Origin of the sequence: Apibacter muscae (assembly GCF_007845595.1) — a bacterium.
Taxonomy (GTDB): Bacteria; Bacteroidota; Bacteroidia; order Flavobacteriales; family Weeksellaceae; genus Apibacter; species Apibacter muscae.
Genome location: NZ_SELI01000023.1, coordinates 1 through 57,671 on the forward strand (window position 1 = coordinate 1; position 57,671 = coordinate 57,671).

The window sequence follows — 57,671 nt, forward strand, 5'->3', positions numbered from 1 at the left end:
TTTTATCTTTTTCCAACTTGACTTATTTGACAAGTCAAAGTTGCTTCTTATATTTGTTAAATTAAATGCCATATATGACAATATCGAAATAATAATTTAAAAATATTAATAATGAAAATACTATGTATACTTTCTGTAATTACATTTCACCTTCCTTTAACACTTTATAAAGATACTATTAGAAGATTTCAAAGAATGGAGAAATATAATCCTGATAAGGCTCTAATTTATAATCAATACAATGGAAATCTTTCTGAAATATCTTTGAGTGTTATTCTTTACTTTCTAAGTAGTTTTCTATTCTCTTTATTTCCTTTAATAGAAGGATTAGAAATAAATTGGCTTATAGCTATAATCTTAAATTTAGGATTAGCATTTTATGTAATTCCTTTCATTGGATTCATATTTTATCCTTCTGATATGATTTTTAATAAGAATACTTTGAAAATTATTGGAAGTATATGCATTATTCTTGGTTTTATACTATTTACTATAGGAATGAGTGATATAGCAGAATAATAATTTAAAATAAAATTTATGAAACAAATAAGCATTTTATTCTTACTATTAAATTCATTCCTCATAAATGCACAGGAAATAAGACAATTTACAGAGAATTTTACAAGATTTTCTACTATAAAAGATGGAGAACTAGGAATTATTCAAAAAGGGAATGTAACAATAATTTTTAATTATGGGGAAAACAATAATATTAAAATCTATTTTGCCAATGGTAATAATAAAAACTACTATCGTGTTTCTAAAGTTGAAAAAGGAAATACAAAAGATAGAATTGAATTTCAGTATATGAAACTTTTAGATGAAAAAGGAGAGGAATATTATTTTGTAAAATATGAAGATGGAGAAGTTAGACTCTTATATTTAGATTCATTTACATATACAGGGGGATATGGAATTGCCTTATTACCATAACTTTATAATTATAAATTTAAATGAATTATAACCACTTTTAAACAGGTGGTTTTTTTATGTATAAAAGTTGAAACAATGAAACAAATAAATATACCTTTTCAATTAGGAATGCAGTATGAGAATTGGGAATTTGATTTAGAACCTATACAAGATAGATTTAAAGGATATGATAGTTACTTATACAGAGGAAAAGAGTTTAATTATTTTATGAATTATTCTACAGATAAAACTGAACTTATTTTTAATTTAGATAGATTAGAAATGGTGATCTTAACTTTTTTTAATTGGAATATAAATAAACTTGAGGAATTAAAGGTTGCTTTAAATAGTAAATATGGTTTTCCTCTATATATGTTACCTTTAAAATATAAAGTAAATAAAAATCTAAAATACTACTTGATATATAAAAAGAAAAACTCATTAATATTGATATATGGAAATTTCGTATGTTTAGAAAAAATATATTCTAATCTTCTAGAATAAATTTTAGAGTAAAAGGCATCAAATTAGGCATACATAATATTATATCAAATATAACTCATTAACAATATACATTTTAATATCACAGGTTCGAGTCCTGTTCCCGCTACTAAGTTTAAAAGCAATTAATTACACAGTGATTAGTTGCTTTTTTATTTTAATTATCTTCCACATAGATTCGTTTTGCCGATATATTTTCTTCTTTTTAATAAGCCAAAAAGCTAATTGATTGGTTCAGTAAGTACCAATAAATTTAAAAATATAAATACAGAAATTTTTCATAAGTATCCATTTGGGTAACTTTCTGCTAGATCTATTTTTTTAGTATTCTTTCTTTATTAGTGAGTTTCTCCGTATAGTTTTTTTTACAATCTTCCTATAATGATACAAAAGATTATAAAAAAACAATTAGTCGTTAATCAGTGCTTTAAATTGGTTTTTGGGGAATTGTATAATTATTTACTTTCTTTAGCCCTATATACAAGGGGTTAGTCAGATTGATTTTTTATTTGTTGTAACGTATCTATTGCATAAATCATGACCATTGAAGGTTTTCCAGTCTCAATAAAAATAGATAATGGTTTACTATTTTTAGATTGGATAGATCCGAGGATAATATTCTCTTTTTTTCTAATTTCAAAGTTACTTACTCAGTAGCTTCTCTATCAGCTCATTTTTTTCTTTAATCATTCTTTCATAAAGTGCTTCTTTTTCTGAATACAATTCCACTATTTTATCTATGGGATTGAAATTGAAAGTAAAACCTACTGAAGTATCATGTAAATCTTGACTATGAAAAGTATTTGCAACAAAATTTAAAGCTCCTTCGTCGTTAAAATTTTCAATGGCTTCTACCGGAATTTTAAGTATTTGAGCTACTTTTTCTAGTGTGTTTTTATCTATTTCTTCCTTTGCCTCAAGTTTAGACATTGTAGCCTGGGTAATGTTTAATTCTGTAGCTAAAGTATCTTGTTTTACCCCTAACATTTCCCGTAGCCTTTTTATGTTTTTTCCTTGGTGTACTTTTTTAGGTTCTATACGTGTATTCATGAATTTTCTTTTCTTTTGTGCTTTGCAAAAATAGGAAATCATACGATAAAATAATAGATTCTTATTTTATGAATTTTATTTTCCCTTACAGAATATTTTATCTTATTTATTTGGAGTTATTTTGTTTCTATTAATATACTAAAAATGAATAAAGAACCTAATACGGATATACAAAACTGGATAGAAGAATTAAAAAAGGATCGGGTTTTTCGTTTTATGAATACAGGTGCTAGTAGTTATAAACAGTTGGGTTTTATAATTCTTTCATTGCTTAACACTTGTCAAACCCATCTATTTTCTCTGGAAAACAAAGCACCTACAAAGGAACAAGAACAGGAACTACGGATGGATATTTACAACTTGTTGGAAATGGCTAAAAACCTTCTCCCACATATTGAGTTTGAGTTTCTGGATAAGGTTTTAAATAGTGAAGATTTATAATGAATAATTGCTTAGGGTTTGCTTAATCAAGCTCATAATATATTCTATATTCTTCGTATCATTAACCACTAATTCATAATCACCATTGCCCCAATGGCCTATGCTAGAAATATCTTTCATGAGGTGTTTAGGATCGTCTAACTCTCCTTTTTTCTTATTAATAAATAGTTTTAAACCTTTTTTTAGAATTACTATGTCGGCTATATTGGTTTTATTTTCCTTAAATGCAAGGTATAGCTTTTTAGGTTCTAATTCTATACTGGCAGGAAGATTTAAAATGGCATTTTTGTAAGTTTCGTACAATTCTTTTATTTCCTCTGGTTTGCTTTGTAAATGGTCTTCTTCGGTATAAACAATGATTTGCTGGGCTACTTTGCTTATTTCAGAATTTTCGTTATTCTGAATTTGCTTAATACTAGGGGCCGATTTTGATTTTTTTATCGGGTTTAGTATGATTAATCCATTTTCGTATTGTTTAATTTCCCAAAGTTCAATCCCTAAATCTTTAAAATTGGAAGACTGCTTTTGGTAGTCATTAAAGTGGGGAGATACAAAAATAACCCGGCTTTGGGTCCATTCTATTTCGTTTCTTTTCAGCGGTTCGGGCTGTGTTTCGTTGTATTCTACAATAAAATCTGCCTTATTTTCCAGCATTAAATTTAGGTAAGAAATACCCTGGTCTACCATGCCATCATTTTTACCTCTTTTGTATTCTATAATAACAAAGGCTTTGGTTTCCTTATCATAAGCCAAAGTATCTATAAAACTGCTTTTAATTTTAAATTCCGATTTAATAAATTGTAATCCTAAAATTTTTTCTAAATTGGCTTCAAACAAAGTTTTTATATCTTTTTCCAATTTAAAAGCTTTTTCTTTTAGTTTTGTAAGTTGTTTTTTGTCTTGGGTAAATAGTAACATATTATTTGATTCAAAATTTATTCCCCTAAAATCATTTTTTCTACTTCTTGTTTGGCTTCTTCCAATATTTTTTGGGCTTGTTCCTGCAGTTCTTTCGCTTGCGCCCGAATGCCTTGTATATGTTCGGCTATCTCGTTTTGTTTTTCGATGGGTGGAAGTGGGATTTTAATTTTTCTAATGTCTTCTAAATGTAAATCTGGAACCCCTGCTCCTTTTACTATACGATCATATTGAAGATATGTACATTCTGAATTTAAAATAATTTCTAAATATTCTGGAAATACAATATTATGTTTAGGACGTAATAAAGCTAAACTCACAAATATTTGAAATCTTTCTTTTGTTTGGACTACAGCAGCAAGTCCGATTGTGCCTACTTTTGTTAATAAAATATCTCCAAATTGAGGTTTACATCTTTTATCCAGGGAATTTGCTTCTTCTTCTGTTATATATTTTGAGTTATTTAAATCAATTGTTGATTTACGAACATCTTTTACACTTATAAATTTTATTCCCTCATCAACGTATTTTGGTGTAAAGTGAGTACCATCACTTACAATTGATGTTATTTTACTAACTGAAATTAATGAATATTTAGAATTATAAAGATTATGCTCATTTTCAATATAAATTTGGGTATAATATTTAGGTTCTAATCTTCCTCCTGAAACTTCACTAAACGGAGTAGTAAAAATACGGTTTTGTAAAGAATTGTCTTTTTGGGGTAAGGTTATCCCTAATTCATGGAGTAAATAAGTATCTATACTTTCTAGTAATGTTTTAGCTTCTGCTTCTTTTTGTTGTTTTTGTTGGTAGGCTTCTTGGTATAAATCTACAATTTGCTGTTGTATTTCAAGAGGAGGGAGGGGGATTTTTAAAGATTTTAAAAGCTCCAACCCTACACCCGATTGATTATTCCAATTCGTGCAAATAGAATAAAAAATTTTATTTTTTTGATAAAGATTTAAAATAATCCAAAGATAATCAGGGATAACTTTAGTTAAATTTACTCTTATTTTAGTAATATGATTGGAATAAAGCAATTCTTTTTTTTCTTTTAAAACAGCTGTTTTTCCAACTAATTCCTGACTATTAGTATTATTAAATAAAATATCATTAATTTCTACTTTTTCTAACGAACTATTATCTGGAATGTAAATATTTTTATTATATTTCAGAAATCCATTCTCATCAATATTCGTAGGTCTAATTTGGATAATACCTCTTTTTTTATCTGTTTGGTCTTGCTTACCTGCACCCGTACCAGATTTAAGAGAAATTGCAATTGAATTTATAGTAACAGATTGATATTTACTAATATTCAATTTAGCCAAATCAGAATTATAGTAAATAGGATCCAATCTATTCATCAACTCCGAACGGTTCACTAAAAATATTTTATCAGGGTCTATATGCGAAGGGACTTTGTATGTTTCCATTACTGTATAGAATTAATAAATTTAGTAAGTTCATTTCCAATAATATCCAGTTCGTTGTTGTTGGTAGGTTTCCCAGTGGCATCGTACCCAATATCTTCAGCGATTGCCATAAAAATAGGATAATCGGGTAATTTGATTTGTTTCTCTTTGGTAAAAGCTTCTTGCAATTCTTCTTTTAAATGATTTATCTTTTCGGTGTAGGTATTCTGAATTTCGGTTTTTTCGTCTTTTATTAATTCGTTGAAAGCCTTTTTATCTAAATCTGGATATTTTTCTTTGTATTCTTTTTCTAAATTTTTTATTTCCTGTTTTTTTTCTTTTTCGTAAAGAGCTGCTTTTTCTTTATATCCGTAAGCAGATAATAAACCAAACTGAGAAGTAGTTTTTATTTCTTTTATTTTCTCGGTAGTTTCTTGGGTATGTTTTTTTAGAAATAACACAGAGCTTTTTACCCCTGCTCCGGTAGCTGTAAAAGCAGTTTGCGGCATAGAAACAACGGCTACAATACGAAACATTTCTTCTATAGAATCTCGTACATATTGTAAACTGCTATTGGTTAAAATTCCGTCGGGTATAACAATGGCTAAATATCCGCCCTCTTTTAAAAATTTATAGTTTTGTTCTATAAATAATACTTCGGTGCTTTGGTTTTCTCTGTTTGTTTCTGGCTTTTCTACTACCGCCAGCCAATCTGCTTCCTTTTTTCCTAATTTGTATTCTTTTAGGTAGGCTTTTTCAGTTTGTCGTACGGTACTACCAAAAGGTGGATTGGTAATAATAAAATCGAAACGGTTGTAGGTAAACCCTCTGTTTTTTGTATTTTTTTCAATTTCTTCAGGCAATAATAAACCATCGGAGGTAATAACGTTGGTATGCCCGTCGTCATGAATAATCATATTCATTTTGGCAGCTCTGGAAATTTGCTCGTTTATTTCTATTCCATAAAGGTTTTTTTCTGCAAAGTCGTGCCAATGTTTATAGTGTTTGGTATTGTCAGACGGATTGGTTTCATATTCTGGATAAAATTCGGTTGCTTGGTTTCTTACTTTGTTTAAGGCATACAATAGAAACCCACCACTACCGCAAGAGGTATCTAAAACTAAAGATTCGTGGGTAATGGGTAAAACATCGGTAATAAATTTTACAATGGGGCGGGGGGTAAAATACTGCCCAAAATTTCCTCTAAAAAAGGAACCCATAAAGGTTTCAAAAGCTCTTCCTTTACTATCTAAATCGGTTTCTCCTAAATTTATTTCTTGTAGATAAGCCACAACGGTTCTTATGCGTTCGTGGGTTAGACGTATATCATCTCTAAAAACTTCAGGGTCTTTTACTCTTCCTTCTCCGTATAGGCTTTTAATTCTCTCGGCTAAGCGACTATTTTCTTCAATACGAATGGCATTTTCTAATTCTTTTTCAGAGAGTTTTTTAAAGTTTTTTATTTCCTCTTTTTCAACTGTTATAATCTGAAAGTCGTAAGGATCACCTGGTTTTCGGGCTTTGCGTTCGTCCCATATTTTACAGAAAATAAGTTTGTCTAACTCATCAAAAGCTTCCGAAGGGTTTAAATGTCCTCCTCCCCAAAGGGCATCGTGGGCTTTTTTAAATTGTCTGGTAAGTTCTTCTTCGGAAACTATTTTAATATCTGAAAATTTTTGTTTTCCCGCTTCTGAATGTAAGGTATCTGCTTTATAAACAAATTTGTAATTAGCCAGTTTTTTTACTCCGAATTGAGGAATATCGGGATGGCTTATTTTACTGTCTTTTTGTTTATTTACTTCAAAATATTCATTTTTTAAGCCTGAAGTAACCCAGATAAATTTTACATCGTTAGGTAAGGCATAGGCATAGCTATACGCTTGATTGATTGCCTGAGCAAATTCCGGCTCACTTACGTCTTCTTTTTTGCATTCTACTAAGATATATGGCTCTTCGCAATCGTCATCGTTATAAACTATAATATCTGCTTCTTTAGTTCCTGAACCCATGGTAACCGAAACGAAGAGTTTAATTCGTTCGGGTTTATAACCATAATTTAAAATAAGTTTTAAATAGGCTTCGGCTTGTACCTTTTCTTCCGGATTAGAAAAATTTCTTTTTTTATTGGGTTGTATATAGGTTATTGAATGGTTTTCTTCATCTAGTTTGATGAGGTTTTCTTTAATTCCTTTTTGAATTAAATCTAAGTCCATATACGTAAATTTTATAAGCGAATGTAGTTTAAATAAGTAAGCCAAACAATATAAAATTAAGTGGTGGCTATTTTATTAATAAGTTAAGTGTTTGTGTAATTTCTTTTTTTATTCTTGCATGTAAGTTTTAGAATATTTATCAAAATAATTATCTAAAACTTTTTTATAATACTTTCTTTGTTCTATAATAATATTACTTTCTTTAATTCCGAGGAATTTACTAATCTTAGGGTACTAATGCATCTATCTACATATATTACTTCTACTAAATATAGTGGTTCCCAATCTTTTAAGATACGAGAGTAATATTAGTCCGTTCTATTTGTAAATCTTTAGCTATTTGTCTACTTGTTTACGAGTGAATCACTCGCTAGGCTCTTTAGGTTGAAATTGTATTTTTGGTTATACTCATTGCTCTTTCACGCTTTTGCATATAAGAGTGTTTAATTCTTCCGGTGTGGTATGAATAAATTGAATGGTCTCTATTATTCTTTGTCATTTAAATATTATTTTATAATGACAAAGATTGAAACAAAACTAGATCGTTCGCTCCCCGATAGTGAGGAAATTACTTCTTGTTAGTAAAGATTAATTGTTTAAGGTGATTGTTAATTTTCTCAGTAGTAACTAAAAGAGTTCTTGTTAATTTTTTTAATTTAGAAATCTTAAAATCATATATTTCATTTAACCTATTTACAAAAAAAGTAGGTTTAAAAAATTCTAAAATAAGTTTATCTTTAAGCCTATGAATATAAATATGAGTTTATAAAGATTTCTTTTCCGGAATTTTTTTTTCGAACTTATCTAATTAATTGCTAGATAAATAACGCCTATGTCTGTCTTTATATTTATTGATATTGTTATTTCAGTATCAGTTATTTTCTAGTCTATTAGATTTAATTAATTCAATTCTTTCAATATACTATCAATTTCATCCTTCGTATTCTCTCCATAATAGGCAATAGAATGTTCTGTATTTGCATATTTACCACCTCTTTGAGCACTAAACCAATTAAAGGAACCAATGCACAAGCAGTCATCGTCTTTTATCACGATTTTGCTGTGAATATTATTCACAACCTTAACCTCAACCCCTAACTCATTTAACTTATTTATAGTTGAATGAAAGACATGCTCTTTTTCTTTATCTAATTTATTTTGCGTGTGAGTATTAAATTTTTCATCAACATAGATCGTTACTTTTATACTCTTATTTAATAAGAGTTGGTCATATCCATTTTCTTCAATGGTAGAGTAAATAAGCCAAGGAGAGATAATAATAATTCTTTGAGTGGCTTCGCTAAATATCTTTTTCAAGAATACATCGTGCTCTTCATAGTTTGTTAGTATCTCCAAGGCATGTTTTTTGGAAATTAAATCTTCTCTTACAAACAGTTTGGAATATTGATGAATATATGATAATTCGTTATTTTCACTCTCCAAAAGGTATTTTGACAATATCCCTGTTGGAGATACAGATTCTCTATTAAATAATGACATATCGCCAAAAACTAAGAAGCTGTCTTTTGCTCGAGATACAGCAACATTAAGCATGCTTCTGTCATTATCTATAAATCCGCCTTTATTATCCCTCGAATAGGTGGGTGAAAATAATATAACTTCTCTTTCTGCTCCTTGTAGAGAATGAACTGTTCCCACTGTGATTAGAGAAAGTTCATCTTTAAGACTTTTGTCTTTAGGCGATCTTAAATATTCGGCTATTCTATAAGATTGTTCCCTGAATGGGGTTACAACGGCAATAATATCTTTGATTTCTTTACCATTATATGCTTCTCTCAGATTTTTATAATTGCTGATAATCCAGCCTGCTATTATTTTGGCTTCAAGTTCGTTCTTTTTACTTCCATGAGCATTCAGACATTTCCCTTCAATATTCAGATATCCCATTGAAGGGAGGAGCGCGTTGTCAGGAGCATCACCTCGCATAGGTTTAAGAATACCTTTATAACAAAGTTCGTTGCAGAATCTTATTATGCTATCATAACATCTTCTATGTTCGTATAGATATAAACCCCTTTCTAACTTCTTTTCAGGATAATATTTGGATCTATTCTGAGAGATTTTCATCACGCTTCCTCCATCTGAAGCAATCCCTACCCTTTGCAGTTTTTTGTAGGTCTTATCAATTTCGTCTACTTTTAAGTCTTTAGAAATCAAGTTTACTTTATGTAGATTACCTATATCAATGCTCTTGGTAAGTTTGCTTATCGGGGGAATCTGCAAAGTATCACCAATAACTAAAGCTTTATTTGCTAAAGAAAATCCGGCACCCGCAACTTCGGGAGAAACCTGACCAGCTTCATCAATTATCAATAGATCAATAAAATCATAAAGATAATCTTCCTTTATCAGATTATCATGAATCTTTCTTGAAAAGGAAAAATAACTAGGCAACATATATGAAGTCATTACAGCACATGGCGTAATTTTCATTCTTCTTTTCCAATTATTCTCCCGTATATTCTTATATTTCCAATCAATGTTTTTCAAATGCCCTTTATCAATCATTTTCTCCATCTCCAATAACCAGCGCCCTTCCCAATAATGGGTTGCGATAAGGAACATTTCAAATCTTATTTTGGTATCCGCTTTTTTATCGATTTCTATAAAATTCAAATTAGGGCATATATCATTATCTAACTTATTTAGAACAATTTTACAATTATTCCAAACCTCAGTAAACTTTTTGAATTTTTCAATATTAGCATAGATGTGTTCTTTCTTACTTTGTATATTAGACTGTAATATATTGACATCCATATCCTCTATTTGTAGATGGTGTTTGAAATTGTTCTCATTTGCAAAAACCTTCGCTTTATAATTACGTTTTTGTTTGACGAAAGGAAGGAATGAGAATAAGGATAGAAATATACTTTCCGAAGCCAAATATTTTTCCCATTTGTTTTCAATAACTTCAATCTCCTTTTTGTCTTGATTTAGCGTTTTTCCAAGTACAGTTATTTCCTCTTCGTTTTTGTAATCTATATTTAAAAGTATGCTAAATTCTTTACCAAAATTGTGATAATTTCGATATGCTTCTTCAATGTTACTCAGTAAAGATTTTTTTTCTAGCAATAGACTGTGTAGTTTATTTACAGATTCTTCAACTGTTATCTCTCTAAGGTTAAAGGCTTTCTTGGATTTCTCTAAAAAAGATTTTTTTGCAGTTACATAAAATCCCTCAGTTTCCATCTCTTTTACAACCTCCTCTGTCAAATAACCCTTTTCTCTCGCATTTAACCCTCGCATACTGGATACGAAATAACTACCAAAACTATTTATGCCATCCATCCATCTGCCTGAAAAATCTCCTTTGCCAGTCGAAAAATCTTTAGCAAACGAATCTATTATATTTGTTACAGCCTGATTATTAGTGGAGTTTGCAATTATTACTGGAGGCTCACTTGCCTTGATAGCACTTTCTACCCATAAACAGGCTACAATAGAAAGAAGCATAGTTGTTTTCCCTGTTCCAGGAGGCCCATTTACAGCTAATATTTCTCCATTTTTTTCATCCAATAATGCAGAAACAGCAGTTCTCTGTGCGTCGGTTAAAGGATATTTATCATTGTTATGTCCTAACCGTTTTGAAAAAAAGGTATCTGAATTAATTATCGAAGTTTCATTTTCTTGCACAATGGTTGTATAATTTCGTAAAAGATTCAATTGCAACTCTTCTTTGCGAGTATATAGGTCTTCATAAACTGCCGTAATTTTTGAAGAAATATCTAATTCCCCATTTGTAAAATAAGCAGAAACTATCTTCTCATAGCCTTCGAGTATCTCATTAGAAGTAATAACCTTATCTAATAGTCTTTCAACATATTTAAAGTATTCATGCCATTTTGTAAGGTATGATTCAATGGATTTGTTAAATTCCTTATCGTTAGCTAATTTATCTTCAATAAGTATATCCCAATCTTCATTATATCTATTAAAAATACTTGTAAACTCTTTTTTACTTGCTTTACTTTTAGATAGAGATTTGATAAACTTTTTAAAATCTTCCTTTGATTGGTCTGAATCAATAAGATTTTGTTCAAATAAGCAACTGATTAATCCTTCTCGGTACTCGGATTCTATATTTTTCGAAAAATATTCTTCCCATTCAGAATTTTCTTCAAATTCAAATGAGGGAACATTGTATTGTGTGGTAAAGAGATCGTAATCATCCATATTACCAATATAGAAATCTTCTTTATCTAAAGGAAGTAATAAGTCTCTTGGAATAATTGGATTCCCTGTGGGATAAATAAAACCATTTTCTGAAACCTGAACTTTGAAAATTATAGGAAAAATTACTTCTGGACAATAATCTTTTTCATGTTTGCTGTGACTTGTAACTTTCTTAAAAGAGAAGGGAACATATAAAGTATCAATTGTACCATCCTCAAACAAAAATAAACTTTGTAGTATATTTTTACTGTTAATTCTAAAGAAACTATTTCTATTATTTAACAAAAATTTTTTTGCTAGATCAGATAACTTATATTTTCCTTTAGAAAACTGTTTGTCAACGAGGGAATCTCTCCAATATTTAGTGATTTTTTTATAATGTTCCATTTTTTGAATTCAACATATACTATTAAGAATCTGGATAATTTAAATACAAAAATAATTATATAAGTTTCACAATGAAATAAAATATATTTAATATAAAGTCATATGTTGTGATGTATATCGATTATTGTTATTTATTCTTGAGAAAAGATAAAATAATAAACAGCTCATATATAACTCTGCATTTTTTTAATAGGCATCACATGGCTTTTAATCAATTTTTCCAATTTAGATGTAAGATAATATGTATAGGTTGCGACAAAAATTTCTCACGGCCCTCGATCTATAATTTACGACTTAATTCTTCCAGTTACTGGTATATAAACATTTAATTTTCTCCAACTGATACTCCGAATCCATCTGAAAGGGATTTAGCTAACATACCTATATCCTCTCATCAGTAACCATACTTGATACAAGTAACGATTCCTTTTTTTGTTTTACATCCAGCATATTAGGAAATGTGGTTACATCTTCATTTTAGTTGTGCTTCAGTAAGTTTTTGACAAACTTTGATTTGCTTCTACCACTTATTTTTGGAGTTTATTCTTTGGATATGTAAGTCGATATTATAAAAATCAAAAAGAATTAATTATGAATTTCACGATACTCTTTTAGCTTTCTTAGTTGGCTAAGTCATTTCACGATAGGCTCTGTCTTTTGTCTTTTGCATGGGATCTTTCCATTCCTGTTCTTTTTTATCAGCTATTAATAATACAAATTGGTTTACTGTTATTTATGCATTTATCGTTTTGCAAAATATATCATCATCGTGAAAACCATTGCAATTGCTTTTTTTCGCTTGCTATAGGATTTAGGATAACCAATTTTCAAATTTTCTACGTTTAGAGAGATAGCGGAAAGAAAAAAGTAAATCAATCTCGGCATGTTAATTGAAAAGTGATTTTATCTTATTTTTGAAATGGTTTGTTGTTTTCATATCTTTGGATATTTAGCTTAAAATCTAAATTAGACCAAATTATCACAGTAAAAAGTAATACTAAATTTTACTCTTCTCTGCTATATCATGTAATATACTTAATTAAAGAATATTGATTTTCAATTAAACAATTACTATTTAATTCTACATCTATATTTTAAGCATGTAAAGAATGTCTAATCTATTTCACAACCTTGCTTTTTGTATTGAGCTTTAAATAAGTCCGACCATTTTTTCCATTCAGCAAATCTAGCTTTGGGATGATTAGCCTCAAGAAGTAGATTAGAGATTATTTCAGAGGAAAAATCTTTAGGGTAGTTCTCAAAACTATTGAATTTATCATTATACCAACTTTCATTTAAAATATAATTGAAACGGTTAACATCAAAATCTACGTCGTATTTATGATAGGAATTGGTAGCAGAAGAAATAAAAGTAGTTTTTAGCGCTTCTTCATTGAGATGAGCAATGAAGTTTTCATTTTTTTTATTTCTTCTATAAAAATTAGTAGCGTTTATAAGTTGATGAATCTCGTTAACTCGTCCGTTTGCATCTTGCCATATACTTAACCAATAATCACGATGATAAATCCCCATAAGTATAGAATTTAAAATCCAATATTTACCAATAGTATTATGATCTACACAACCCAACCTATACAATAGACTAAAGCATTTAAGCTTATTTTTAAAAAGAGACTTCATAATAAAGTTTGGTCCAAAAAACAGTTGGGGCTTTGTAGCAATAATCTCAGAATTTAAAGGTTTGGTTATACAATTATTCTTATAATTAGTATTGCCTAACCAACCCAACTTAAGCAAGTAAATTTTTTCCAATTGCATTGACTGCTCTAATGAATTTAAATCTATTTCACGAGTGAACCAAACATCATCTTCAGTAATAAAAAAATACTGGGAACAATTTTTTACTGTATCTATCCATAAATCAGTGGGAATTTTAAAGCCGTTGATATCTTTCCCTGAGTTTAAATTTTCTTCAATTGCTTTAGTTTTTTCCTGATAATTTTTAGAAGTAAAAACTTTAACCTTTGGGTATTTGTTTTGGATTTTCTCTAGGTATTTTTTAGGAGTTCCATCGTCAAGAACTTTTAAATTAAAGTCCCCCTTTACGTTTAAATATATACTTTGTATACAACGATCTAGATAAAATGGTCGGTTAAAAGATTTGATTAATATATCCATGTGATTAAATAAAACAATTACAGTTTATTATAAATTTGGTGAATAATCGTAAACAAAAAATGGTTACAACTTAATACCTTATAAAATAAGTATTTATTTGTAACAGGAAATTTATTTTTCCTATATTTATTTAGAAGTATTTGCAAATGATCAATATTTGCTTCATAAAAGGCTATTTTTAAAGCCATTTCTAAATATTTTTTTGAAATAGGGTAATCTATGTCCAACAGATTAGTAAAAGTTTCTGGCTGTAAGGAATCGTAGGAATCTTGACCCTTATAATTTAATCTTTCCAAGTAAAATTGTTTTGCCAGATTTAAAAACATCCAATGAACCAAATAGTTTTTACTTTTAGATAAGGAGTTAGTCGTACTTCTATATTCAATTAGTGATTGTGGGAGATTAATAACGACTTTTTGGTTAGATAATAACATGAGGATGAAATCGTAATCTTCGCAATATAACATTTTTTCTCTGTACTGTAAATGTTCATTTCTGAACATTATAGACGAATGATAAAATAAATTATGGTTTAAAATATCCTTTTGGATGTCAGGATAATTAGTCACAGCATTATAATTTCCTACATGAATTCCATTTTCATCGATAATTTTTGCGCTGCTTCCTAAGAGAAATACTTCTGGGTTCTCTTCAAGATAATTCCATTGAGTTTCTAAACGGCAGGGTAGGGCATTATCGTCTGAGTCCAAGATTGCAATGTATTTTCCTTTGGCTATTTTAAGCCCAATGTTTCTGGATTTAATTACAAACTGATTGCAATTATTATGAATAACTTGTATTCTAGGGTCTTTTTTAGCAAATTCTTCAAGTATAGATTTTGTTTTGTCCGTAGAGCCATCGTTAATAATTATAAATTCAAAATTTTGAAAACTTTGGTTTAAAATAGATTGAATTGAGGTAGATATATATGTTTCGGCGTTATAAGCAGCCATCACAACCGAAATTGCAGGATTCATAAATAAAAATATAGATATACAAAGCTAGTACTTTAATTTCATAGATAGAATATGTGATAGTTAAAATTAAATATCTTACTTTTGCCTTGTTTGAAGTTTATAAGTTATTCGTATTATGATGCAGATGCTTTTTAAAATGGTCTTAGAAGCTATGAATATTGTTTTTGATATTTTTGGTTGATTCTATATAAAATTAAAATTTAAGTTCAATTAATTCCTATAATAGGTTTTAACTGAGCTTTTTTTGTGTAATTAAATTAAGCTACATTGAGAAAAATTATAGGAAAGTTAATGCTAGGAATTATGGGATGGAAGTTTACATTATCTATTCCCTTAGAGAAAATTAAAAAATGTGTATTGGTATGTGCACCTCATACCTCCAATTGGGATTTTTACTATTGTATTGCCTGTTTTTGGTCTTTAGGAGTTCCTTATAAAATTATGATTAAAGACGATTATACTAAACCTTGGTATGGATTTATATTTAAAAGTTTAGGTTGTTTGGGCGTAAATAGAAAAAGTAGGAATAATTTGGTTGAGTATTCTGCTAAGTTAATTAAAGAATCTAAATCAATGGCATTAATTAATACTCCAGAAGCGACTCGGTCTTGGTCTGAAAAATGGAAAAAAGGTTTTTACTATATTGCTCTAGAAGCACAAGTACCAATTGTATTGGCTTATGCCGACTATAAGAATAAAGAAGCAGGAATTAGTAAAATTATTGGTGTAGAGAACAACTCTATTCAAGAAATTTTCAGTGAAATTGAAAATTTTTATAAACCAGAGATGGCTAAATATCCGGAAAAATATAATCCAAAGATTTTTTAAACAAAAAGAGAGGATTAAATAATCCTCTCTTTAAAAAAATATTTAGTAATTTAGAAAACATATTTTACTCCAAAATTCACGTCATTGAAGTTAAGACCAAAAGCAGAGTTGTCATCATGTTTAACACCGTCTGGATTATGAGTTCCATAACCGAAACGACCAACAGTTGTTTCAACAGACCAATTTTTAGTTAAGAATAAATCAAAACCAGGTCTTAAATTTACACCCCAATCCACGAAATTACTTTTGCTATCTCCAACTTTAGTATTACCTAATTTAACAGGAACGTCTAATTGACCAAAGAAATAAACTTTTTCTCCAATTCCCCAATATTTTCTTGCTAAAGGTTGAATAACAAAAGTGTTAGTTTTAACTTCGCTATCAAAAGTACCGAATGGAGTACTTATAGGAGTTGTAACTTTTCCATATTCATAACCAATTTGCCCCCCTACAGCAATGGTTGGAGTAATAAAATACCCAATTAAAGGAGAAACGTTAAAATTATCAGATTTGATATCTGCAGCTCCAACTTTGTCATGAGTATATCCAATGCTTCCACCTAAAAATAAACGACCTTTTAAACCCTCTTGAGCCTGAGCTACAAGTGAAGTTAAAACTAAAGATCCTAAAATAAATAATTTCTTCATTTTAAATTAATTTTTTGATTTTAATGCTCAAATTTAATTATTATTTTAAATTTTTATCAATAAAAATTAATTTTAACAATGTTTTTAATAATTTTATAAATATATTTATAAGATAATAATTGTGGTATATTATTATTTTTGATATAGAATTATATAAAATCGTAATTAATTTATAAATTGATAATTGTTATATAATTTTTTAATATAAAAACATTAAATAATTCAGACTGTATGAATTTTATTATATATAAAATTTTAAAGTTTTGTTGAACTGTAATTAAACCTTCATTGTAATTCTAAATTTTAATTATAGACTGAATCAGGCATAATTCATGCTATTTAGAAATAAGAAATATAGATATAAAGAAGTAATTTTCTCTATGCAAAAAATAGCAGTAATAGGAGGGTTGGGAACTTTGGCTGGTGGCGACTTATTTTTTAAACTATTAAAAAATAAACAGGTTTTAAAAAATCAATCCAACTTTCATTTTGGTTTTGAGCAAAAACCCTACACTCAAATGGACCTGCCACTTTACCAAGAAAAAGATATTAAATCAAGAAAATTTTACACTTATTCTATATGTAAAAATTTTGAAGCTAAAAATTTTACTAAAATATTGATTCCTTGTTTTGCCAGTCATTCATTTATAAATGAATTGCAAAAAGAAATTTCCATTCCTATTGTAAATCTATTTGAAGCTTTAAAAAATTTTGTAAAAAAAAGATTTCCTAAAGGTTCAAGAATTGGTATACTTTCATCGGATTATGTTAAAGACCTAAAGATAACCAAGGAATATTTTCAGGACTATACATTAATATACCCAGAAAATCAAAATTTATTAATGGAATCAATATACAGTAAGCTGGGAATAAAAAATGGATATTTAGAGGGAATAGCTTTAGAGAATATTTATTCGAGTTGTGTGAATTTAATTGACAATGGTTGCGACTTAGTAATTCCGCTGATTACTGAAATTTCTTTAATTGCTGATCAAATTCGTAAACGAGGTATACAAATTTTAGACGTAAATCAAATTTATGCAGATTATGCACTGCAAAATGAAAGCCTTGAACCTTTAAAACCATTTAAATTGGGGATTTTAGGAGGAGTTGGGCCGGCAGCAACTGTTGATTTTATGAACAAAGTAATACAAAACACTCCTGCCTACAAGGATCAAGAACATATAAAAATGATTGTAGAACAGAATCCACAAATTCCAGACAGAACGGCTCATTTAATTCATAAAGACACTGATCCTACAATTTCAATGTTTTCAACTTGCAAAAGATTAGAAGTAGAGGGAGCAAATGCTATTGCAATTCCTTGCAACACTGCTCATGCGTTTGTAGATAGTATACAACCCCATCTAAACATTCCAATTATAAACATGATTACTGAAACGGCTAAATACATTCTTGAAAATTGGGGAGAAAATGTTAATGTAGGATTACTAGCCACCACAGGAACTATACAAACGAACGTATATACAAATGAATTCTACAAATTTAAGTTAAATGCAATTGTTCCAGACCACGAACATCAAGAGTTTGTAATGGAAAGCATCTACGGTGCCCAAGGTGTAAAAGCTGGATTTACAGAAGGACTTTGTAAAGAAAATTTATTGAAAGCCATTGATTATCTTATTAAAAAAGATGTTGAAGTTATTGTTCTGGGTTGTACAGAGCTTCCATTAATGTTTAAAAATTATAAAGAATACAAGTATAAACAAGCCATAATCATTGATCCTACTGAAATACTAGCCAAAAAAATTGTACAGTTATCTAAATCCGAGGGAAATACATAAAGGATTACGTATTTTATAAATAATTAAATTTTTATTAATATAAAAAACTGTAATTTTAAAGTAAATTTAATTGCTTTCAGAATGAAATCATTAGCACAAATAAGAAAAGAATATATAGAAGTACTTTCATCAAGATATACTCAAAAGGAAATAGATACTATTTTTTACACTTTGGCAGAAGCATATCTTCATAAAAAAAAATCAATATTACAACTAGGTTTAAATGAATTATACGAAGAATCTGAAATAAAATCATTGTTATTCCAACATTCATTATTTCAACTGTCTCAGGGAGTTCCTTACCAATATATAGTTGGAAATACAGAATTTTACGATTGTAAAATATTAGTAAACCCCAATGTATTAATACCTAGGCCTGAAACTGAGGAATTGGTAGATTGGGTGATTCAAGAAAATAAGCAAAAGTTTGACCCCATAAATATTATTGATTTATGCACGGGGAGTGGTTGTATTGCCATTGCTTTGGCAAAAAATTTAAAGCATTCTAAGGTTTCAGCCTTAGAAGTTAGTAGTTCAGCCGTAGAATTAGCAAAAAAAAATGCAGAATTAAATCAAGTTGATATTAATTTTATTTTTGGAGATCTGTTGGATGCAACGGTGGAGGATATTCCCAATCTAGATGTTATAGTTTCCAATCCTCCCTACATTAGAAATTCAGAAATAGATTCCATGGAGGATACTGTAGTTCAAAATGAACCTGCTCTAGCCTTATTTGTCTCAGATAATAATCCTTTAATTTTTTACCAAGCAATAATTGATTACGCTTATAAAAATTTAAAACCTTCCGGATCTGTTTATGTAGAAATTAATCAAGATTTGGCGGAGGAAACCCAAGAATTATTTTCTAAAAATTTTATTTTTGTTGAGTTAAAAAAAGATCTTTCTGGTAAAAATAGATTAATAAAAGCCAAAGGAATACGTTAATATGGTAGAAATTCTATAATATTTACCATATATGTCAATAAATAAAATTATCTTTTTTTTATGGATGATAGGTTCATTACATCTATTCGCCCAAAATCCATTTTTAGATAATCATTTCAATTCAGAGTTTTACTCCAATCAGTGGGTGGGTTTCTCATTATACAATCCACAAGAGAAAATTGAATTATACAATTACCAGAGTAACAAATATTTTATACCGGCTTCCAACGTTAAAATATTAACACTTTATACAGGCCTTAAATTAATGCCAGATTCAGTTCCATCTTTACAATATTTAAAGAAAAACGATACGCTTTATGTTAAAGGTACTGGCGATCCTACTTTACTCGAATCTTATTTCAGACAAAATAAAGTCATCCATTTTTTGAAGAATTCACAATTACCCATAGCTCTGTATCTAGAAAATTGGAACGATACAGCTTATGCTCCGGGATGTAGTTGGGACGACTTTGTTGAGGATTATTCGCCTGAAAGATCTCCCTTTCCCATCTATGGGAATTTAGTAACCTTACAATCTCAAAAAATTGTTCCAAAATATTTTGCAAACCAAGTATTATTTCAAAAAAAACAATCGGTAAGAGATCTAAATAATAATATATTTTACTACGCAGGAAATAAAAAAATTCAGATTCCTTTTATAATTTCCAAGGAATTAATTAAAAATTTATTGGAAGAAGAAACTAACCAAAAAATTTTTTTAACGAATAATTTTCCCAAAGGAACAGTAGAAACTCTTTATAGTATTCCTTCGGATGAGTTGTTTAAGAGGATGATGCTTGTTAGTGATAATTTTATCGCAGAACAAATATTATTAATGTCTAGTTTAAACATTTCTGAAAAGTTAAACTCACAATCAACCATTCAATATATACTTAAAACTTATTTAAATGAATTTCCACAAAAGCCCCGATGGGTAGATGGCTCAGGTCTTTCACGTTATAATAATCTTTCCCCAAAAGATCTCGTTTATGTCTTAAATCAATTGTACGAGGAAATTCCAACAGAACGTTTACTCTCTTTATTTGCTGTAGGAGGAGTAAATGGAACATTAAAAAATAGTTATCCAGGAAATCCACCTTATGTATATGCTAAAACAGGATCCATGGGGCAAGTGTACAACCTTAGTGGTTATTTGAAAACAAAATCAGGTAAAATTTTAACATTTAGTTTTATGAATAATAATTTTCAAGTGCCTACCAGTCAATTAAAAGTAGAAATGAAAAAGGTTTTGGAGTATGTAAGAGATCATTATTAAGTCTATATTGACGAAAAAGACTAACTTTGCCCAAATTATATGAAAAATTCATCAGTACATTACGGAGTTTTATTAGGATTTCTAACTCTAGTTCTATTTTTCTTAGTCTATTTTCTATTTATAGGACAAAGCTATTACATTCTTAGCTTAAGAGTGAACTTTTTTATTTTGCCAGCACTTTATACACTTATAGCAGTTATATTGTTGTACAAAAAAACATCAATTCAAAAACTATCATTTGCAGATTGTTTCACAACCTCTTTTAGTACCATGTTTATTGGGGGGACTGTTTCATTTATAATTATATCGTTATTTCTAAATTACGTAGATAAAGGAGCCAATGAAATATTTGGTCACCAATTATATACTACATGGAGAGAAGGATTAGATCAAGAATTTTCAATGCTTGTTAAGCCATCTTCTGAAGATATTCAAAAATATCATCAATACCAAAAACTTTTAAACTGGATGATTACAGAAGAAAAATATTTTTTTAATTTAAGAATGACTGTAATTATTCTAGGGATGTTATATACCTTTTACCTTATAATATCCGTATTTTTGTCCATGTTTTTTAGATTAAGAAATCCGCATGCAACTATCCGTAGTAATACCTCTTCTTAATGAAGAAGAATCTTTAAATGAATTGCTTGAACGTATTCAAGCCGTGTGCTCTCAAAGAAATATTTCTTATGAAATAATTTTTGTTGATGATGGGAGTACTGATAATTCTTGGGAAATAATTTCTACATTTTCTCAAAATTACCCACAAGTGAAAGGGATAAAATTTGCTAGAAACTACGGAAAATCCCAAGCATTAAACGCTGCCTTTAAAATGGTGCAGGGAGAAGTAGTAATTACTATGGATGCTGATTTGCAAGATTTTCCTGAAGAAATTCCTGCATTAATGAAATTGATAGTTGAAGATGGTTATGACTTAGTTTCCGGTTGGAAGAAAAAGAGATACGACAATGTATTAACCAAGAATCTTCCTTCTAAGTTATTTAACTGGGCAGCACAAGTGATTTCTGGAGTTAAACTTCATGATTTCAATAACGGTTTGAAAGCTTACAAAAAAGAGGTGGTAAAATCCATAGATGTACATGGAGATATGCACCGGTACATTCCGGTTCTTGCTAAAAATGAAGGATTTACTAAAATCACTGAAAAAGAAGCTCCTCATCAAGCACGGTTGTACGGAAAATCTAAATTTGGAACCAATCGTTTTGTAAGAGGATTCTTAGATTTAATTACAGTTTGGTTCATGTCCAGTTTTGGTTCCCGTCCCATGCATTTTTTTGGTTTTATGGGAACGCTAATGTTCTTAATTGGATTTCTTTCTACTACATGGTTAGGAATTCATAAATTAATAAAAGTTTGGAATAAAGTTCCAGCACAATTAGTTACTAATGATCCATTATTCTATATTGCACTAACAATGATGATTTTAGGAACACTATTGTTTATTGCAGGTTTTTTAGGAGAGCTTATTGTTCAATTAAAAAGAAAGCGTACCGATGATTATATCGTTACTCAATATTTAAATATTAAATAAAATAATAATATAAGTATGAAAAAAGTTATTTTTTATTCATTTATAGCCCTTTATAGCCTTTGTTTAGTATCTTGTAGTTTTTCTGTGAAAGGGGAAGGAGAGACTGGTGAAAAGGAAATAAAAATAAGTAATATAAATGAAGTTGAGGCTCAAGGAAACTATAGGTTAATATATCTTTATGACAATACAAACCCTAGAATTATTGTTGAAACCTATAAAAATTTATTAGACAATTTAAAAATTAAAACTTCTGGGAGTAAGTTAAGCATTTCAGAATCTAAAAAAGTGGAGGGAACTGATTTATACAATGTTTATATCTATGGACCTCAAATAGAAACTTTTGATGTTACGGATAGTATAAATGTAGATATAAATTCACAATTGAGAGTTTCTCAATTAAATATAAATCTTTCTAAATCAGCAAAGTTGCTTGCTAGCAATGTAGTTGTAGACGTTTTAAAAGTTGATTTAAGTGGAAAAGCAAAAGCAAGTATTCAAGGAACGGGTAACAAGCTAATATTAACCGCTAGTGATGAAAGTGATTTCACCTCACCATTTTTAGAATTATCTGAAGCCAATGTAAATATTTCTAATGTTGCCACTGCTGAATTGTATGTGAAAAGTAAGCTCTTGGGAAAAATTACAAATAACTCTAGACTTTCCATAATAGGAAATCCTTCCAAAGACATTAAAACCATTGATTTGGCTGAGTTAAAATTTATAAATTCTGACAGCATCAGGAAGTAATACATTCTTATAAACTAATTAAAATGAATTATTCAGAAAGAGCAAAAAGCTGGCTAAGAGAACCTTTTGATAAAGACGTACAAAAAGAAGTTCAATATCTTATTGAGAATAATCCCGAAGAACTTGAAGATGCCTTTTACAAGGATTTAGAGTTTGGTACTGGTGGGATGCGTGGAATCATGGGAGTTGGAACCAACAGATTGAATCGTTATACTTATGGACAAGCCACGCAGGGACTAGCGAATTATCTAGTAAAAGAATATTTAGGAAAAAAAATTAGCGTAGCTATTGCTTATGATGTTAGACATAACAGTGATGTTTTTGCAAAAATTGTTGCTGATGTATTAACAGCCAATGGGATACACGTTTACTTGTTTAAGGAATTTAGACCAACTCCAGAATTATCTTTTGCTGTAAGAGAATTAAACTGCGAAGCAGGAATTGTTTTAACAGCTTCACACAATCCTCCGGAATACAACGGATTTAAGGTTTATGGTAAGGATGGTGCACAAATAGTTCCTCCTGAAGACGAAGCAATCATACAGGAGGTTCGGAAAGTAGACTATTCGGAAATAAAATTTAATGGAGATGATACTAAATTAACTTACCTTAGTGAGGACTTAGACCAAAAATTTATAGATACAGTAACCAAACATGCAAGCTTTCTAACAGGTAAAAAGGATTTAAAAATAGTTTATACACCTTTGCATGGAACATCAATTCAAGTATTACCCCAAGTACTTAAACAAGCGGGGTATGAAAATGTATTTATAGTACCCGAACAGCAAAACCCAGATGGAAATTTTTCAACTGTAAAATCTCCCAATCCTGAAGAGCCTGAAGCTCTTTCAATAGCTTTAAAATATGCAGAAGAGCAAGGGGCTGATATCGTTTTTGGTACTGATCCGGATGCAGATCGATTGGGTATAGCCGTTCGTGGATTAGATGGTAAAATGGTTTTATTAAACGGAAACCAAGCCAATACAATCCTTACTGATTATGTATTAAAAAAATGGAAGGAAAATGTCAAGATTAATGGTAAACAATTTATTGGTACAACCATAGTAACCTCAGACATTTTTTATCGTTTAGCCGAAGCTTACGGAGTTGAATGCAGAACCGTTCTTACAGGTTTTAAATGGATCGCTGATTTAATAAAAAAATCCGAAGGACAAGAACAATTTATCTGCGGAGGAGAAGAAAGTTTTGGCTTTATGTTAGGAGATTATGTGAGAGATAAGGATTCTATATCATCAATACTATTGGCTTGTGAGGTAGCCCAAGAAGCAAAAAATAAGGGTAAAACACTTTTTAATATATTGTTAGAAATTTATCACAAAGTTGGTTTTTATTACGAAGAATTAATTTCCATTGTAAAAAAAGGAAAAGACGGAGCATTGGAAATATCTTCTATGATGGAGCAGTTTAGAACTAATCCTCCTAAAGAATTAATAGGAGAGAAGGTTGTTCAATTGGACGACTATAAAAATTCGACGTCTTTAAACCCTAATACAGGTGAAAAAACAAATTTAGATTTACCAAAATCCAATGTTTTAATTTTTTATACGGACAAAGGAACTAAATTGGCTTGCAGACCTTCGGGTACCGAACCTAAAATAAAGTTTTATTTTTCTGTAAATACCTCAATCAATAATGATCAGGAATACAAGAACAAGCTAAATGAAGCTAAATCTAAAATTGATAAGCTCAAAGAATTTGTTCAATAAATTAAAAAAAATCAACTAAAATTTAGTTGATTTTTTTTTGCATACACATTTATTAAAGCAAATAAATGCAAAAACTTATTTTGCTATTTTAATAGTCAAATTTACGTCAGTCCAAGTTTTTCCTTCGTGTAAATCAGAACAAGCCCCATGTAAGGCCTTAAAAGATTTTTGAGCATCAAAATCATTTAGAATATCAATAGATCCCTTTATAGTAATCTCATTATCATTCAAAGTATAGTTAAATTCTTTAATAGCTTCTTTACCATTTAAAGAAATTTTGATAGTTGCTTTACCATTCTCAAATTTTTCAAAAGTTCCCGTAATTTCTGGAGAGGCTAATCGTTTAAAAAAGAATGAATTTAAATTTGCATCTCGTGCAACATCACCCGAAGAAACAGACAATCCATCAATACTGAATTTTGAACCAACTAAAGATTCAGGAAATTTTAAATTCTCTTGAGTATCGTATAAATTAATTTTTGTAAAAGTTCCTTTAACCCCTTCTTTTCTTTCTGTTTTATAAGCTTCCCATTCTAAGTTGTTTTTATAACTTGATGTTTTTTCATTGACAGAAGCTTCTGTAGATACTTTATCACTTTCGGATTGAACAGTACTATTCTGATTATTTTCTCCACAAGAAATAATAAGTATTGAGCTAAGTAATAAGGAAGATAAAAAATTTTTTTTATTCATTTGAAATTTTTATAAGGTAGGGATTATTTGCTTTTGGTAGAATCAGTAACTAAAGATGTAGAAGTACTGTCATTTTTAACTTGTATTGAATCATTGTTCGAAGTTATAGCTTTTTCTTTAGCATCTTTTTGCGGTAAAGAAGTATTTTCTGCTTTTAAAGAATCTGATTTTTGATTTTCCAAAATATTTTCTGGAAATATTTCTTTGTTACCACCGGGAGCTTTACAAGAAAAAGCAATTAAACTAAATAGGGTTACTACAAGAATATTTTTTTTCATATTTTCATTTTTAAATGCCAAATATAAACTTTTTTAACGATTCTTATATTCAACAAACCCTTAAAATTAAATGAAAAAAATATGTTTTTACTGATTTAAATAACCAGAGTAGCTTCAAATGAAGTTTGATCTTTAATAGCAAAAAACAATTCCAATTCAAGTAAATCCGACAACTGTTTACATATCCATAAACCTAAGCCAAAACCTTCTCCGTTTAAAGGCTTAGAATGGTAAAATTTTTGATTGAGATCTGTTACTTCCGGATGAATGTCTTCACGTATAGTATTTATAATATTAATAAAGATACTTCCCTCTCTCTTACTTATATGAATTAAAATTTTTGTATTTTCTTTTGAATATTTAGTTGCATTATTCAATAAATTAGATAAAATAATATTTAGCTTTCCTTCATCTGAAATAAATGAATAATCAGCTTCAATAGGATGGTAAGATATTTTTATAGGTGTATTCCTTTCATCCAATTTAGATTTCAAAGGTTCAATTAAATGGTATAAAATATCTGTAAGATCACATTCTTTACTATGCAATTGAATCTGTTGATTGTTAATTTCTCCCATCAAGAGAAAATCTTGAACCAGCTGGCTTAAGCGTTTTGTTTCTTTAAACTGCATTTGATATACTTCTCTAACTTCTTGGGATAAATTTTTATTATTTAATAAAATTTGCAATTGGGTAAGTATAACGGTTAAAGGAGTTTTTAATTCATGAGAGGCAGATGAAAAAAAAGCATTTTGTTGTTCGTATTGTTCTTTAATCCTCAATAGCATATGATTAAAAGAAACAATAAGTTCCTTAATAGTTCCCTCTTCTTTGGGTTCATTGAATAAGGTTATTTCTTTATATATATTGATATGATTGACCTGCTCAATAAGCTGGTGAATGGGGGAGAGCAATAGTAACGTTAACCAATAAGAAAGTAAATATGTGAATAATGAACCTATAATTAATAAAATCGAAAATGCGGAAAATATATATGAGAACGAATACGATTTTAAAAATGTATCTTTAAACCAAACCAATAGAAAGGCAGAAAGTAAAATGCATAGAATTATATACAAGAATGTATAAAGAAGTGCAAGTCTTCTAGGCAAAAGCGAATATTTATTTTTTAAATGTCTAATAGTATTTAAATATAATAATTATAGTATTAAGATTTTATTCCTTTTAAAGTATAGCCCAGTCCAATTACGGTTTCAATAAGAGGATATTCAAACTCCTTATCAATTTTTTTTCTAAGTTGATACATGTGAACTTCCACAAGGTTGCTACCCGGATCAAAATCCAGATCCCAGACATGTTCCATAATTTGATTTTTACTAACAATTCTATTCACATTACGCGCCAAATATTCTAAAAGTATAAATTCTTTAGCCGTTAGTTTAATTTCTTTACCAGCTCTAGATACTTTTCTTCCAATAATATCTAAAGATAAATCATTGATAGTAAGGATTGAAGATTCTTGAAGGGTTATTTTTTTTTGAATCACACGGATTCTAGCCAATAACTCATCCCAGTCAAAAGGTTTTTTAATATAATCTACAGCTCCCATATCTAACCCTTGAACCACTTGTTCCGTTGATGAAAGTGCGCTACATATAATTACGGGTGTAGAAATACTAAAGGCCCTAAGGTTAGACAATATATCAAAACCATTCATTCCAGGTAGCATCAAATCCAATAAAATTAAATCAAAATTACCAGATGCAGCTAAATTTTGCCCTTCAATACCGTCCTTTGATAGCGTAATGGAATATCCGGCTTGTTGCAAACCTTTTTCTAAAAAACGACCCAAGCTTGGTTCATCCTCAATAATTAGAATTTTCATAATTTATAATAAATAATTAGTTCCATCTACATTTAAAGCATAAGGGCGAATAATTTCCAATCCGCTTTTATTAATAAATCCCATGTTATTTTGTCTAAGGTGTCCCTGAATACTCACCTCCTTATCTACAGAAAGTACAGGGGTAATTATTTCACCAAAATGAGGAGGTATATCGACCAAATAATTCTCTAAAAAAAAAGCACTTACAAAGTTTCTATCGTTGTATCTGAAATTTGAAATAAATCCTTGCACAGATATAGCTGCGCCTTTAGATTTTTGAGGTTTAAATGAATCTAAATTTAAAAATGGTTCTTGTAAATGAATAAGATCATACAAGGGGAAACTCTTAAATATCATCTTTTTAGATTTACAAACGGATAAATGTACAAATTGTCCAATTTGAATTTTTTCAAGTATAGCTTGGGCTTTATGGGGAGGGAAATGTACGGCTACATTTTTTTCCTCAGTAGATAATAAAATTTTATCAATATCTTCCATAGGGTTTACTAAAAACTCCAAAACTTTGCCCGTTAAAGTAATGGATTCTTTGGGTAAGGTCTTTAAAATAGTATGAGATTTAGGATTACGATCTTCTCCATTATTTTTTAAATTAGAAGGTAGCTGCAATCCTAAGAAATGTTTCAATTGATTTATATATTCTGTTTTTTTTGGCATTCTTTTAATCATGTATTAATAGAGATAGAAAAAGAAAATAAATATAGTAAAATAGATCTGAAAATATCAGATCTAATTATTACATACATCACATTTAATGTATTATTTTATCAAGTATTGGTCTTCCCCAATGGTTATAGTATTACATCTAACTACTGAATAGTCATTATAATAAGCCTCCCCATTAGCCTTAGATTTTTCAATTCCTGTATAGGAAATTGTACTTCCTTGAGGCGCTAAATTAGTCAATTGTTTAGATAAATGTTTCGGTAAACGTAAAACTGTACGGTCTTCTAAGATAAATCCTATAGGATCTCCCATTTCATTGGTCTGTACCTCCTTTATTTTTCCGGAATTATTCACAAATTTTTTCTCAAGGACGTTGGTAGGTATCTCAGGTGGTAAATTGTAAATTACTTTGTTAGGGGTTTTTAATGAGACTAATTCAACTTCTTTTTCCCCCAACGGAGAATATTTAACTACTCCTTGTACTACAACAGGATTGTTAGAGATTGAATTTCTTAGTTCTGCACCTAAATGAATTGGAAATTTAACTAAATATTTTTCAGCGTTGGTTTCAAGGTAAAAACCGTCGTAAACAAAATCTTGATTAAAAACCCATTCTTTAACATTTCCACTAATTGGATTTATTTTTTGTAATACTTCAGTTCTTAAAGGAGATTTTTTTTGATGAATTTTTTGTGCAAATGTTTCAGTTGCTAAGCCAGTGGCTAGTGTAAGTACTAATAATGATTTTACAGTTTGATTTTTCATTACATTTAAATTTTTAATTGGATTAAATTATGGTGGTAAAGCTAAAGAAGTAAGATAAAAAGTATATGAAGTTGAAATTAATTTTTCTTCATATTTAAATTCAAGTTTATTTTTTAAAAATAAAATAAACAGCTCCTACCAATAAAGCAAAACCTATAAAGTGATTCATAGTGAATTGAATATTGTTAAATACCAGTTTGGAAAAAATCATAAATACAATTAAAGTAATCGCTTCTTGTAAAACCTTCAATTGCACCAATGAAAATGGTCCTCCATTCTCAATAAATCCAAACTTATTGGCAGGTACTTGAAAGAGATATTCAAAAAATGCAAGCCCCCAACTAATCAATATGATTAAAAAAATAGAGGTATGATTATCTTTGCCGAATACTTTAAGGTGGCCATACCAAGCCATATTCATAAAAGTGTTGGATAAAATGAGTAGTCCTATGGTTGTAAAAACTTTTGTTGTCATAAATATTTGTTTCAAATGATTAATACATCAAAGTTGAGGGGTAGGAATTAAGATCGTATGAAACTGAAATTAATTTTTTTTCATATGTACTTTCTAAGAATAATAAGTACTTTTGTCAAGTAATAATAATAAGATGAAAAAATATTTTTATATAGCCATGTTAGCAGCTACAATTCTCTCATGTAAAGAGAAGAATGAAGGAAGTAACACAGATACAAAAACATCAATTTCAGATAGTTTAAAAACGAATCCAACTGATTCTAAAGTTGAAATTAATGATGCGGTTGAAACCGTTGAAAATACAACTTATAAAGAGGCCCAAAAATTATACCATTTAGATAGCGATACCGTATATGTAACTAATTATTGGGCAACTTGGTGCGGACCATGTGTACAAGAAATTCCTGACTTTGTAGCTTTGCAAGAGGAGAATAATGATAAAAAAGTTAAAATTATTTTTATGAATGTGGATGAATCTAATACACAAAATGAAGTAGAGCCTTTTGTAGCTAAGAATAAGATGAAAAATGTTTATCATATTTCAATCCAAGATTTAGTGGAAAATATAGGTAAAATCAATCCAGATTTAGCTCAAGGAATTCCTGTGACCGTTGTACAGAAAGGAAAACATATTGAAGGATTGATTGGCAATCAATCTAAAGAATTTATGACCTCTAAAATCCAAGAATATTCCAATAAATAATTATATAAACAATGTCTTTAATAAAAAGTATATCTGGCATTAGAGGTACTATCGGTGGGAAAGTAAACGAAAACTTAACTCCGATAGATGCAGTTAAGTTTGCTTCCGCTTATGGAACTTGGTTAAAAAGAAAATCCAATCAAGAAAATGTAACCGTTATACTTGGTAGGGATGCCCGTATTTCAGGTTCAATGCTTTCACAATTGGTTTCCTCTACTTTAGTGGGAACTGGAATTCACGTGATTGATTTAGGTTTATCAACGACTCCAACCGTAGAGCTCATGGTACCTTATTTGAAAGCCGATGGGGGAATCATTCTAACTGCAAGCCATAATCCTAAAGAATGGAATGCTTTAAAATTACTCAACGAAAAAGGAGAATTTATCTCAGGGAAGGATGGGGAAGAATTATTAAAAATAGCTGAAAATGATGACTTTGATTATGTTGATGTAGATCATTTAGGAAGTTATGTAGAAAATAAAGAGGGAATAGATTATCATATTCAACAAATATTGGAATTACCATTGGTGGATGTGGATGCTATAAGAAATGCGAATTTTAAAGTAGTTTTAGATGCTGTAAATTCAACCGGAGGCATTTCTGTGGTACCTCTTTTAAAGAAATTAGGAGTAGAAGTTGTTGAAATGTATTGTGAACCTAACGGACATTTTCCACACAACCCAGAACCGTTAGAGAAAAATCTCACGGATATAATGCGTAAGGTTCCAGAAGTTAAGGCAGATTTAGGTATAGTGGTAGATCCTGACGTTGATCGTTTAGCCTTAATTACAGAGGAGGGTGTTATGTTTGGGGAAGAATATACTTTGGTAGCTGTAGCGGACTATATACTATCGAAAACTCCATCTTCCACAGTTTCAAATTTATCCTCTTCCCGTGCTTTAAGAGATGTTACCCAAAAATACAATCAATCCTACCATGCATCAGCCGTTGGAGAAGTTAATGTTGTCACTCTTATGAAAGAGGTTGGAGCTAAAATTGGGGGAGAAGGAAATGGAGGAATAATATATCCAGAGCTACATTATGGTAGAGATTCATTAGTAGGTATAGCTTTATTTCTTACTCATTTAGCTCAAAAACAAATGACCTGCGGAGAATTAAGAAAAACCTATCCGTCCTATTTTATGGGTAAGAAGAAAATAGATTTAAGTCCAGAAATAAATACAGATGATATTCTTGAAAAATTAACACTTAAATACAATCACGAAAATTTATCTACGGTTGATGGTTTAAAGATAGATTTTCCAATGCATTGGGTTCATTTAAGAAAATCCAATACGGAACCAATTATACGAATTTATACAGAAGCATCTACCCAAGAAGAAGCAGAACGTATCGCTGATCAAATGATTCAGGAAATTAAAGAGCTAATTTAAAAATAATTGGAATTTAGATTGAAAATTATAGTTATTCATTTATTTTCATTTATATTTATTCTAAATGGTTGCGCTAATAATCAGAGACAAAATGATGTGAACCATTCACCAATAATGGAGGAATTTGAATTTGAGCAAAGCGTACCATTTACTATAGCTGAAAATTATTTTTCTAATGAGGATTTAAATAGTTTTATTACCATCGTTTCTCAATCAGAATTTGATCAGTATATTGGAATGGCTACAACCATGGGTAAGCATGGACAGCCTACACCCATAGATTTTAAAAAACAGTGGGTAATTGCAGTTGCATTACCTTCAACAGATATTAATACTCAATTAATTCCTATCTCTCTTAAAAAAGATGGTAAGGGCAAAATAATATTTACTTTTAAAGCAGTTGAAGGAAATAAACTGTCATATAAAATAAAGCCTTTTTTAGCTATAATTGTTGATAGGAAATATTTAGGGGAAATTCAAGTGATAAAAATATAAAAAATACGATTATAAAGATATACTTGAATCTTTATAATCGTATAAAATTATTCAACAAAATTCTTTAAAAGAATTAAATCTAAAATATAGTTATTTATTTCAGCTATATTTCGTGCCTCTTTATCTATTTATATTTAAATCGATTGATATTAGATTACAATTATATTTTACAAAAAAATCATAATTCTACCAGTTAAATGATTTTGCGTAGCATTTTAAAGTATTTTTTCCTCTCTAATTCATAAAAATCCTTCCAGCTATTATTCCTATAAATATATGCATGTCAACAATACTAAATTGCATGGAAAAATAATTAATGATTTCAGGAAATTATCGTTAAATTTGTTAGAGTAAGCACATGATAAACAGGGATTTTATGCAAGAATTGGAGGATATAAAAACAAAAAAAGAAAACGAAGAAATAGCCAAACGATATAAGGATATGCTTCGGAATACTTATAGAGTTTTAAATGATGAAGATAAAATTTTAATCCGTAAAGCTTTTGATTTAGCAAAAGAAGCGCATAAAGACCAAAGAAGAAAAACAGGAGAACCTTATATTTATCATCCTTTAGCGGTAGCTAAAATTGTAGCTGACGAAATTGGCTTAGGAGCAACAAGCATTGTTTGTGCATTATTACACGATGTTGTAGAAGATACAGCTTATACGGTTGAAGATATTGAAAAACTTTTCAACCCCAAAATTGCTAAAATTATTGAAGGGCTTACTAAGATATCTCAAATCGATCATCAAGATTTATCTTTACAATCCGAAAATTATAGAAAGCTACTTTTAACACTCTCTAAAGACGTTCGGGTAATTTTAGTAAAAATTGCCGATCGATTGCATAATATGAGGACTCTGGATAGCATGAAAGTGGCTAAGCAAAAAAAAATAGCTTCAGAAACTACCTATATTTATGCACCCTTAGCTCATAGAATGGGGCTTTATACGATAAAGTCTGAATTGGAAGATTTAAGTTTAAAATATACGGATCCAGATTCATATAATTTTATCGTTAAGAAATTAGAGGAGACGGATAGAGATAGACAACGTTATATTGATGAATTTTCTAAAATTATTTCTGAAAGATTAAGAGAAGAAAATCTTAATTTTTTATTGAAAGGCAGACATAAATCCATTTTCTCCATTTATAAAAAAATGAGAAAGCAAAACGTGGATTTTGAAGAAGTTTATGATTTATTTGCTATTCGTATCATTTATAAATCAGATCATAAAAATGAAAAATTTTTAGCTTGGAAAATTTATTCTATTGTCACTGATGAATTTGTCCCCAATCCGAACCGGATGAGGGACTGGATTTCAACACCAAGATCTACCGGATATGAAAGTTTACATGTTACAGTCATTGGTCCGGAATCCAAGTGGGTAGAAGTGCAAATCCGTTCTGAACGTATGGATGAGGTAGCAGAAAAAGGGATAGCCGCTCATTATAAATACAAAGAAGGTTATAAGGTAGACGAAGATAATCAAATTGAAAGTTGGATTTCTCAGGTTCGAGAAATGTTAGAAAGTCAAGGTACGGTTACAACTAAAGAGTTATTAGACGATTTTAAATTGAACTTGTATACCAAAGATATATTTATCTTTACCCCCAAAGGAGATTTAAAAGTGCTATCTATTGGTGCAACTGCTTTAGATTTTGCCTACTCTATACATTCCAACATAGGAGATCATTGTTTAGGGGCTAAAGTAAATAGTAAATTAGTACCTTTAAGCCATAAATTAAAAAGCGGAGATCAAGTAGAAATACTCACATCTTCCAACCAAAAACCAAAAATTGATTGGTTAGATTTTGTAGCTACTTCAAAAGCAAAATCAAGAATTAAATCCGCTTTAAATAGTGAAAAAAGAAAGTATACAGAAGAAGGTAAGGAATTACTTATAAGAAAATTAAGACATTTTAAAATTAATTATTCCGAAGCAGAGCTAAATGCAATTCAAAAATTTTTTGGAGCAAAAACAAGCCATGATATTTTTTACCAAGTAGCTTCTGGTATTATTGATACAAAGGAATTAAAAAAATATGTTGATAGTAAAGGAGTGTTTAATAATCTGCTATCAAGGCTTAGGAAAAGACCCAATATCCCATTTATTCATTCTAAAGAAACTGATGAGATAAAAGAGGAAGGCAAATTGGATATGATTGTCTTTGGTGAGGAAGAGGAAAAATTAGATTACCAGATGGCTCTATGTTGTAATCCTATACCGGGAGATAAAATTTTTGGTTTTGTTACGATTGGTAAAGGAATTAAGGTTCATAAAGAAATCTGTCCAAATGCGGTTGACATGAGAGCAAACTATGACTATAGAGTCATTCAAGCCAAATGGGTAAATAGCTCCCATAGAAATTTCCTAGTTCACATATTAATTGACGGAATTGATCGCATTGGATTAATAAGTGATATTTCAAATATTTTGTCTAACCTTATGAAAGTAGATATAAAGAAAATGAATTTTAACTCTGAAGATGGTATTTTCACCAGTCAAATAACATTACAAGTCAAGAATACTTTTCAGTTGGATGAAATTTTAAAAAATCTGCAAAAGGTTGAAAATATATCTAAAGTAAAAAGGATAGAGAAAAAAAGTTAATTTAAAAATTGAACTTTAAAAATCATCTACTTTTTTAAATAAAGTAGATGATTAGTTAGAAACAAAAAAACTTATTATTTAAAAGAGTTTTAATATTTTGTCTAAAGCAAAGCTAAAAAAAATCTAATAATTTCTCTCAAGGTTAATTCTATTTACTTTTTAAAAATTTTGGTTGGTTAGGAGACAATTATTTTAAATTAGAATAAATATACTTCCCTTTATTTATTAAAGAGAAAAAATGAAGAAAATAAACATTTACTTTATCCTGAAAGTTACAAAAATAATTATATTTGGAAAAGTAAATGAATAAAAAATGAAGAGTGGTAAAATAGTACGGATAATTGGAGGAGAAAGTATAAAAAAAGCTAAGAGGACTATAACATTAACTTCTACTGAGGGAGATCTTACTTTCAATTCCCCTAAAAAGGTAATTATGATCGGAAAGAAAGGAGGGGTGCAGTTTTTAAACGATTATCAACCACCGTAACCTTTGCGCGTAGTAGAATTAAACGGTCCCTTAGATGAAGATGGAAAAAAGCTAGAAATAGTAGAGAAAGGAAAGTCATATAAATTTAAGATTACCCGGTTTAACCGAGAGATAAAATCTCCCATGGAATTGAAAAATATAAAATGGGCAGTGCAACACAATAATGATTCTCCCATTCCCATTGCTCAGGTAATGGGTAAACAGGAAGTAACTATGGATATTTCGGAAACCGAAACTTCCGGGAAAATTACCGTTTATGCCTATATTCAAAATTTAAAAGAAGAGGGAAAAGCAGAATCTATTTTAAATTTAAAAAAAGGAGGAATAAATACCCGTTTTTATGATGAAAAAGGACAGCAAGTGTTTGAAATACCTGTTAAACTGCATAAAGCATTTAATGAAGAATACGGAATAAAATTGGCCTACAACAAGGACAATGAAATGTTGTATTATGATGGAGAATGTAAACCTGCTTATGGAAAAACTTCGCTTACTGCCATAAACCATTGGAAAAAAGAACTAGACCCCAACCAAATTTCCAAAGGCAAACTATTGTTTGGATATAATTTTGGATATGAGCTGGTAGCTGAACCACTTGAGAATACAAGCTATAATTATTATACGGATTATTCCTTAAATGATTTTGATAGAGAAGGTAATGTATTGCATTTAAAAAAAGAAAAGGGCAATGTTGCGGGAGGAGTTGTTCCTGGAGTTCCGAAAGCCGATATACAAGATTGGGATGATAAAAAAAGAAAACAGGGGAAAAGAGGAACAATTCCTAGACATACAAGTATTGGAGATATTGCTTTTATAGATTTAGCAGATTTTACTGATGATTTAAATCAAAAAGGTTTTATTTATAAGTATACATTTCAAAGAAAATATTAGCTTTTAAATGAACTATTGCCTAGTGTTAATAGATACTTTAATTTATCTAGATTATTAGAACATGAGTTTTTAGGTCACGCAATACTAAAGTTAACCGATGATAAGTATAATTTTAACTCCGTGGAATATTTAAATTAAGGTCCGGTAGAAGTAGAAGCTAAATTTTGTAACCTAATAAGAAGAGAAATAGGATTACCTGATAGGAAAAATTATGTAAATTATGGAGTTAACTTTAATAGTATTGAATTTGGTTTTTTAAATGGATCAGATTCTCCTGATGGAGAAAAGATAGTATATGATCCTGATTTTGGTAATACATCCATATACCTTCCCCCAAAATTTCCTAAAACTCATGGGAAATTTATAATAAATAGAGCAACTTCAGATAATCTATCAATAAGTAAATATTATAAAAAAGTAAAATATTATATACATGAAAAAACATTTAATTGGGATTAGTTTTTTTCTTACAACTTTAATGATAGGACAAGTACAAGAAAGTTCTATAAATATGGTTGATAAATTTAAAGTAGCAGTATACCAATCCATTATAAATTCTAAAGAATTTAAAAGTAATAAAAATTGTCATATTGTAGGTATAAAACCAATAGCATTAACGATGGATTATTCAATAGGAAGTACATTAGGAGATTTATTCTATAATGTAAAAGAAACATCGGATACTTTATCCATAAAAGAATTAAGAAAAAAAAAGAAAATAAAAACTTGGATTTTTAAGGAACCGGATGAATCTTTATTGGGAGGATATAATCTAACTTATGTTAGTGCACTTATGGATTCCGATAGTTTATATATTCCACAAAATATTGATTTTGAAACAGATTTATGTAAAAGTAACTTAGACATAATAAAAATATATGAACCTTTAGACAAATGGATGGATTTTTATAAAAAATATTATAGTAAGGAATTCAAAAATTATCAAGTTGTAATTCCAGTAAAATATGTATCTCTAACCCAAGGATCAATGTTTCCAGAAAAAGATAAATATTACTTATTCAAAATAAGCATCGGTTATAACAAAAATGCAGATTTAGAAATAGTAAAAGAAATTATAGAAGGAATCAAAGAAGAAAGAGAAATTATATCCGATTAAATTTATTACATTCAATGAAACCTTTGATTTTAGCTAGTTTCTATTTATTTAGCTGCCTCATATTTGCACAAAAAGATTCTTTAAATAAAGCAGATTTGGATTTAATTACTCAATTTAAAACCCGATTATTCATAGAAATTGTTTCATTTCAAGAATTTCAAAATAAAGTTCAATGTAAAATTGTAACAATTCCCTCTTTTGCTTTAGAGATAAAAAAGAAGTATGAATATTTAGAACCTCGAAAAGATAAAGATACTTTAACCTTAGGAAGGTTAAGAGATATCCTACCTTCTAATTATTGGGTTTTCCTAGTGGATAGTGATCTAGAATATATCTTTAAGGGAGAAGAAATAATAGAACATTATACAAAAGAATATCCGGTTTATTCTTCCAATAAAATTTCTAAAAATTTGGGAGGAAGAAAGAATCCTTTTACCAGTGCAATAGGTTTTTTTTTCAACTACTGTGATAATGAATACGATATAATAAAAATTTATGAACCTCTTGATAAATGGGGGAATCTCTATTCCTATATGTTTTCTGGATATTCAACAGATCAAGAAATTGTAATTCCAGTAAAATATGAACACTCAGAATAGTTTTCTGGAAAAGAAAATTATATGCTATTTAAATTTAAAGTAAACATTCAGGATAATCGTATAATTTCAAAAGAAGTAATTAGTGATTAAATAAAATTATTTAAACTAGAACTGTAATTTAGTCATGTTCACAACTAAAAAAAATATTTAGAATTCATAAATAAAATTATAGAAGGAATCAAAGAAGAAAGAGAAATTATATCCGATTAAATTTATTACATTCAATGAAACCTTTGATTTTAGCTAGTTTTACAATACAAGTAAAATTGATATAGTTAATTTTTAGGATTACCAAGTTGGGATAAGAGTTATTGATTATCATTATATTAAAAAACAATGAATAATTCAAAATTATTAACTAATCCTATAAAAGTATTTTATAATACGTAATTGTTAAAAGTATTATTTTTACTATTCTTCTTCTTGTTTTCGGTATGCTTCTAATATTTTTTTAACTAAACGGTGACGCACAACATCTATTTCTGTAAGTTTTATAAATCCAATATCTTTTACGCCATGCAATATTCGCATAGCCTCTTTTAAACCCGATTTTTGTTGCTTAGGTAAATCAATCTGTCCCGGATCGCCAGTGATAATAAACTTTGCATTTGCCCCCATTCTAGTTAAAAACATTTTCATTTGCAAATGTGTGGTATTTTGTGCTTCGTCCAGTATTACAAAAGCTCCGTCTAAAGTTCGTCCCCTCATGAAAGCCAATGGAGCAATTTCAATAATACCTTTTTCTAAATAAGAAGCTAATTTTTCAGGGCTAATCATATCCCTTAATGCATCGTACAAGGGTTGTAAATAAGGATCTAGCTTTTCTTTTAAATCACCCGGTAAAAAACCTAAACTTTCACCAGCTTCCACAGCTGGACGGGTGAGAACAATGCGTTTCACCTCTTTATTTTTCAATGCTCGAACCGCTAGAGCCACACTGGTATATGTTTTACCAGTACCTGCCGGCCCTATGGCGAAAACCATATCATGGGTATCTACACAATTAACTAATTTTTTTAAATTTTCAGTTTTAGCATATATAATTTTTCCTCCTATTCCATGAACAATAACATCTTCTAACTTTTCAACATTGTTTATATCTTTAGATATATGCAGAATACCATTCAGAGCTATTTCATTTAATTTATTATAACGATTAATATACGCAACAATACTTTTAACTTTCTTTTCAAATTCTAGCAAATCTTCTTCATTACCAGTAGCTTTTATATTTTGGTCTCTTCCGGTTATCTTTAACTTAGGAAAATGATTAGTTAGAAGATTAAAATTCTGATTGTATTCTCCATAAAATAGCTTCAGATCTACCTCATCTAGAATTAAATTGATTTGATTCAAGTTTTAAATGTTTTAATTTTACAAAAACAAAAATAAGCAATAACTTTGTTTCTGAGATAAAATTATGCCGATAATAACTCTAACTACGGATTTTGGATTGAACGATTTTCATGTTCCAGCCCTAAAAGGTTGTATATATAGTCAGTTGCCTGAAGTGGTTGTTGTTGATATATCTCATGAGATCATGCCATTTGATTTGCTAGAAACTGCTTTCGTTGTGAGGAATTCCTATCAGAGTTTTCCAAGAGGAACCGTTCATATTATAGGAGTAGATGCTTTGTCATCTCCGCATGTAAAACCAATGGCAGCTGAAATTCATGGACATTACTTTATTTGCAACGATAACGGAATTTTATCTTTAATAACTGAAGGAGGAGTAATCCATGAAATGTATGAAATTACCATAAATCCATACGAGGATATTAATTATTTATTAAAAGATTTGTTTATTCCTGTGGCGTGCCATTTAGCAAGAGGAGGAAAGTTAGAATTGATAGGCAGAAAAACCTCAGACTATAGAGTTCTCACAGAGTATAAGCCTTTAGAGAAAGCAGATGAAAATTCTTTAATCGGAATGATTATTTATATAGATAACTATGGAAATGCAGTAACTAATATTAAAAAAGATAGATTTCATCAATTTGGTAAAAAAAGAGACTTCGTTATTTCAATTAGAAATGTTGAATTTACAGAAATTAAAACTAAATATACGGATGTGTTGGGCGATGATCCTGATGAGAATAAATATCACGGAAAAGCCTTAGCTATATTTAATTCCTCAGAATATTTGCAAATTTCTATGTATAAAAGCAATTTAAAAACCGTGGGTGGAGCAAGTTCTTTAATGGGACTTTCAATAGGTACGCAAATTAAAATTGTCTTTCAATAAAAGTTAAAAAATATTTTCAACTTTTAAATGAATTTTAGCTCCAAAAAACTTTTTAGATAATTTGGAAAAAGTGGGAGTTAAATCTGAAACATAAAATTCATACGTTGAATTGGAAGAATTAGAAAGAATTTTCCTTTTTTCTAAATCTTGCTGTATATGGCTGGCAACAATTAAAGGAGAATCTATTACTTGAATTTTATTTTGATAGAAATTTTTAACCTCATTTAATATTATTGGGTAATGGGTACAGCCCAATATTAATGAATCAATATTGCTAAGCTTTTTATTGTTTAAATAAGTTTTAAGTACAACTTCAGATATTTGATGGTTGGTAAAACCTTCTTCAATAACAGGAACCAGTAAAGGCGTGGCAAGCTCGTGCACTGCAATATGCTTGTTGTGTTTTCTAATATATTTCTTATATATATGAGAACTTATAGTAGATTTAGTTGCAATAACCCCAACATTTTGATTAAATGTAAAAGCTACTTTTTCAGCTACTGGAGAAATAACATCATAGACCCGCACATTTTTTTCTGAGGCTAATTTTCTTACTTCTTGTAAAGCATTGGCCGTAGCGGTATTGCAAGCAATTACAATAGCTTTACAATTCTTACTAAGTAAAAAACGAGTAATTTGTGTTGAATATTCAATTATAACCTCTTTGGATTTATCCCCATAGGGCAAATGCTTAGAATCTCCAAAGTAAATTAAATTTTCCTTTGGTAATAAACGTTGAATTTCTTTAGCCGTGGTAAGACCACCTACACCAGAGTCAAAAATTCCAATCGGTCGGTTATCATCTTTCATCTCTGCAAAAGTATAAGATTATAAACAATTAATCAATCAAAAATAATTGTGAGATTATGCCATCTGTTAAAAACAAGTATTCAGGGTTTACAGTAAGGTAGTTATCTTTGCAGATTAATTTTTTGTCGTTAATTAATTTTTGTGCTTCATTATTAAAAATTGCTAAAAATGAGGAAGAAAAATTTTCATTTAAAATTTTTAAACTAATTCCTTGATAGGTTCTTAATCCTAGCATAATAGTTTCATTAAACCTATCTTTATCACTAATATGTTCAATCTCTAAAGGAAGTTTATTTTTTTCTATGGCATTAATATATTTAACATTATTAGAAACGTTCCAGCATCTCCTGTCTTTTCCGTTGTAAGAATGTGCAGAGGGTCCAATGCCTAAGTAGGGCAAATTTTCCCAATACGAAATATTATGCTTTGAAAAGAATCCCTGTTTCCCAAAATTGGAAAATTCATATTGAATAAAATCTTTTTTAGATAATAGATTTCTTAGAATATGGAATTGTTTGGCTTGTTTATCTTCATCCGCAGGAGGTAATTTACCTTTTCTTATATTATTTTCTAAAGCAGTTTTAGGCTCAACAGTTAACGCATAAGCAGAAATATGAGGAACTCCCAGAGATATAGCTTTTTCTAAATTTTTTATCCACTGTTCATCTGATGTTGTTTCTCCACCATAAATTAAATCAATGGTAATATTTTTAAAACCCACTTCTTGAGCCATCTTTATACATTCTTCTCCCTGCATTGAATGGTGAGAGCGATTCATAAATTTTAAATCCACATCAAAAAAAGATTGTATTCCTATGCTCAATCGATTGACTGGCGTTTCTTTCTTTAAGAAATTAAGAAAATCATAGGAAAGATCATTAGGATTGCATTCCAAAGTAACTTCTATCAACTCAGAAGTATTATAAAAACTATAGATTTTATGAAATAAAAACAAAATTTCATCTTCATTTAATAAAGAAGGAGTGCCTCCTCCAAAATAAATGGTTTTTATAGGAGTTTGCATTTCATTTTTTCTTAATTCCAATTCATTACCCATCATTTCAATTAATTTTGATTTTAATTGAAGTTGCGTAGAAAAATGAAAATTGCAGTAACTACATTTTTTTTTACAAAAAGGGATATGAAGGTAGAGTCCGGACACTGATTAAATATAGAATTAGATAATTAAACTTAAATTAATTTCAAAGATAGAATAAATATAATTTTCCTTATTAATTTACAGATTTGGTTAAAACTTAAATAATTTAAAAAATTTAGAACAAAATATATGAAATACTGGACTTTCGGAGTTTTATTAAGTAATTTATACCGTTTTAAACCATATTAAATTATAAAGTAAATTTGTTAATTAAAGATTTTTGCATTCTTTTAATTCTTATTATAAATTAGCCAGATGATAATTACAGAATATATTTCTAAAAATTTTCAAACTATAAACCTTAAAAGCTCAATTGAGAAAGCTAAAAGCTTAATGTTTGAACAGCAGGTCAATCATTTGCCAGTTGTAAATGAAGGTAAAATATTAGGGAATTTAAATGCATCATTAGTCAGTAAAATAAATCCTGAGGATACTATTGATAAATATATAGTTGAACTGGAAGATTTTTATTTACATAATACCGTTCTTATATTCGATTCATTAAAATCTTTTAGTGATAATGAAACCAATGTTCTTCCAATCTTGAATGATAAAGAAGAGTATTTAGGAGTAGTTTTAGAAGAAACTATAATTGATGAATTTTCATCATTACCATTTATTTCTGATTACGGTTGGTTTATAGGTATTACAACTCCAATAAAAAAATATTCAATAAGTGAAATATCAAATATTGTTGAAAGTAATAATGGACAAATTTTAGGATTGACTGTTGTAAAAACTGATCTTGAAACCACACAAATATTATTAAAAATAAAAGCCGAAAATATAAGTTCAATAGGAGATACATTTGAACGATTCGGCTATATAATTACCAATAGATATTTTGAAGATATAAAAAAAGAATTATTAAAAGATCGTTACAATCAACTTCAAAAATTTATGGAAGTATAGAAAATTAACATTTATGAAAGTAGGTATTTATGGACAAGTGGTTAAAGAAGAAGATAAGGATTTATTAAAAACTTTTTTTAATGAACTAGAGATTAGAGGGATTGAAGTTTACATTTATGAATTGTATAAACAAGAATTACAAAAAATTTTAGGTTATGAAAACCCTAATTTTCAAACCCTTTCCAAAAGAAAAAAATTGCCCAAAGATCTTCAACTATTATTTACTTTTGGGGGAGATGGGACTATTCTTTCAACTATTTCAATTATAAAAGATTTAAAAATTCCTATAGTAGGTGTAAATACCGGTCGGCTAGGGTTTTTAGCAACCTTGCAGAAAACTGAAGTTTTAAGAGAATTGCCAAGAATTTTAGAGGGAAATTACGAAATAAGCGAACGTTCCGTATTAGAAATCAAAAGCCTATCCGGAAATGTAAATTCTTATGCGATTAATGAAATAGCAGTAATTAGAAATGAAACAACCTCAATGATAAATATTGACGCTTACGTCAATGAAGTATTCTTAAATACATTTTGGGCAGATGGTTTAATAGTTTCAACTCCTACAGGTTCCACCGGATATTCATTAAGTTGTGGAGGACCAATTATTTATCCTAAAGCTGAAATTGTAGTTTTAACACCCATTGCACCCCACAATTTAAATGTACGTCCACTAATTTTACAGGATAATATACAAATTAAACTTAAAGTCAACTCACGCTCAGATATCTATTCCATGTCCTTAGACTCTAGATATTATAAAATGAATATTGAAGATGAAATATTAATTTCTAAAGCTAATTTTAAAATTAATATAGTTAATTATAAGGATTATTCGTACTATCAAAATCTTCGAGATAAGTTGCAATGGGGCGTAGATTCACGTAATTAGATATAAATTTTAGATCAAGGGTTATTTTAATTAATTAGCTTTAAATCAATGCTTTAATTGGTTTGTTTATAACTTCTTAATATCTTTTCTAGTAGAAGGTTGACTAACCTTAATTTATATTCTAATTTTAGTTATTCAAATTTTTGAATGGATTATAAGGTTAATTCATTCAAACTAAGGAGGATCATAAAATGTAATAAAGAAAATTTATAAAAGAAATTTTAAAAATTAAATAAAGTTTACAATTTTACTATAATAACGTTAGCATAAAAAAAATAAAACCTAAAAAGCCATGTCAGTATTTGATAGAAGAATAAACTATAAACCATTTGAATATCCTGAAATTTTACAATTTACAGATGCTATAAACAAAGCATTTTGGGTTCACTCTGAAGTTGATTTCACTGCAGATGTTCAAGATTTTCACTCTCATTTAGACGAAAAAGAGAGAAATGCAATAAAAAATAGTTTATTAGCCATTGCGCAAATTGAAGTTGCCGTAAAAAGTTTTTGGGGAAATTTATATCAACATTTTCCAAAGCCTGAATTTAATGGTTTAGGTAGTACATTTGCGGAATGTGAATTTAGACACTCAGAAGCTTATTCACGTTTATTAGAAGTTTTAGGTTACAACAATCAATTCGAGAAACTATTAGATATTCCAGTAATTAGAGAACGAATTGAATACTTAGATAAGGCGTTAAAAGATGCAAAATCTGAAGATAATAAAAAGTATGTCGTTTCACTGATATTATTTTCCATTTTAATAGAAAATGTTTCATTGTTTAGTCAATTTGCCATTATTCTTTCATTTACCCGTTTTAAAGGTTTAATGAAAAATGTAAGCAATATTATAGGTTGGACCTCTGTAGATGAACAAATCCATGCCAATGCAGGAATATATTTAGTAAATAAGATTAAAGAAGAATATCCTGATTTTTTTGATTCAGATACAATTGAATCGATTAGAAAGATTGTTAATCATTCTATTAAAGTTGAGGAAAAAATCTTAGAATGGATTTTTGAGTTGGGTAATATTGAAACTATCAGTAAAGAAAATCTTATCAATTTTATGAAGTTTAGAGTTGATGAAAGTCTAAGACAAATAGGAATAGAGCAGCTTTATTATATATCGGCGGAACAATACAAGCCTATGGCTTGGTTTGAAGAAGAAGTTTTTGCAAATAGTTTAGACGATTTTTTTGCTAAAAGACCTACTGAATATACTAAGCATGATAAGAGTATAACTGAAAACGATTTATTTTAAAATTACTTTTTCTTAATTTTTAATATATATTTTACAAATCAATAAAATTTAAAGCTATTATTCAAGATTCAACAATTGTTTAAGAAAATAGTACTTTTTTTCAAAACTAAAATTTTATTGAAAAGAAACGATTAAATAAAAAAAAATGAACGAAAAACTTTGGTGGAAAAACTCCGAGAGCGAACAAATTTTAAACAGAGGATATTTATTAAAAGGAGAAACTGTAGAAGGTGCCATTGACAGAATTACTACGGCAGCTTCACAAAGATTATATAAGCCGGAATTAAAACAACCTTTCCAGGAGTTAATTGAAAGAGGCTGGATGAGCCTTAGTTCACCCATTTGGGCAAATATGGGAACAGAAAGAGGTTTGCCAATTTCTTGTTTCAATGTTCATATTACTGATAGTATTGAAGGGATCACTCATAAATTAGGAGAAGTAATTATGCAAACCAAAATAGGAGGGGGAACCTCTGGCTATTTTGGCGAACTCAGAGAAAGAGGTTCTGCCGTATCGGACAACGGAAAGAGTAGTGGGGCAGTAAGCTTTATGAAATTGTTTGATACTGCTATGGATACCATATCTCAAGGAGGAGTTAGAAGAGGAGCATTTGCTGCCTATTTAGATATAGATCATCCAGACATTGAAGAATTTCTAACCATTAAAGATATAGGAAACCCAATCCAAAATTTATTTTATGGAGTTTGCGTTCCCGATTATTGGATGCAAGAAATGATTGATGGTGATATTAGTAAAAGAAAAGTTTGGGCAAAAGTATTGGAAAGCCGACAACAAAAAGGGTTACCATATATATTCTTTTCAGACAATATAAATAAAAATAAACCACAAGTTTATAAAGATAAAGGATTAATCATTAAATCCTCCAATCTATGCTCAGAGATTATGCTACCGTCTACAGAAGAAGAGTCTTTTATATGTTGTTTGTCTTCAATGAATTTAGAATTATATGAAGAATGGAAAGATACTGAAGCTGTAAAATTAGCCATTTTCTTTTTAGATGCAGTTTTACAAGAATTTATAGCTAAAACTGAAGGAAATTATTATTTAACCGCTGCACACAATTTTGCGAAAAGACACAGAGCTTTAGGCCTAGGAGTTTTAGGTTGGCATTCTTATTTACAAAGAAATCGAATTCCTTTTGAAGGTATTCAAGCCAAACAAAAAACAGTAGAAATATTTAAACATATACACGATAAATCCAATAAAGCTACCGAAGATTTAGCTAGGATATATGGAGAGCCAGAATTGTTAAAAGGTTATGGTCGTAGAAATACAACTTTGATGGCAATAGCACCGACCACTTCATCCTCTGCAATATTGGGGCAAACCTCGCCAGGAATTGAACCTTTCAGTTCCAATTATTACAAAGCAGGGTTATCCAAAGGGAACTTTATGAGAAAAAATAAATACTTGGATGAGTTATTGACGGAAAAAGGAATCAATAACGAAGATACTTGGCGAAGTATAATGCTTAACGGAGGTAGCGTTCAGCATTTAAGCGAACTTACATATGAAGAAAAACAAGTATTTAAAACATTTAAAGAAATTAGCCAGCTAGAAATAGTACAGCAAGCAGCTATCAGACAAAAGTATGTAGATCAATCTCAATCCTTGAACTTGAATATACCGTCAGATTTACCTGTAAAAGACGTTAATCGACTTATTATTGAAGCATGGAAATTAGGGATTAAAACTTTATATTATCAAAGAAGTCAAAGTGTAGCTAAAGAATTAGTATTAAATCTGGTTAGTTGTAGCAGTTGCGAATCATAATACAATCTAAAATTTATAAAAAGGCTATTAATTTCTAATAGCCTTTTTATTTATCTTAAGTTTAGTATTAAATATATAAACTAAATTTTAGTCCTAATATTAACCATTCCAAAGTTTAATTGCTTAAACTTTCAATTTTAATTAATATAAATATAATAAGATATTAAATTTCAAATTATATTAATAAAATTATTAAAGATTTATAAAGAAAATAAATTAAAATTAGCTCTTAACTTTAATAGAATCAAGGGTTAAAAAGAAAAATCTATATTTGGTATATAATTTTAATATAAATTTAATAAATAACAAATTCTTTTATATAAAATACATCACTAAAAATTGTATAATATAGTTTACTTTTGAGTAATACTAATAAGCATATCTTAAATAAGAAACATTTTTACTTATTAATACATGAAATATTATATACAAGGAGAGAAAGTAAATTTAAATGAGCCCAAAGTTGCTGGAATACTTAATTTAACTGAAGATTCCTTTTTTGATGGTGGTTGCTATAATACAGAAAAAAAAGCCCTATTACAAGTTGAAAAATTAATTTCAGAGGGTGCAGATTTTTTAGATATTGGAGGACAATCCACCCGTCCAGGTTCAAAATTTATAACGGCTGAGGAAGAACTACAGCGAGTAATCCCAATTATAAAAATTATCAAGAAAGAATACCCGAAAATAAAACTCTCAATAGATACATTTTGGAGTAAAGTTGCCAATGAAAGCGTTCAAGAAGGGGTATGCATGATTAATGATGTTTCTGGAGGAACTATAGATCCTCAAATGTTACCAACCATAGGAAGGTTAAAAGTACCTTACGTACTCATGCATATGAGAGGAACACCACAAACCATGAATCAATATACAAAATATGAAAATTTAGTTGAAAATGTTGTTCAATATTTTGAAGAAAAAATTAAAGAAGCAAAGAATTTTGGAATAGAGAATCTATTCTTAGATCCTGGTTTTGGATTTAGTAAAACTTTAGAGCAAAATTATGAGCTACTAAATCAATTAAATCAATTAAAAAAATTTAATTTACCTATATACATAGGGATTTCTAGGAAAAAGATGATTTATGAAACCTTAAATATTTCTGTAGATGAAGCACTGGTAGGTACATCTGCATTGCATTTATACGCTTTGCTTCAAGGAGCAAATGTTTTAAGGGTTCATGACGTTAAAGAAGCAAAGCAAATGATAACTTTAGCCAAACAGATTAAATCAAATTAAAATATATATTTTTACTGAATCAATAAATTTATGCAAAATTCAGAAATAATTTTAGTTAATATAACCGGGGTTGATAAACCTGGTATAACAACTGCGCTTACTCATATTTTAGGAAAGTATAATGCCGAAATTTTAGACATAGGACAAGCCAATATTCATCATTCATTATCATTGGCGATAATTTTTAAGTCAGAAAACGGAAGTTCAGGGGATATTTTAAAAGAAATGTTGTTTAAAGCCAATAGCCTAAATGTAAATATACGCTTTTCACCTTTAACCACTGAAGATTATACTCATTGGGTACAAGTTCAGGGAAAAAATAGATTCATTATACATATTTTAGGAAAGGAACTAGGAGCAAATCAAATATCTGAAGTGGCTAACATTTTAGTAGAATTTAATTTAAATATTGAACGCATCATTCGTTTAACCCAAAGAATACCATTAAACAAAAAAACAAATAGAACTTGTTTTGAACTAGCCGTTAGAGGAAATATTACAGATGTTAAAGAAATTCAAAATAGATTGTTGGCTTTATCATCCCAATTAAATATCGATATAGCTTTACAAGAAGAAAATGGCTATAGAAGAATGCGACGCTTAATTTGTTTTGATATGGATTCTACTTTGATACAAACTGAAGTTATAGATGAGTTGGCAGATCGCGCAGGAGTAGGAGAAGAGGTTAGAGCCATTACAGAATCAGCCATGAATGGGGAAATAGACTTTACTGAAAGTTTTAAAAGAAGAATAAAGCTTTTGAAAGGCTTGGATGAATCTGTACTAAAAGAAATTGCTGAAAAACTACCTATCACCGAAGGATTAGAGAGATTAATGAAAATTTTAAAGAAAAGTGGATATAAAACTGCAATCATTTCTGGTGGTTTTACTTATTTTGGAGATTATTTGAAGAGTAGGTTTGGATTTGATTATGTGTTTGCAAACAAATTGGAAATTATTGATGGTAAATTAACCGGAAATTATTTAGATGATATTGTTGATGGCAATAAAAAAGCTGAATATTTACGACTACTTGCTAAACTTGAAAACATTGATATCCAACAAACGGTTGCAGTAGGGGATGGCGCTAATGATTTGCCAATGCTTTCAATTGCCGGCTTAGGAGTTGCATTTCATGCTAAACCCAAAGTTAAGGAAAGTGCCAATCATTCCTTATCTACCGTTGGTTTAGATGGAATATTATACTTTTTAGGGTTTAAAGATTCCGCAGAAAATACAGAAATGATGAATATTTCTTAAATGTTCATTTTACTTAAATAAATAAAATTTAAAAGCTCCATAAAGAATTATGGAGCTTTTTTTATAGATTATTCAAAATTTAAAAAGAGAGTTCTAAATAATTTTAGAAATAAGTTTTAATTTGAAGATTTACAATCAACAATTTCTGTAATATATTTTTGATCAAGACCCTTTTCTTGAACATCTTTAGGCACGCGTATAGAACCTGTAAGATCACAAATTTTAAAAATAGCCCAACAAACAATACAACTATAAACAATTACAATGCTTACGCCTAACAATTGAATTATAAATTGATGGAAACCTCCAGATACACCATCCAAATTACTAGCTGCAAAAATACCAACTAGAATACTACCGGTGACACCACCCATGCCATGAACCCCCCATACGCCTAAAGCATCGTCCAATTTCAATTTAATTGAAAGCTGTAAACATCCGTAACACACAAAGGCAGCAATAATTCCTATAAGTACAGAAGATTGTGGTGAAACATATCCTGAACAAGGAGTTATGGTCGCTAAACCTGCAACGGCTCCAGTGGTTAACTCAATGAAAGAGAATTTTTTATCGCGTAAATAACATATGATAACCCAAACAATAGTAGAAAAACCAGCAGCAATCCCTGTATTTGTGAAAGCAATGGCCGCATGCTCACCACTTACCAGAGCTCCTCCTGAATTAAAACCAAACCATCCAAATAATAGGATAGCAGCACCTAAAATCACTAAATTAATATTTCCGTAATCTTCAGAAGTTTTATAATATCTTTTTCCAAAAAACAATACGCCTACCAAAGCACTAAAACCTGCAGTTGCATGTATTACAGTACCACCGGCAAAGTCAACAAATCCCCATTTACTTAAAAAACCACCGCCCCATATCCAGTGAGCTACTGGAAAGTATATAAGAATCATCCATAAAATAAGAACTTTAACCCATCCCATAATTGTTATTCTACTTGCTATTGCCCCAGTCATTAAAGGTGCGGTAATGATAGCAAACATAAGTTGATACATAAAGAACATTAAAAAAGGAATGGAGGAACCGTATCTCGGATTAACGTTAAAATCTACTCCATGCAACATAAAATATTCAGTAGGAGATCCAACAACGCCACCTATATCCTTACCAAAAACTAAAGAGAAACCACCAAATGTCCACAAAATAGTTACAATGCCCATGGAAATGAAAGTATACATCATCATGGTAAGAGAATTTTTCTTAGGAACCAAACCTCCATAAAAGAAAGCCAGTCCTGGGATCATTAAGAAGACAAGTACTGTGGTAAGAACCATAAAGGAAACATTACCATTGTTGATCACATCAATATTCATATATTTTTTTTTAGTGTTTATTTTAAAAACTATTTAACCTCTAAAAGTAGCTTAAAGCTATTTAAGACAATTAATAAAGAGGTTAGATGATGTAAGCATAAACAAAACTTATACCATTTTTATATTTATAAATTTCCTTGGGTCTATTTAAATTTTTATTTTTGACTTATGTATAAAGGGATTGAAAATAATTTAGAACTGTATGAATATTTAAAAGAGTTTTTAACAGAGGATAAATTAAAAAAAATAGAGAATTTAGTCAACTTTAGAACTGAATTTGTTGTGCCTGTAATTGAAGATATTTATCAGTTTAGAAATGCGGCTGCAATAGTTCGTAGTATGGAAGCATTTGGGTTTCAATCTTTGTATGCTTTGCAGAATAGAAATGAATTTTCTCCTGAAACTACCGTTTCTCGAGGGGCTGATAAATGGATAGATATTAACTATATGTCTTCAGGAATAGAATCATTAATTAAAATTAAGGAGAAAGGATATCAAATGGTAGCAGTATCTCCAGAAAAGAATGCAATCCCTATTCATGATTTTATAATAGATAAGCCCACAGCTTTAATTTTTGGTACTGAATTTAAAGGCGTGACAATAGAAACATTGAATTTTGCAGACTATTCTCTTTCAATACCTATGAAAGGATTTACGGAAAGTTTAAACGTTTCTGTTGCTGCAGGCATATGCTTTTATGAATTTAGAAAACAGTTAGAACGTAGCAAATTAGATTGGAAGATTTCTGATGAACGAAAAATAAATTTAAAAACTCAATGGGCGATTAATTCAATTAGTTCTGGAAAGGAAATTGCTGAATATTATTTAAAAAAAATTAACAAATGAAAGTAAAAATAACAATTATAGTAGTATTGTTTTTTTGGGTTGTTGGTAAAGCACAGGATATAGAAAATATCACATATACCGATAAAGATAATAAAGAAGTACCAGCATTCAGTTTTAGCTTACCGGTTTGTAATAAAGAAACTGTACTAAGTGTTTGGAAAAATTTTATTAAAAAGCAAGGAGGTAAGGCTAGAGGGGGAGTAATCAATAAATTAAACGGTGTAAATTTAAAATTCGATCCTAAAGGAGATTTATGGAATGGAATTTTGGTTTATGAATATGTTGGTGATAAAAGTATGAATATTTTTACTTCTTTTCAAGATTCAGAGGGCATTTATATTAATGATAAGTCAAGTGAAAGATCTTTGGCTCTACCAGTTCTTAATGATTTTAAAAATAATATGAATTGGATCTGCACACAACAAGATTTGGTAGGAGCTAAAAACTATAATCTTTCTTTAGAGAAAGAAAGAATTAGAAATACAGATCGAATTTTATTTTTAGAAAAAGGGATTCAACAAACCAATAACAGAATTGAAGTTCTAAACTCCCAGACGTCGGATATTAATGAAGCTAAAGTATCTAAATTAAAAGAGGATATACAGAATTATCAAAAAGAAATTTCACAATTGAAAGAGCAAAACTTATCCTTAGAAAAAGAAATTGAAGCACAAAAAATTGTAATACAACATTTTCAAGATAGATTGGATGGATTAGAAGGGAATGGCAATAATAATGATCCAAAAATTTTATCCAACGAATGGGATCAGAAAGAATCTATAAATGATAATTCGAATAATAGTTTAAATGATAGTCAAAGTACAGAAAAATTAGATAATATAAATCAAGTTGAATCATTGGATGATTCCTTAGAATTATATTTTAATCAATAAATTAAATTTTTTATGAGATTACAAAAACTAAACATGGATGATAAAAGAGAAATTTCATTTATTGAAAATCTTTATGAAGAATCATTTCCTAAAAATGAACGAAGACCTAAAGAAAGAATGCTTAATGTATACAAAGATGAGCCGAAATTTCAAATTTTATTAGCATGGAGTGAAAATAATCCTGTAGGATTTTTTAACTATTGGGATTTAGGCACTTTTATATTTGTTGAACATTTTGCGGTTTGTTCTAAACATAGAAACAAAGGCTACGGCAGTAAAATTTTAAATTCAATTAAATCTAAGGTTTCTAAGCCTATAATTTTAGAAGTAGAATTACCCATAGAAGAAATGGCTAAACGGAGAATTATTTTTTATGAAAGAGAAGGCTTTACACTTTGGGATAAGGTAAATTATAATCAACCATCTTATTACAACGATGGTAAAAGTTACCCAATGAAACTGATGGCTTTGGGTAAATTAAGTGAAAATTCTGATTCTCAAAACATTATAAACTTAATTCATACAATTCCCTATAAACATTAAGTTTTTTAATAAATTTTAAAATAACCATGGGTTAAGTTTACCAGAATAAATCTAAAATTTGTATTCTAGCTTTAGAAATGTAACAAGAATAAATTTAAATTTTGATAATCTCTATATAAATTGAGTTTAATTTATATTAATGTATTTTATAATGAATTAATGGTTTTATTTTAAATAAATTCCTGCAACCATTAAATTTTCTAATTTAGTATCTTTGTTTGTTGATCATTTCAATAAAATAATATTAAAAATATAAGATTATGCCAGGATATGAGCTTTGGGGTGAAGAAGAGAAAAAACACCTAAATGACGTTATTGAAAGTGGAATTTTAATGCGTTATAATTTTGAAACTTTAAGAAATAATCATTGGAAGGCAAAAGAATTAGAGCAATCCATTCAAAAAAAGATGAATGTAAGTTATGCACAACTTACAACAAGTGGAACAACTGCTTTAATTACAGCTTTAAATTCTGCAGGAATTGGAGCGGGGGATGAAGTAATTTTGCCAACTTTTACCTTTGTAGCAAGTTTTGAAGCTGTGCTTAGTGTGGGAGCTATACCTGTTTTGGTCGATATTGACGACACTTTAACTATGGATCCTAAATCTGTTGAAAAAGCTATTTCACCAAGAACTAAAGTAATTATGCCTGTACATATGTGTGGAGAGATGGCAGATTTAACTTTACTAAAAGAACTAGCAAAAAAACATAATATACTCTTAATTGAAGATGCGTGCCAAGCATTTGGAGGAACCTATAAAGGAAAATATTTAGGTACTATAGGAGACTTAGGTTGTTTTTCTTTTGATTTTGTTAAAACCATTACTTGTGGAGAAGGTGGAGCTGTAGTTACTAATAATCATGATTATTATATCCATGCAGATCAGTATACAGATCATGGCCATGACCATGTTGGTAATAATAGAGGAGCTGAGAATCATCCCTATTTAGGTTTAAATTATAGAATTTCAGAATTAAATGCAGCAGTGGGTTTAGCACAATTTGAAAAATTAGATAAAATTCTTAGTATTCAAAGGAATAATAAACAAGTTTTTAAAGATGCTCTAAAAGATATCGAAGGGGTAGAATTTAGAAGAATCCTTGATGAAAAAGGAGACAATGCTTCATTTTTAAGTATTTTTTTACCAACGAAAGAAAAAGCAAAGGAAGCCTCTCAATTATTGGTTTCTAAAGGAATTGGCAATGCCTATTGGTTTGATAATAATTGGCATTATATAAAAAAGTGGGATCATTTAAAACTTTTGAAAACCCTAGCTCCGCTGTATAAAGAACATAAAGAGTTATTACCGAATTATGCCAATGCAGATTATACACAGTCGGATAACATATTAAGTAGAACAATTACAATTCCTATCTCTTTATTATGGACTGAGGAAGAATTAGCTAAAAAAGCGCAAATTTTAAGAAGTTCTATCCTTGAAATAATACAATAGATATTCTTATAAAATTTTTAATTTCATAAGTAAATAGAGGATAAAATATCCTCTATTTTTTTTGCTAAGGAAATATTTTATATATTTAGGTAAATATATAAACTAAATGTTATGAAAAAAAATTATCTATGGCTATTACTAATTTTATTTTTTCAACTTAATGCACAGCAAATAGATTCTTTAAGCATTGCTAATCCACTATATTCTGAGTATAAATCTTTAAGCTTCATACCCACTTATAAATTTTCAAAAATAAGTAAACTTCTTGCTAAATCTGGAATTAAGAATATTTCAAACAATGGTTCTGAAAATAAGATTGTTCCAGTTATTTTGAGTGATGAAGATTTTAATCAGTTGTCATTCAAAGAGAAATTCACGTATGTGATGGCTTACCCTGAAAATTTGAATAAAAATATAATTTTAAATACTTCTTTAGATCGGAATGATAAGATAAATGCTCATTTACCCTATCATGATCAAGATATCATATGGAGCATACGAGAAATTGATTTCCTTAGAAACAATAGAAACGAAGTACTAAAACTTATAAAAGAAAACTCGCTGAAACAACCTAATATAGGACTTAATTTTAAATTAATATTACGGGAATTAAATGCTACGGAAATGATTCCTTTCCTAATAAGTAGTTTCAAAAAAAGTGATAAAAAAGATTATGAGATTCTTACTTTGCTTATGTTACTTGTTAAAGATAATAACTATTTTCCATTTATGAAATCCAATATATGTTATCACTTATATATACAAAATAAAGACTCCAATGAAATGTACTTGGATATCTTAGAAAGTAATGTAGGATATATTTTAAGTACAGCTAAGAATTACTATTCACAATTGCCTAAACCTAACAAGACTTTGTAGTTCAAATAAAAATATACTATTTAAAGTAAATATTTATTGAAAAATGATTAAAAAGGAAAATTATTGATACTTAATTCCTACTAAATTAATGAAAGCATCAAATGAATTAGTAACCATTTGAACTTAACATATTATAAATAGAAGGAAATTAAAATTGACTTTTTTATTTAAAATTTTAATTAATTAGCAACATCGCTAATAAATTTTATTCTCATAATACGTAATTCTTCATCAGAATAATCTTCTCCAAATTCTTCAAGTAATACAGACATTTTATCACTTTCAGACTCCATTAAAAAATCAATGATTTCTTGTTGTTGATCTTCATCTAATAATTCATCTACATAATAGTTGATGTTTAATTTAGTTCCTTGATAAACGATACTTTCCATCTCGTCTAGTAACTCACTCATAGAAAGATCTTTTGCTTTAGCAATATCCTCAAAATCTAATTTTCTATCCGTATTTTGAATTATAAAAACTTTATGAGAGGATTTATTAGCAATTTGTTTAATAACTAAATCATCCGGTTTAATAATATCATGATCTTCGATATATTTAGCGATATAATCAATAAATTCTTTTCCAAATTTTTTTGCTTTACCTTCCCCAACTCCAAAGATATTTCCCATTTCAACTAGAGATGTAGGATATTGTAAAGCCATATCTTCTAAACTTGGATCTTGAAAAACAGCGAATGGAGGAATATTAAATTTTTTAGCAACTTTTTTACGAATATTTTTTAAATCTTCAAATAAAGTTTTATCAATAGCATTATTGTTTCCAGAGGGTTGTACAATAGTATTGCTATTTTCTATTTCTTGATTATAATCCCAATCTTCAGCCATTTGTATAGAAGTAGGATTAGATATAAAACTTTTCCCTAAATCCGTTAATTTTAAAACGCCATAAGTCTCTATGTCTTTAGCTAGGAAGTTATGAACGATAGCTTGTCTAACAATAGATTTCCAAAAATTTTCTGTTTTATCTTTTCCAAAACCGAAATAATTTTCTGAACTAATTTTATAAGATTTAATTATAGCGGTTTCCTTACCTGTAGCTATATGGACTAAATCTTTAATTTTAAGTTTTTCTTTGGTTTTTTCAACAATCGAAAGCATTTGCTGAATTTCCTTGGAAACTTCAGTTAAAGGCTTAGGGTTTAGTGAATTATCATCCATTTTTGCACCTAATCCGTTAACTTCATCAAAAACTTCCCCAAAATAATGCAAAAGGTATTTCCTTCTAGACATTGAAGTTTCAGCATAACCAACAACTTCCTGTAATAATTGCATACCAATCTCTCTCTCAGAAACTGATTTAGATGCTAAGAATTTTTCTAATTTTTCAATATCCTTATAATCATAAAAGGCAATACATTTTCCCTCACCTCCATCTCTACCAGCTCTACCCGTTTCTTGATAATAACTTTCCAGACTTTTAGGAATATCATAATGGAAAACAAATCGAACATCAGGTTTATCTATCCCCATTCCAAAGGCAATAGTAGCACAGATAACATCTACTTCTTCCATTAAAAATTTATCCTGATGGCTGGCTCTTAGTTTACTTTCTAATCCCGCATGATAGGGAAGTGCATTTATGCCATTAATTTTTAACAACTCTGCTAGCTCTTCCACTTTTTTTCTGCTTAAGCAATAAATTATTCCTGATTTGTTAGGATTTTCTTTAATATATTTTATAATTTGCTTTTCAGGATTAATTTTACTTCTTACTTCATAAAATAAATTTGGACGATTAAAAGAAGATTTAAAAACTTTGGCATCAGTCATACCCAAATTTTTTTGTATGTCATCCTGAACTTTAGGTGTTGCCGTTGCTGTTAAAGCAATGATTGGTACTTTACCAATTTTTTCAATGATGGCTCTTAAATTTCTATATTCGGGTCTAAAATCATGCCCCCATTCAGAGATACAATGTGCTTCATCAATAGCAAAAAAAGATATTTCAATACTTTTTAAAAATTCAACATATTCTTCTTTTATCAAAGATTCTGGTGCTACATATAATAGTTTTGTAACTCCAGATATAATATCATCTTTAACTTTTTTTATTTCTGTTTTATTTTGAGAAGAATTAAGTACATGCGCAACTCCTTCGTTGGAAGAAATACCTCTGATGGCATCTACTTGGTTTTTCATAAGAGCAATTAATGGAGATACAACAATAGCAGTACCATTAGAAATTAATGCTGGTAGTTGATAGCATAAGGATTTTCCTCCTCCTGTAGGCATCAAAACAAATACATTATTACCTTCAAGTAAACTAGTAATAATTTCTTCTTGTGGCTTTTTAAAGGTGCTAAATCCAAAATATTTTTTTAAGGATTTAGATAAGTCTTTTTCTAAAGAATTCATCTTTTAACTGTAGTTTTTTTTTAAATTTGCCAATG

General features: G+C 29.2%; 52 protein-coding genes. 32 read left to right on the top strand and 20 right to left on the bottom strand.

Annotated features, from left to right (window positions below; translation table 11 throughout):
* The first annotated feature begins 111 nt into the window (after positions 1-111).
* From ETU10_RS08805 to ETU10_RS08815, 3 genes are all read left to right on the top strand, one after another.
* Complete coding sequence (locus ETU10_RS08805) at positions 112-519, top strand: hypothetical protein (protein ID WP_146311569.1); 408 nt, start codon at positions 112-114, stop codon at positions 517-519.
* Positions 520-537: 18 nt separating this feature from the next.
* Positions 538-933, top strand: a complete 396-nt coding sequence (locus ETU10_RS08810; RefSeq protein ID WP_146311571.1) for a hypothetical protein — start codon at positions 538-540, stop codon at positions 931-933.
* Positions 934-1,008: 75 nt separating this feature from the next.
* Positions 1,009-1,416 (top strand): hypothetical protein, encoded by a 408-nt coding sequence (locus ETU10_RS08815; RefSeq protein ID WP_146311574.1) that lies wholly within the window; start codon positions 1,009-1,011, stop codon positions 1,414-1,416.
* A 639-nt stretch (positions 1,417-2,055) separates the two neighbouring features.
* On the opposite strand, the gene ETU10_RS08820 is transcribed toward ETU10_RS08815, so the two are convergent.
* On the bottom strand, positions 2,056-2,463 hold the full coding sequence (locus ETU10_RS08820; protein WP_146311576.1) for a helix-turn-helix domain-containing protein: 408 nt from the start codon (positions 2,461-2,463) through the stop codon (positions 2,056-2,058).
* 144 nt (positions 2,464-2,607) lie between these two features.
* On the opposite strand from ETU10_RS08820, the gene ETU10_RS08825 reads away from it, so the two are divergent.
* Positions 2,608-2,904, top strand: a complete 297-nt coding sequence (locus tag ETU10_RS08825) for a hypothetical protein (protein ID WP_146311578.1) — start codon at positions 2,608-2,610, stop codon at positions 2,902-2,904.
* Here ETU10_RS08825 and ETU10_RS08830 read toward each other — a convergent pair.
* From ETU10_RS08830 to ETU10_RS08855, 6 genes are all read right to left on the bottom strand, one after another.
* A complete protein-coding gene (locus tag ETU10_RS08830) occupies positions 2,899-3,822 on the bottom strand; it encodes a DUF5655 domain-containing protein (RefSeq protein ID WP_146311580.1) in 924 nt (307 codons plus the stop codon). The two genes, ETU10_RS08825 and ETU10_RS08830, sit on opposite strands and share 6 nt — an antisense overlap.
* Before the next feature lie 17 nt (positions 3,823-3,839).
* Positions 3,840-5,261, bottom strand: a complete 1,422-nt coding sequence (locus ETU10_RS08835; RefSeq protein WP_146311582.1) for a restriction endonuclease subunit S — start codon at positions 5,259-5,261, stop codon at positions 3,840-3,842.
* A complete protein-coding gene (locus tag ETU10_RS08840) occupies positions 5,261-7,453 on the bottom strand; it encodes a restriction endonuclease subunit M (protein ID WP_146311584.1) in 2,193 nt (730 codons plus the stop codon). Before ETU10_RS08840 ends, ETU10_RS08835 begins: the two co-directional genes overlap by 1 nt.
* 900 nt (positions 7,454-8,353) lie before the next feature.
* Complete coding sequence (locus ETU10_RS08845; protein ID WP_146311586.1) at positions 8,354-12,037, bottom strand: AAA domain-containing protein; 3,684 nt, start codon at positions 12,035-12,037, stop codon at positions 8,354-8,356.
* Positions 12,038-13,150: 1,113 nt separating this feature from the next.
* A complete protein-coding gene (locus ETU10_RS08850; RefSeq protein ID WP_146311588.1) occupies positions 13,151-14,176 on the bottom strand; it encodes a glycosyltransferase family protein in 1,026 nt (341 codons plus the stop codon).
* Between the two features lie 17 nt (positions 14,177-14,193).
* On the bottom strand, positions 14,194-15,153 hold the full coding sequence (locus tag ETU10_RS08855) for a glycosyltransferase family 2 protein (RefSeq protein WP_146311590.1): 960 nt from the start codon (positions 15,151-15,153) through the stop codon (positions 14,194-14,196).
* A gap of 267 nt (positions 15,154-15,420) precedes the next feature.
* On the opposite strand from ETU10_RS08855, the gene ETU10_RS08860 reads away from it, so the two are divergent.
* The gene (locus tag ETU10_RS08860; RefSeq protein WP_146311593.1) at positions 15,421-15,981 is read left to right on the top strand and encodes a 1-acyl-sn-glycerol-3-phosphate acyltransferase; all 561 of its coding nucleotides are present in this window, start codon (positions 15,421-15,423) and stop codon (positions 15,979-15,981) included.
* 50 nt (positions 15,982-16,031) lie between these two features.
* On the opposite strand, the gene ETU10_RS08865 is transcribed toward ETU10_RS08860, so the two are convergent.
* Positions 16,032-16,628, bottom strand: coding sequence for an outer membrane beta-barrel protein (locus ETU10_RS08865; RefSeq protein WP_146263114.1), 597 nt, complete (start codon positions 16,626-16,628; stop codon positions 16,032-16,034).
* Positions 16,629-17,008: 380 nt separating this feature from the next.
* Between ETU10_RS08865 and ETU10_RS08870 the strand changes: the two genes are divergently transcribed.
* The 7 genes from ETU10_RS08870 to ETU10_RS08900 all read left to right on the top strand — a co-directional run bounded on the left by ETU10_RS08870 (position 17,009) and on the right by ETU10_RS08900 (position 24,683).
* Positions 17,009-18,433, top strand: a complete 1,425-nt coding sequence (locus ETU10_RS08870; RefSeq protein ID WP_221410379.1) for a cysteate racemase — start codon at positions 17,009-17,011, stop codon at positions 18,431-18,433.
* Positions 18,434-18,514: 81 nt separating this feature from the next.
* Positions 18,515-19,378, top strand: coding sequence for a peptide chain release factor N(5)-glutamine methyltransferase (gene prmC, locus ETU10_RS08875; RefSeq protein ID WP_146311597.1), 864 nt, complete (start codon positions 18,515-18,517; stop codon positions 19,376-19,378).
* 31 nt (positions 19,379-19,409) lie between these two features.
* Positions 19,410-20,654: a D-alanyl-D-alanine carboxypeptidase gene (locus ETU10_RS08880; RefSeq protein WP_146311599.1), complete on the top strand. Its 1,245-nt coding sequence runs from the start codon at positions 19,410-19,412 to the stop codon at positions 20,652-20,654.
* Positions 20,655-20,693: 39 nt separating this feature from the next.
* Positions 20,694-21,278, top strand: coding sequence for a DUF4199 family protein (locus ETU10_RS08885; RefSeq protein ID WP_146311601.1), 585 nt, complete (start codon positions 20,694-20,696; stop codon positions 21,276-21,278).
* On the top strand, positions 21,247-22,209 hold the full coding sequence (locus ETU10_RS08890) for a glycosyltransferase family 2 protein (protein WP_146311603.1): 963 nt from the start codon (positions 21,247-21,249) through the stop codon (positions 22,207-22,209). The genes ETU10_RS08885 and ETU10_RS08890 overlap by 32 nt, the downstream gene beginning before the upstream one ends.
* A gap of 15 nt (positions 22,210-22,224) precedes the next feature.
* Positions 22,225-22,956, top strand: a complete 732-nt coding sequence (locus ETU10_RS08895) for a GIN domain-containing protein (RefSeq protein ID WP_146293187.1) — start codon at positions 22,225-22,227, stop codon at positions 22,954-22,956.
* Positions 22,957-22,979: 23 nt separating this feature from the next.
* Entirely contained in the window at positions 22,980-24,683 is a 1,704-nt protein-coding gene (locus ETU10_RS08900) for a phospho-sugar mutase (RefSeq protein WP_146311605.1), read from the top strand.
* 75 nt (positions 24,684-24,758) lie between these two features.
* Here the strand turns inward: ETU10_RS08900 and ETU10_RS08905 are convergent, their stop codons facing one another.
* From ETU10_RS08905 to ETU10_RS08935, 7 genes are all read right to left on the bottom strand, one after another.
* Positions 24,759-25,376: a YceI family protein gene (locus tag ETU10_RS08905; RefSeq protein WP_146311607.1), complete on the bottom strand. Its 618-nt coding sequence runs from the start codon at positions 25,374-25,376 to the stop codon at positions 24,759-24,761.
* A gap of 23 nt (positions 25,377-25,399) precedes the next feature.
* Positions 25,400-25,654: a hypothetical protein gene (locus tag ETU10_RS08910; RefSeq protein WP_146311609.1), complete on the bottom strand. Its 255-nt coding sequence runs from the start codon at positions 25,652-25,654 to the stop codon at positions 25,400-25,402.
* 95 nt (positions 25,655-25,749) lie between these two features.
* Positions 25,750-26,766: a sensor histidine kinase gene (locus tag ETU10_RS08915; protein ID WP_146311611.1), complete on the bottom strand. Its 1,017-nt coding sequence runs from the start codon at positions 26,764-26,766 to the stop codon at positions 25,750-25,752.
* Positions 26,767-26,822: 56 nt separating this feature from the next.
* Positions 26,823-27,500 carry a response regulator transcription factor gene (locus ETU10_RS08920; protein WP_146311613.1) on the bottom strand — a complete coding sequence of 226 codons (678 nt, stop codon included), beginning with the start codon at positions 27,498-27,500 and terminating at the stop codon, positions 26,823-26,825.
* A gap of 3 nt (positions 27,501-27,503) precedes the next feature.
* Positions 27,504-28,175 carry a hypothetical protein gene (locus ETU10_RS08925; RefSeq protein ID WP_146311615.1) on the bottom strand — a complete coding sequence of 224 codons (672 nt, stop codon included), beginning with the start codon at positions 28,173-28,175 and terminating at the stop codon, positions 27,504-27,506.
* Positions 28,176-28,277: 102 nt separating this feature from the next.
* Positions 28,278-28,949, bottom strand: coding sequence for a hypothetical protein (locus ETU10_RS08930; RefSeq protein WP_146311617.1), 672 nt, complete (start codon positions 28,947-28,949; stop codon positions 28,278-28,280).
* 106 nt (positions 28,950-29,055) lie between these two features.
* Positions 29,056-29,424 (bottom strand): DMT family protein, encoded by a 369-nt coding sequence (locus ETU10_RS08935; RefSeq protein WP_146311619.1) that lies wholly within the window; start codon positions 29,422-29,424, stop codon positions 29,056-29,058.
* 133 nt (positions 29,425-29,557) lie between these two features.
* On the opposite strand from ETU10_RS08935, the gene ETU10_RS08940 reads away from it, so the two are divergent.
* From ETU10_RS08940 to ETU10_RS08970, 8 genes are all read left to right on the top strand, one after another.
* A complete protein-coding gene (locus ETU10_RS08940) occupies positions 29,558-30,127 on the top strand; it encodes a TlpA disulfide reductase family protein (protein ID WP_146311621.1) in 570 nt (189 codons plus the stop codon).
* An 11-nt stretch (positions 30,128-30,138) separates the two neighbouring features.
* Positions 30,139-31,521, top strand: a complete 1,383-nt coding sequence (glmM, locus tag ETU10_RS08945; RefSeq protein WP_146311623.1) for a phosphoglucosamine mutase — start codon at positions 30,139-30,141, stop codon at positions 31,519-31,521.
* Between the two features lie 18 nt (positions 31,522-31,539).
* Entirely contained in the window at positions 31,540-32,016 is a 477-nt protein-coding gene (locus ETU10_RS08950; RefSeq protein WP_146311625.1) for a hypothetical protein, read from the top strand.
* A gap of 376 nt (positions 32,017-32,392) precedes the next feature.
* Positions 32,393-34,633: a RelA/SpoT family protein gene (locus ETU10_RS08955; RefSeq protein ID WP_146312101.1), complete on the top strand. Its 2,241-nt coding sequence runs from the start codon at positions 32,393-32,395 to the stop codon at positions 34,631-34,633.
* Between the two features lie 313 nt (positions 34,634-34,946).
* Entirely contained in the window at positions 34,947-35,120 is a 174-nt protein-coding gene (locus ETU10_RS11195; protein WP_185145089.1) for a hypothetical protein, read from the top strand.
* Between the two features lie 3 nt (positions 35,121-35,123).
* Positions 35,124-36,011 (top strand): hypothetical protein, encoded by an 888-nt coding sequence (locus tag ETU10_RS08960; protein ID WP_146311627.1) that lies wholly within the window; start codon positions 35,124-35,126, stop codon positions 36,009-36,011.
* Positions 36,012-36,444: 433 nt separating this feature from the next.
* A complete protein-coding gene (locus ETU10_RS08965) occupies positions 36,445-37,128 on the top strand; it encodes a hypothetical protein (RefSeq protein ID WP_146311629.1) in 684 nt (227 codons plus the stop codon).
* A gap of 14 nt (positions 37,129-37,142) precedes the next feature.
* On the top strand, positions 37,143-37,727 hold the full coding sequence (locus ETU10_RS08970) for a hypothetical protein (protein ID WP_146311631.1): 585 nt from the start codon (positions 37,143-37,145) through the stop codon (positions 37,725-37,727).
* Positions 37,728-38,138: 411 nt separating this feature from the next.
* On the opposite strand, the gene ETU10_RS08975 is transcribed toward ETU10_RS08970, so the two are convergent.
* Entirely contained in the window at positions 38,139-39,083 is a 945-nt protein-coding gene (locus tag ETU10_RS08975) for a PhoH family protein (RefSeq protein WP_146293172.1), read from the bottom strand.
* Positions 39,084-39,147: 64 nt separating this feature from the next.
* Here ETU10_RS08975 and ETU10_RS08980 point away from each other — a divergent pair, with 64 nt between their 5' ends.
* On the top strand, positions 39,148-39,972 hold the full coding sequence (locus ETU10_RS08980; protein ID WP_146311633.1) for an SAM hydrolase/SAM-dependent halogenase family protein: 825 nt from the start codon (positions 39,148-39,150) through the stop codon (positions 39,970-39,972).
* A 3-nt stretch (positions 39,973-39,975) separates the two neighbouring features.
* On the opposite strand, the gene murI is transcribed toward ETU10_RS08980, so the two are convergent.
* Both murI and hemW read right to left on the bottom strand, forming a co-directional pair.
* Positions 39,976-40,782: a glutamate racemase gene (murI, locus tag ETU10_RS08985; protein ID WP_146311635.1), complete on the bottom strand. Its 807-nt coding sequence runs from the start codon at positions 40,780-40,782 to the stop codon at positions 39,976-39,978.
* 28 nt (positions 40,783-40,810) lie between these two features.
* Positions 40,811-41,944: a radical SAM family heme chaperone HemW gene (gene hemW, locus ETU10_RS08990; protein ID WP_146311637.1), complete on the bottom strand. Its 1,134-nt coding sequence runs from the start codon at positions 41,942-41,944 to the stop codon at positions 40,811-40,813.
* Between the two features lie 252 nt (positions 41,945-42,196).
* Between hemW and ETU10_RS08995 the strand changes: the two genes are divergently transcribed.
* From ETU10_RS08995 to serB, 6 genes are all read left to right on the top strand, one after another.
* Complete coding sequence (locus ETU10_RS08995; RefSeq protein WP_146311639.1) at positions 42,197-42,853, top strand: CBS domain-containing protein; 657 nt, start codon at positions 42,197-42,199, stop codon at positions 42,851-42,853.
* Between the two features lie 13 nt (positions 42,854-42,866).
* Positions 42,867-43,742: an NAD kinase gene (locus ETU10_RS09000; RefSeq protein WP_146311641.1), complete on the top strand. Its 876-nt coding sequence runs from the start codon at positions 42,867-42,869 to the stop codon at positions 43,740-43,742.
* Positions 43,743-44,034: 292 nt separating this feature from the next.
* Positions 44,035-45,009 (top strand): ribonucleotide-diphosphate reductase subunit beta, encoded by a 975-nt coding sequence (locus ETU10_RS09005; RefSeq protein ID WP_146311643.1) that lies wholly within the window; start codon positions 44,035-44,037, stop codon positions 45,007-45,009.
* A 145-nt stretch (positions 45,010-45,154) separates the two neighbouring features.
* A complete protein-coding gene (locus tag ETU10_RS09010) occupies positions 45,155-46,804 on the top strand; it encodes a ribonucleoside-diphosphate reductase subunit alpha (protein ID WP_146263082.1) in 1,650 nt (549 codons plus the stop codon).
* 414 nt (positions 46,805-47,218) lie between these two features.
* Positions 47,219-48,046: a dihydropteroate synthase gene (gene folP / locus ETU10_RS09015; protein WP_146311645.1), complete on the top strand. Its 828-nt coding sequence runs from the start codon at positions 47,219-47,221 to the stop codon at positions 48,044-48,046.
* Positions 48,047-48,076: 30 nt separating this feature from the next.
* Positions 48,077-49,306: a phosphoserine phosphatase SerB gene (serB, locus tag ETU10_RS09020; RefSeq protein ID WP_146311647.1), complete on the top strand. Its 1,230-nt coding sequence runs from the start codon at positions 48,077-48,079 to the stop codon at positions 49,304-49,306.
* Between the two features lie 116 nt (positions 49,307-49,422).
* Here the strand turns inward: serB and ETU10_RS09025 are convergent, their stop codons facing one another.
* Positions 49,423-50,643 carry an ammonium transporter gene (locus tag ETU10_RS09025; protein ID WP_146311649.1) on the bottom strand — a complete coding sequence of 407 codons (1,221 nt, stop codon included), beginning with the start codon at positions 50,641-50,643 and terminating at the stop codon, positions 49,423-49,425.
* 168 nt (positions 50,644-50,811) lie between these two features.
* Between ETU10_RS09025 and ETU10_RS09030 the strand changes: the two genes are divergently transcribed.
* The 5 genes from ETU10_RS09030 (at position 50,812) to ETU10_RS09050 (ending at position 55,258) form a co-directional block, all read left to right on the top strand.
* Positions 50,812-51,489: a TrmH family RNA methyltransferase gene (locus ETU10_RS09030; protein ID WP_146311651.1), complete on the top strand. Its 678-nt coding sequence runs from the start codon at positions 50,812-50,814 to the stop codon at positions 51,487-51,489.
* Entirely contained in the window at positions 51,486-52,382 is an 897-nt protein-coding gene (locus ETU10_RS09035) for a hypothetical protein (RefSeq protein ID WP_146311653.1), read from the top strand. Before ETU10_RS09030 ends, ETU10_RS09035 begins: the two co-directional genes overlap by 4 nt.
* A 12-nt stretch (positions 52,383-52,394) precedes the next feature.
* Positions 52,395-52,925 (top strand): GNAT family N-acetyltransferase, encoded by a 531-nt coding sequence (locus ETU10_RS09040; protein ID WP_146311655.1) that lies wholly within the window; start codon positions 52,395-52,397, stop codon positions 52,923-52,925.
* 260 nt (positions 52,926-53,185) lie between these two features.
* Positions 53,186-54,379 (top strand): DegT/DnrJ/EryC1/StrS family aminotransferase, encoded by a 1,194-nt coding sequence (locus tag ETU10_RS09045; RefSeq protein WP_146311657.1) that lies wholly within the window; start codon positions 53,186-53,188, stop codon positions 54,377-54,379.
* A 111-nt stretch (positions 54,380-54,490) separates the two neighbouring features.
* Positions 54,491-55,258 (top strand): hypothetical protein, encoded by a 768-nt coding sequence (locus ETU10_RS09050; RefSeq protein WP_146263074.1) that lies wholly within the window; start codon positions 54,491-54,493, stop codon positions 55,256-55,258.
* A 179-nt stretch (positions 55,259-55,437) separates the two neighbouring features.
* Here ETU10_RS09050 and recQ read toward each other — a convergent pair whose 3' ends face one another.
* Positions 55,438-57,636, bottom strand: a complete 2,199-nt coding sequence (gene recQ / locus ETU10_RS09055) for a DNA helicase RecQ (RefSeq protein ID WP_146293153.1) — start codon at positions 57,634-57,636, stop codon at positions 55,438-55,440.
* Positions 57,637-57,671 lie beyond the last annotated feature (35 nt).

Bases quoted from the DNA above. Each gene is read 5' to 3' on its own strand.
- ETU10_RS08805 (WP_146311569.1), top strand. From the start codon at position 112: ATGAAAATACTATGTATACTTTCTGTAATTACATTTCACCTTCCTTTA.
- ETU10_RS08810 (WP_146311571.1), top strand. From the start codon at position 538: ATGAAACAAATAAGCATTTTATTCTTACTATTAAATTCATTCCTCATA.
- ETU10_RS08815 (WP_146311574.1), top strand. From the start codon at position 1,009: ATGAAACAAATAAATATACCTTTTCAATTAGGAATGCAGTATGAGAAT.
- ETU10_RS08820 (WP_146311576.1), bottom strand. From the start codon at position 2,463: ATGAATACACGTATAGAACCTAAAAAAGTACACCAAGGAAAAAACATA.
- ETU10_RS08825 (WP_146311578.1), top strand. From the start codon at position 2,608: ATGAATAAAGAACCTAATACGGATATACAAAACTGGATAGAAGAATTA.
- ETU10_RS08830 (WP_146311580.1), bottom strand. From the start codon at position 3,822: ATGTTACTATTTACCCAAGACAAAAAACAACTTACAAAACTAAAAGAA.
- ETU10_RS08835 (WP_146311582.1), bottom strand. From the start codon at position 5,261: ATGGAAACATACAAAGTCCCTTCGCATATAGACCCTGATAAAATATTT.
- ETU10_RS08840 (WP_146311584.1), bottom strand. From the start codon at position 7,453: ATGGACTTAGATTTAATTCAAAAAGGAATTAAAGAAAACCTCATCAAA.
- ETU10_RS08845 (WP_146311586.1), bottom strand. From the start codon at position 12,037: ATGGAACATTATAAAAAAATCACTAAATATTGGAGAGATTCCCTCGTT.
- ETU10_RS08850 (WP_146311588.1), bottom strand. From the start codon at position 14,176: ATGGATATATTAATCAAATCTTTTAACCGACCATTTTATCTAGATCGT.
- ETU10_RS08855 (WP_146311590.1), bottom strand. From the start codon at position 15,153: ATGAATCCTGCAATTTCGGTTGTGATGGCTGCTTATAACGCCGAAACA.
- ETU10_RS08865 (WP_146263114.1), bottom strand. From the start codon at position 16,628: ATGAAGAAATTATTTATTTTAGGATCTTTAGTTTTAACTTCACTTGTA.
- ETU10_RS08870 (WP_221410379.1), top strand. From the start codon at position 17,009: ATGCAAAAAATAGCAGTAATAGGAGGGTTGGGAACTTTGGCTGGTGGC.
- prmC (WP_146311597.1), top strand. From the start codon at position 18,515: ATGAAATCATTAGCACAAATAAGAAAAGAATATATAGAAGTACTTTCA.
- ETU10_RS08880 (WP_146311599.1), top strand. From the start codon at position 19,410: ATGTCAATAAATAAAATTATCTTTTTTTTATGGATGATAGGTTCATTA.
- ETU10_RS08885 (WP_146311601.1), top strand. From the start codon at position 20,694: ATGAAAAATTCATCAGTACATTACGGAGTTTTATTAGGATTTCTAACT.
- ETU10_RS08890 (WP_146311603.1), top strand. From the start codon at position 21,247: ATGCAACTATCCGTAGTAATACCTCTTCTTAATGAAGAAGAATCTTTA.
- ETU10_RS08895 (WP_146293187.1), top strand. From the start codon at position 22,225: ATGAAAAAAGTTATTTTTTATTCATTTATAGCCCTTTATAGCCTTTGT.
- ETU10_RS08900 (WP_146311605.1), top strand. From the start codon at position 22,980: ATGAATTATTCAGAAAGAGCAAAAAGCTGGCTAAGAGAACCTTTTGAT.
- ETU10_RS08905 (WP_146311607.1), bottom strand. From the start codon at position 25,376: ATGAATAAAAAAAATTTTTTATCTTCCTTATTACTTAGCTCAATACTT.
- ETU10_RS08910 (WP_146311609.1), bottom strand. From the start codon at position 25,654: ATGAAAAAAAATATTCTTGTAGTAACCCTATTTAGTTTAATTGCTTTT.
- ETU10_RS08920 (WP_146311613.1), bottom strand. From the start codon at position 27,500: ATGAAAATTCTAATTATTGAGGATGAACCAAGCTTGGGTCGTTTTTTA.
- ETU10_RS08925 (WP_146311615.1), bottom strand. From the start codon at position 28,175: ATGCCAAAAAAAACAGAATATATAAATCAATTGAAACATTTCTTAGGA.
- ETU10_RS08930 (WP_146311617.1), bottom strand. From the start codon at position 28,949: ATGAAAAATCAAACTGTAAAATCATTATTAGTACTTACACTAGCCACT.
- ETU10_RS08935 (WP_146311619.1), bottom strand. From the start codon at position 29,424: ATGACAACAAAAGTTTTTACAACCATAGGACTACTCATTTTATCCAAC.
- ETU10_RS08940 (WP_146311621.1), top strand. From the start codon at position 29,558: ATGAAAAAATATTTTTATATAGCCATGTTAGCAGCTACAATTCTCTCA.
- glmM (WP_146311623.1), top strand. From the start codon at position 30,139: ATGTCTTTAATAAAAAGTATATCTGGCATTAGAGGTACTATCGGTGGG.
- ETU10_RS08955 (WP_146312101.1), top strand. From the start codon at position 32,393: ATGCAAGAATTGGAGGATATAAAAACAAAAAAAGAAAACGAAGAAATA.
- ETU10_RS11195 (WP_185145089.1), top strand. From the start codon at position 34,947: ATGAAGAGTGGTAAAATAGTACGGATAATTGGAGGAGAAAGTATAAAA.
- ETU10_RS08965 (WP_146311629.1), top strand. From the start codon at position 36,445: ATGAAAAAACATTTAATTGGGATTAGTTTTTTTCTTACAACTTTAATG.
- ETU10_RS08970 (WP_146311631.1), top strand. From the start codon at position 37,143: ATGAAACCTTTGATTTTAGCTAGTTTCTATTTATTTAGCTGCCTCATA.
- ETU10_RS08980 (WP_146311633.1), top strand. From the start codon at position 39,148: ATGCCGATAATAACTCTAACTACGGATTTTGGATTGAACGATTTTCAT.
- murI (WP_146311635.1), bottom strand. From the start codon at position 40,782: ATGAAAGATGATAACCGACCGATTGGAATTTTTGACTCTGGTGTAGGT.
- ETU10_RS08995 (WP_146311639.1), top strand. From the start codon at position 42,197: ATGATAATTACAGAATATATTTCTAAAAATTTTCAAACTATAAACCTT.
- ETU10_RS09000 (WP_146311641.1), top strand. From the start codon at position 42,867: ATGAAAGTAGGTATTTATGGACAAGTGGTTAAAGAAGAAGATAAGGAT.
- ETU10_RS09005 (WP_146311643.1), top strand. From the start codon at position 44,035: ATGTCAGTATTTGATAGAAGAATAAACTATAAACCATTTGAATATCCT.
- ETU10_RS09010 (WP_146263082.1), top strand. From the start codon at position 45,155: ATGAACGAAAAACTTTGGTGGAAAAACTCCGAGAGCGAACAAATTTTA.
- folP (WP_146311645.1), top strand. From the start codon at position 47,219: ATGAAATATTATATACAAGGAGAGAAAGTAAATTTAAATGAGCCCAAA.
- serB (WP_146311647.1), top strand. From the start codon at position 48,077: ATGCAAAATTCAGAAATAATTTTAGTTAATATAACCGGGGTTGATAAA.
- ETU10_RS09025 (WP_146311649.1), bottom strand. From the start codon at position 50,643: ATGAATATTGATGTGATCAACAATGGTAATGTTTCCTTTATGGTTCTT.
- ETU10_RS09030 (WP_146311651.1), top strand. From the start codon at position 50,812: ATGTATAAAGGGATTGAAAATAATTTAGAACTGTATGAATATTTAAAA.
- ETU10_RS09035 (WP_146311653.1), top strand. From the start codon at position 51,486: ATGAAAGTAAAAATAACAATTATAGTAGTATTGTTTTTTTGGGTTGTT.
- ETU10_RS09040 (WP_146311655.1), top strand. From the start codon at position 52,395: ATGAGATTACAAAAACTAAACATGGATGATAAAAGAGAAATTTCATTT.
- ETU10_RS09045 (WP_146311657.1), top strand. From the start codon at position 53,186: ATGCCAGGATATGAGCTTTGGGGTGAAGAAGAGAAAAAACACCTAAAT.
- ETU10_RS09050 (WP_146263074.1), top strand. From the start codon at position 54,491: ATGAAAAAAAATTATCTATGGCTATTACTAATTTTATTTTTTCAACTT.
- recQ (WP_146293153.1), bottom strand. From the start codon at position 57,636: ATGAATTCTTTAGAAAAAGACTTATCTAAATCCTTAAAAAAATATTTT.